The sequence below is a fragment of the Serratia sp. CY31944 genome, from assembly GCF_052169175.1.
Taxonomy (GTDB): domain Bacteria; phylum Pseudomonadota; class Gammaproteobacteria; order Enterobacterales; family Enterobacteriaceae; genus Serratia; species Serratia sarumanii.
Genome location: NZ_JBJNLG010000018.1, coordinates 1 through 56990 on the forward strand (window position 1 = coordinate 1; position 56990 = coordinate 56990).

52 protein-coding genes (1 of these 52 running past the window's edge) are annotated in these 56990 nt (G+C 61.1%); 32 read left to right on the top strand and 20 right to left on the bottom strand.

Annotation, left to right across the window (positions count from 1 at the left end):
* The first annotated feature begins 9 nt into the window (after positions 1-9).
* A complete protein-coding gene (locus ACJ8IN_RS17890) occupies positions 10-7485 on the top strand; it encodes an amino acid adenylation domain-containing protein (RefSeq protein ID WP_442519515.1) in 7476 nt (2491 codons plus the stop codon).
* A 49-nt stretch (positions 7486-7534) separates the two neighbouring features.
* Here ACJ8IN_RS17890 and ACJ8IN_RS17895 read toward each other — a convergent pair whose 3' ends face one another.
* The 3 genes from ACJ8IN_RS17895 to lpxO form a co-directional block, all read right to left on the bottom strand.
* On the bottom strand, positions 7535-8233 hold the full coding sequence (locus ACJ8IN_RS17895) for a CTP synthase C-terminal region-related (seleno)protein (RefSeq protein WP_223182021.1): 699 nt from the start codon (positions 8231-8233) through the stop codon (positions 7535-7537).
* A 115-nt stretch (positions 8234-8348) separates the two neighbouring features.
* Positions 8349-9269, bottom strand: coding sequence for a kdo(2)-lipid IV(A) palmitoleoyltransferase (gene lpxP, locus ACJ8IN_RS17900; RefSeq protein WP_033648968.1), 921 nt, complete (start codon positions 9267-9269; stop codon positions 8349-8351).
* Between the two features lie 297 nt (positions 9270-9566).
* Entirely contained in the window at positions 9567-10472 is a 906-nt protein-coding gene (gene lpxO / locus ACJ8IN_RS17905; RefSeq protein WP_164098056.1) for a lipid A hydroxylase LpxO, read from the bottom strand.
* A gap of 257 nt (positions 10473-10729) precedes the next feature.
* Between lpxO and ACJ8IN_RS17910 the strand changes: the two genes are divergently transcribed.
* A complete protein-coding gene (locus tag ACJ8IN_RS17910) occupies positions 10730-11071 on the top strand; it encodes a hypothetical protein (RefSeq protein ID WP_004936850.1) in 342 nt (113 codons plus the stop codon).
* A gap of 128 nt (positions 11072-11199) precedes the next feature.
* On the opposite strand, the gene fis is transcribed toward ACJ8IN_RS17910, so the two are convergent.
* The 11 genes from fis to acuI all read right to left on the bottom strand — a co-directional run bounded on the left by fis (position 11200) and on the right by acuI (position 20935).
* Positions 11200-11496, bottom strand: coding sequence for a DNA-binding transcriptional regulator Fis (gene fis / locus ACJ8IN_RS17915; RefSeq protein ID WP_000462905.1), 297 nt, complete (start codon positions 11494-11496; stop codon positions 11200-11202).
* On the bottom strand, positions 11478-12482 hold the full coding sequence (dusB, locus tag ACJ8IN_RS17920; RefSeq protein ID WP_004936856.1) for a tRNA dihydrouridine synthase DusB: 1005 nt from the start codon (positions 12480-12482) through the stop codon (positions 11478-11480). The genes fis and dusB overlap by 19 nt, the downstream gene beginning before the upstream one ends.
* 393 nt (positions 12483-12875) lie before the next feature.
* Positions 12876-13757 (bottom strand): 50S ribosomal protein L11 methyltransferase, encoded by an 882-nt coding sequence (prmA, locus tag ACJ8IN_RS17925; protein WP_308326069.1) that lies wholly within the window; start codon positions 13755-13757, stop codon positions 12876-12878.
* 11 nt (positions 13758-13768) lie between these two features.
* Positions 13769-15214 (bottom strand): sodium/pantothenate symporter, encoded by a 1446-nt coding sequence (gene panF, locus ACJ8IN_RS17930; RefSeq protein WP_033636180.1) that lies wholly within the window; start codon positions 15212-15214, stop codon positions 13769-13771.
* Positions 15204-15446, bottom strand: coding sequence for a YhdT family protein (locus tag ACJ8IN_RS17935; RefSeq protein WP_033644445.1), 243 nt, complete (start codon positions 15444-15446; stop codon positions 15204-15206). The genes panF and ACJ8IN_RS17935 overlap by 11 nt, the downstream gene beginning before the upstream one ends.
* Before the next feature lie 151 nt (positions 15447-15597).
* Positions 15598-16947, bottom strand: coding sequence for an acetyl-CoA carboxylase biotin carboxylase subunit (gene accC, locus ACJ8IN_RS17940; protein WP_004936886.1), 1350 nt, complete (start codon positions 16945-16947; stop codon positions 15598-15600).
* A 12-nt stretch (positions 16948-16959) separates the two neighbouring features.
* The gene (gene accB / locus ACJ8IN_RS17945; RefSeq protein WP_033636178.1) at positions 16960-17427 is read right to left on the bottom strand and encodes an acetyl-CoA carboxylase biotin carboxyl carrier protein; all 468 of its coding nucleotides are present in this window, start codon (positions 17425-17427) and stop codon (positions 16960-16962) included.
* Positions 17428-17459: 32 nt separating this feature from the next.
* Positions 17460-17912, bottom strand: a complete 453-nt coding sequence (aroQ, locus tag ACJ8IN_RS17950) for a type II 3-dehydroquinate dehydratase (RefSeq protein WP_004936891.1) — start codon at positions 17910-17912, stop codon at positions 17460-17462.
* Between the two features lie 287 nt (positions 17913-18199).
* A complete protein-coding gene (gene msrQ / locus ACJ8IN_RS17955) occupies positions 18200-18799 on the bottom strand; it encodes a protein-methionine-sulfoxide reductase heme-binding subunit MsrQ (protein WP_041036869.1) in 600 nt (199 codons plus the stop codon).
* Positions 18800-19801 (bottom strand): protein-methionine-sulfoxide reductase catalytic subunit MsrP, encoded by a 1002-nt coding sequence (msrP, locus tag ACJ8IN_RS17960; protein ID WP_442519516.1) that lies wholly within the window; start codon positions 19799-19801, stop codon positions 18800-18802.
* A 156-nt stretch (positions 19802-19957) separates the two neighbouring features.
* Positions 19958-20935: an acrylyl-CoA reductase (NADPH) gene (gene acuI / locus ACJ8IN_RS17965; protein WP_101427445.1), complete on the bottom strand. Its 978-nt coding sequence runs from the start codon at positions 20933-20935 to the stop codon at positions 19958-19960.
* Between the two features lie 205 nt (positions 20936-21140).
* On the opposite strand from acuI, the gene csrD reads away from it, so the two are divergent.
* The 10 genes from csrD (at position 21141) to ACJ8IN_RS18015 (ending at position 35329) form a co-directional block, all read left to right on the top strand.
* Positions 21141-23075: an RNase E specificity factor CsrD gene (csrD, locus tag ACJ8IN_RS17970; protein WP_308326067.1), complete on the top strand. Its 1935-nt coding sequence runs from the start codon at positions 21141-21143 to the stop codon at positions 23073-23075.
* A 413-nt stretch (positions 23076-23488) separates the two neighbouring features.
* Positions 23489-24532: a rod shape-determining protein MreB gene (gene mreB / locus ACJ8IN_RS17975; RefSeq protein WP_003855260.1), complete on the top strand. Its 1044-nt coding sequence runs from the start codon at positions 23489-23491 to the stop codon at positions 24530-24532.
* A 94-nt stretch (positions 24533-24626) separates the two neighbouring features.
* Complete coding sequence (gene mreC, locus ACJ8IN_RS17980) at positions 24627-25652, top strand: rod shape-determining protein MreC (protein WP_047570390.1); 1026 nt, start codon at positions 24627-24629, stop codon at positions 25650-25652.
* Positions 25649-26137, top strand: a complete 489-nt coding sequence (gene mreD, locus ACJ8IN_RS17985) for a rod shape-determining protein MreD (protein ID WP_004936918.1) — start codon at positions 25649-25651, stop codon at positions 26135-26137. Before mreC ends, mreD begins: the two co-directional genes overlap by 4 nt.
* A 10-nt stretch (positions 26138-26147) precedes the next feature.
* Positions 26148-26732: a Maf family protein gene (locus ACJ8IN_RS17990; RefSeq protein ID WP_004936921.1), complete on the top strand. Its 585-nt coding sequence runs from the start codon at positions 26148-26150 to the stop codon at positions 26730-26732.
* A gap of 38 nt (positions 26733-26770) precedes the next feature.
* Positions 26771-28240, top strand: a complete 1470-nt coding sequence (gene rng, locus ACJ8IN_RS17995; protein WP_016930237.1) for a ribonuclease G — start codon at positions 26771-26773, stop codon at positions 28238-28240.
* Between the two features lie 87 nt (positions 28241-28327).
* Positions 28328-32131, top strand: coding sequence for an AsmA2 domain-containing protein YhdP (gene yhdP, locus ACJ8IN_RS18000; RefSeq protein WP_308326066.1), 3804 nt, complete (start codon positions 28328-28330; stop codon positions 32129-32131).
* Positions 32128-32988 carry a deaminated glutathione amidase gene (gene nit1, locus ACJ8IN_RS18005; RefSeq protein WP_033636170.1) on the top strand — a complete coding sequence of 287 codons (861 nt, stop codon included), beginning with the start codon at positions 32128-32130 and terminating at the stop codon, positions 32986-32988. Before yhdP ends, nit1 begins: the two co-directional genes overlap by 4 nt.
* A gap of 7 nt (positions 32989-32995) precedes the next feature.
* Positions 32996-34441 (top strand): metalloprotease TldD, encoded by a 1446-nt coding sequence (gene tldD, locus ACJ8IN_RS18010; RefSeq protein ID WP_047570394.1) that lies wholly within the window; start codon positions 32996-32998, stop codon positions 34439-34441.
* 123 nt (positions 34442-34564) lie between these two features.
* Positions 34565-35329 carry a CDP-diacylglycerol diphosphatase gene (locus tag ACJ8IN_RS18015; protein ID WP_041036851.1) on the top strand — a complete coding sequence of 255 codons (765 nt, stop codon included), beginning with the start codon at positions 34565-34567 and terminating at the stop codon, positions 35327-35329.
* A gap of 45 nt (positions 35330-35374) precedes the next feature.
* Here the strand turns inward: ACJ8IN_RS18015 and ACJ8IN_RS18020 are convergent, their stop codons facing one another.
* Positions 35375-37057, bottom strand: coding sequence for a PglL family O-oligosaccharyltransferase (locus tag ACJ8IN_RS18020; RefSeq protein ID WP_338808164.1), 1683 nt, complete (start codon positions 37055-37057; stop codon positions 35375-35377).
* A gap of 692 nt (positions 37058-37749) precedes the next feature.
* Positions 37750-38691 (bottom strand): uridine-preferring nucleoside hydrolase UriH, encoded by a 942-nt coding sequence (uriH, locus tag ACJ8IN_RS18025; RefSeq protein WP_033636166.1) that lies wholly within the window; start codon positions 38689-38691, stop codon positions 37750-37752.
* A gap of 207 nt (positions 38692-38898) precedes the next feature.
* Between uriH and ACJ8IN_RS18030 the strand changes: the two genes are divergently transcribed.
* On the top strand, positions 38899-39174 hold the full coding sequence (locus tag ACJ8IN_RS18030; RefSeq protein ID WP_033636165.1) for a zinc ribbon domain-containing protein: 276 nt from the start codon (positions 38899-38901) through the stop codon (positions 39172-39174).
* Complete coding sequence (locus ACJ8IN_RS18035; RefSeq protein ID WP_033648980.1) at positions 39171-39515, top strand: hypothetical protein; 345 nt, start codon at positions 39171-39173, stop codon at positions 39513-39515. Before ACJ8IN_RS18030 ends, ACJ8IN_RS18035 begins: the two co-directional genes overlap by 4 nt.
* Here the strand turns inward: ACJ8IN_RS18035 and aaeR are convergent.
* Positions 39506-40417: an HTH-type transcriptional activator AaeR gene (gene aaeR, locus ACJ8IN_RS18040; protein WP_025304394.1), complete on the bottom strand. Its 912-nt coding sequence runs from the start codon at positions 40415-40417 to the stop codon at positions 39506-39508. The genes ACJ8IN_RS18035 and aaeR overlap by 10 nt on opposite strands.
* Positions 40418-40731: 314 nt before the next feature.
* Between aaeR and aaeX the strand changes: the two genes are divergently transcribed.
* The 5 genes from aaeX (at position 40732) to ACJ8IN_RS18065 (ending at position 44892) form a co-directional block, all read left to right on the top strand.
* Positions 40732-40935: a p-hydroxybenzoic acid efflux pump operon protein AaeX gene (aaeX, locus tag ACJ8IN_RS18045; RefSeq protein WP_039569422.1), complete on the top strand. Its 204-nt coding sequence runs from the start codon at positions 40732-40734 to the stop codon at positions 40933-40935.
* A gap of 7 nt (positions 40936-40942) precedes the next feature.
* The gene (gene aaeA, locus ACJ8IN_RS18050; protein ID WP_047570404.1) at positions 40943-41878 is read left to right on the top strand and encodes a p-hydroxybenzoic acid efflux pump subunit AaeA; all 936 of its coding nucleotides are present in this window, start codon (positions 40943-40945) and stop codon (positions 41876-41878) included.
* Positions 41878-43845 carry a p-hydroxybenzoic acid efflux pump subunit AaeB gene (gene aaeB, locus ACJ8IN_RS18055; protein ID WP_060429138.1) on the top strand — a complete coding sequence of 656 codons (1968 nt, stop codon included), beginning with the start codon at positions 41878-41880 and terminating at the stop codon, positions 43843-43845. The genes aaeA and aaeB overlap by 1 nt, the downstream gene beginning before the upstream one ends.
* 280 nt (positions 43846-44125) lie before the next feature.
* The gene (locus ACJ8IN_RS18060; protein ID WP_308326064.1) at positions 44126-44587 is read left to right on the top strand and encodes a ribonuclease; all 462 of its coding nucleotides are present in this window, start codon (positions 44126-44128) and stop codon (positions 44585-44587) included.
* Positions 44588-44592: 5 nt separating this feature from the next.
* Positions 44593-44892: a barstar family protein gene (locus ACJ8IN_RS18065; RefSeq protein ID WP_004936963.1), complete on the top strand. Its 300-nt coding sequence runs from the start codon at positions 44593-44595 to the stop codon at positions 44890-44892.
* Between the two features lie 30 nt (positions 44893-44922).
* Here ACJ8IN_RS18065 and yjgA read toward each other — a convergent pair whose 3' ends face one another.
* Complete coding sequence (gene yjgA, locus ACJ8IN_RS18070; RefSeq protein ID WP_004936968.1) at positions 44923-45471, bottom strand: ribosome biogenesis factor YjgA; 549 nt, start codon at positions 45469-45471, stop codon at positions 44923-44925.
* Positions 45472-45661: 190 nt separating this feature from the next.
* Between yjgA and ACJ8IN_RS18075 the strand changes: the two genes are divergently transcribed.
* The 4 genes from ACJ8IN_RS18075 to cybC all read left to right on the top strand — a co-directional run bounded on the left by ACJ8IN_RS18075 (position 45662) and on the right by cybC (position 48387).
* Positions 45662-46024, top strand: coding sequence for a type II toxin-antitoxin system RelE/ParE family toxin (locus ACJ8IN_RS18075; protein ID WP_047570409.1), 363 nt, complete (start codon positions 45662-45664; stop codon positions 46022-46024).
* The gene (locus tag ACJ8IN_RS18080; protein WP_047570411.1) at positions 46008-46346 is read left to right on the top strand and encodes a helix-turn-helix domain-containing protein; all 339 of its coding nucleotides are present in this window, start codon (positions 46008-46010) and stop codon (positions 46344-46346) included. Before ACJ8IN_RS18075 ends, ACJ8IN_RS18080 begins: the two co-directional genes overlap by 17 nt.
* Positions 46347-46521: 175 nt before the next feature.
* A complete protein-coding gene (gene pmbA, locus ACJ8IN_RS18085) occupies positions 46522-47862 on the top strand; it encodes a metalloprotease PmbA (RefSeq protein WP_033648986.1) in 1341 nt (446 codons plus the stop codon).
* Between the two features lie 138 nt (positions 47863-48000).
* The gene (gene cybC, locus ACJ8IN_RS18090) at positions 48001-48387 is read left to right on the top strand and encodes a cytochrome b562 (protein ID WP_060425067.1); all 387 of its coding nucleotides are present in this window, start codon (positions 48001-48003) and stop codon (positions 48385-48387) included.
* A 4-nt stretch (positions 48388-48391) separates the two neighbouring features.
* Here cybC and ACJ8IN_RS18095 read toward each other — a convergent pair whose 3' ends face one another.
* On the bottom strand, positions 48392-49174 hold the full coding sequence (locus tag ACJ8IN_RS18095) for an AraC family transcriptional regulator (protein ID WP_060425069.1): 783 nt from the start codon (positions 49172-49174) through the stop codon (positions 48392-48394).
* A gap of 283 nt (positions 49175-49457) precedes the next feature.
* Here ACJ8IN_RS18095 and ACJ8IN_RS18100 point away from each other — a divergent pair, with 283 nt between their 5' ends.
* Genes ACJ8IN_RS18100 through ACJ8IN_RS18110 form a run of 3 tightly spaced genes read left to right on the top strand, consistent with a single transcriptional unit; the run spans position 49458 to position 52571 of the window.
* Complete coding sequence (locus tag ACJ8IN_RS18100) at positions 49458-50912, top strand: FAD/NAD(P)-binding protein (RefSeq protein ID WP_049196172.1); 1455 nt, start codon at positions 49458-49460, stop codon at positions 50910-50912.
* A complete protein-coding gene (locus ACJ8IN_RS18105; protein ID WP_060388258.1) occupies positions 50909-51790 on the top strand; it encodes a formyltransferase family protein in 882 nt (293 codons plus the stop codon). The genes ACJ8IN_RS18100 and ACJ8IN_RS18105 overlap by 4 nt, the downstream gene beginning before the upstream one ends.
* Positions 51783-52571, top strand: a complete 789-nt coding sequence (locus tag ACJ8IN_RS18110; RefSeq protein ID WP_049212952.1) for a sulfite exporter TauE/SafE family protein — start codon at positions 51783-51785, stop codon at positions 52569-52571. Before ACJ8IN_RS18105 ends, ACJ8IN_RS18110 begins: the two co-directional genes overlap by 8 nt.
* A 37-nt stretch (positions 52572-52608) precedes the next feature.
* On the opposite strand, the gene rnk is transcribed toward ACJ8IN_RS18110, so the two are convergent.
* Complete coding sequence (gene rnk / locus ACJ8IN_RS18115) at positions 52609-53019, bottom strand: nucleoside diphosphate kinase regulator (RefSeq protein ID WP_004936993.1); 411 nt, start codon at positions 53017-53019, stop codon at positions 52609-52611.
* 444 nt (positions 53020-53463) lie between these two features.
* On the opposite strand from rnk, the gene ACJ8IN_RS18120 reads away from it, so the two are divergent.
* The 6 genes in view from ACJ8IN_RS18120 to ACJ8IN_RS18145 are tightly spaced (at most 60 nt apart) and all read left to right on the top strand, a layout consistent with a single transcriptional unit that may run on beyond the window.
* Positions 53464-53790, top strand: coding sequence for a glycine dehydrogenase (locus ACJ8IN_RS18120; RefSeq protein ID WP_086557014.1), 327 nt, complete (start codon positions 53464-53466; stop codon positions 53788-53790).
* 36 nt (positions 53791-53826) lie between these two features.
* Positions 53827-54192, top strand: coding sequence for a glycine-rich SFCGS family protein (locus ACJ8IN_RS18125; RefSeq protein WP_033636151.1), 366 nt, complete (start codon positions 53827-53829; stop codon positions 54190-54192).
* On the top strand, positions 54192-54488 hold the full coding sequence (locus tag ACJ8IN_RS18130; RefSeq protein WP_033636150.1) for a DUF4312 family protein: 297 nt from the start codon (positions 54192-54194) through the stop codon (positions 54486-54488). Before ACJ8IN_RS18125 ends, ACJ8IN_RS18130 begins: the two co-directional genes overlap by 1 nt.
* A gap of 30 nt (positions 54489-54518) precedes the next feature.
* Entirely contained in the window at positions 54519-55295 is a 777-nt protein-coding gene (locus ACJ8IN_RS18135; RefSeq protein ID WP_004937006.1) for a DUF4311 domain-containing protein, read from the top strand.
* An 11-nt stretch (positions 55296-55306) separates the two neighbouring features.
* A complete protein-coding gene (locus ACJ8IN_RS18140) occupies positions 55307-55957 on the top strand; it encodes a DUF4310 family protein (protein ID WP_033636148.1) in 651 nt (216 codons plus the stop codon).
* 60 nt (positions 55958-56017) lie between these two features.
* Positions 56018-56990: the 5' portion of an amidohydrolase/deacetylase family metallohydrolase gene (locus ACJ8IN_RS18145; RefSeq protein WP_047570416.1), read on the top strand. 167 nt of this gene lie beyond the right edge of the window; 973 of the gene's 1140 nt are visible here — the first part of the coding sequence; the start codon lies at positions 56018-56020; the stop codon falls past the right edge of the window.

Sequence of the window (56990 nt, forward strand, 5' to 3'; positions counted from 1 at the left end):
CGGCGGGCGTTGCCGGAGCCGCAGGGGGCGCAGAGCCAGGCGGCGTATGAAGCGCCGCAGGGTGAACACGAAACGCTGCTGGCGGCGATCTGGCGCGAGCTGCTGAACGTGGAGCGGGTTGGGCGCCACGATAACTTCTTCGAACTGGGGGGCCACTCGCTGCTGGCGGTGCGTCTGACCAACCGTCTGCAGCAGATGGAATGGCAGCTGCCGTTGCAGGTCCTGTTCGCCAATCCGACGCTGCTGGCATTGGCGCAGCAACTGCGGAGAACCGATGAGGCGCTGCCGCCGATCGAGGCTATGCCACGCGGCGCCGCGTTGCCGCTGTCGTTTGCTCAGCAGCGTTTGTGGTTCCTGACGCAGTTGGAAGGCCTGAGTGAAACTTACCATATTCCCCTGGCGCTGAGCCTGCGCGGCGAGCTGGATCTGCCCGCCTGGCGGCAGAGCCTGGATGCGCTCTATGCCCGCCACGAAGCGTTGCGCAGCCGGTTTGTCACCGTCGAGGGGCAGCCGCAGGCGCACATTCTGCCGGCAGACGCGCTGCCGTTGACGGTTCACGATCTGCGTGGGCGGCAGGATGCTCAGAGCCAGGCGCGGCAACTGGCGCAGCGCCTGACGGAGGCGCCTTTTGATTTGACGCAGGGGCCGCTGGTGCGCGCCGCGCTGATCCGTCTGGCGGATGAGGAGCATCTGTTCCTGCTCACCTGTCATCACATCATTTCCGACGGTTGGTCGACCGGCATTCTGCTGCGTGATTTGGGGGCGTTGTACGGCGCTTTGCGTCGCGGCGATGCCGATCCGCTGCCGCCGCTGACGCTGCAATACGCGGATTACGCCGCCTGGCAGCGTCGCTATCTGACGCCGGAGCGGCTGGCGGCGCAGGCGCAATACTGGCGCGAAACGCTGAGCGATGCGCCGGCGCTGCTGACGCTGCCGACCGACCGGCCGCGTCCGACGGTGCAGTCTTTCAGCGGCGGGGAGGTGCCGATCGCGATCGACGCCGAGCTGACGCAGGCGCTGCGGCAGTTCAGCCGGCAGCATGGCGGCACGTTGTTCATGACGGTGCTGGCGGCCTGGAGCCTGGTGCTGGCGCGCATGGCCGGGCAGCAGGAGCTGGTGATCGGTACGCCGGAGGCCAACCGTGGCCGGCTGGAAACCGAATCGCTGGTCGGCTTCTTCGTCAGCACGCTGGCGCTGCGCATCGATCTTCGCGACGATCCGGATCTGCCGACGCTGATCGCGCGGATCCGTCACGCGGTGCTGACGGCACGGGAAAATCGCGATCTGCCGTTCGAGCAGGTGGTGGAGCTGGTCAATCCGCCGCGCCACCTGGGTTATACCCCGCTGTTCCAGGTGATGTTGGCCTGGCAGGACGGCTCGGTGCGCGATATCTCGCTGCCTGGGCTGCAGGCCGAGAGTGCCGAGTTGGGCTATCAGATCGCCAAGTATGATTTGACGCTCGATCTGGCGGAGCGCGACGAGCAAATCAGCGGGACGCTGAACTTCGCCACGGCGCTGTTCGACCGCGCTACCGCCGAACGTTACGGCGTTTACCTGGTGCAGGTGCTGCGGGCGATGGCGACAAATGCTACGCAGCCTGCGTCGCATCTCGATCTGCTGCCGGCTGCCGAGCGTGAACTGTTGTTGTACGGCTGGAACCGAACCGCGGAAGTTTATCCGGCGCAGAGCAGTGCCCACGTCCTGTTCGAACAGTGGGCGCAGCGCACGCCGGACGCCGTTGCGGTGGTGAACGATCGGGACAGCCTGAGCTACGCCCAATTGAACGCCCACGCCAACCAACTGGCGCACCAACTCATCGCACAGGGCGTGCGCCCGGGCGATCGCGTGGCCACGTCGCTTGAACGCAGCGTTTCTCTGGTCATCGCCCAACTGGCGATCCTCAAGGCGGGGGCCGCTTATGTGCCGCTTGATCCGCACCTGCCCGTAGCGCGGCAGGCGTGGATCATCGGCGACAGCGGGGCGTCGTTGATCCTGTGCGATCGCGATATCGACCGCGAGATAGCCGGCGAGATCGCCTGCCTGCGTATCGATCGGCTGCGGCAGAATCCGACCCACGATCCGGCGGTGCCTCGCGCCGGCGACGCGCCGGCCTACATCATGTATACCTCGGGCTCGACCGGTACGCCTAAAGGCGTCATGGTGACGCACCAAGGCATCCTCCGGCTGGCGATCAACAATCGTTTTGCGTCGTTTGAACGCGGCGATCGCTTCGCTTTCGCCGCCAATCCGGCGTTTGACGCCAGCACGCTGGAAATGTGGGGAGCCCTGTTGAATGGCGCCAGTCTGGCGATCATTGCGCCGGAAGTGTTGACGGAAGCCGAGGCGTTGGCGGCGGCGCTGGTGCGGCAAGGGATTAACGCCTTGTTCCTGACCACCTCGTTGTTTAACCAATATGCCCATAGCATCGCCGCGACGCTGGCGCAGTTGAAATATCTGCTGAGCGGCGGTGAAGCGGCGGATCCGCACGCCTTTGCCCGCATGCTGAAAGAGGCTGGGCCGGTACGGCTGATCAACGCTTATGGGCCGACCGAATGTACGGTGTTCGCCACGACGGCCACGATCGAGCGAGTGGATCCATGGCAGCGTTTGCCTATCGGGCGGCCGATCGGCAATACCCGGATTTATCTGCTGGATGAGCACGGGCAACCGGTGCCGCTCGGCGCGACCGGCGAGATCTACATCGCCGGCCCCGGGGTGGCGCTGGGTTATCTCAACCGCGCAGAGTTAACGGCAGAGCGATTCCTGGCGGATCCGTTTAACCCAGGCGAGCGGATGTATCGCACCGGCGATCTGGCGCGCTATCTGGCGGACGGCAATATCGACTACCTGGGACGCAACGATCGGCAGGTGAAAATTCGCGGCTTCCGCATCGAATGCGGTGAGATCGAGGCGCGAGTGGCCGGTCATCCGGCGGTGCGCGAAGCGGTGGTGGATGTCCTCGGCGAAGTGGACAATAAGCGACTGGTAGCCTGGGTGGTGCCGGAGGCTGACGCGGATCGCCAGACGTTGGCGGTGACGCTGCGACAGTATCTGGCGGGGATGTTGCCGGAGTTTATGCTGCCGGCGGCCTGGGTGGCGCTGGATACGCTACCGCTGACGCCGAACGGCAAACTGGATCGGCGCGCGCTGCCTGAGCCGCAGGAGGACGCCTACGTGCGTGAGGTTTACGCCGAACCTGAAGGCGAACTGGAAACGCTGCTGGCGGGGATCTGGCGCGAGCTGCTGGGCATTGAGCGGGTCGGGCGCCACGATAACTTCTTCGAATTGGGCGGCCACTCGCTGCTGGCGGTGAAGTTGATGGCGCAGCTGCGCCGTGTCGGGCTGAGCGCCGGGGTGCAAACGCTGTTCACCGCGCCGACGCTGTCAACGCTGGCGCAGACGTTGGTCACGCAGCAGGAAGTGAGCGTGCCGGCCAACGGTATCCTGCCGGGCTGCGTAGCCATTACGCCGGAGATGTTGCCGCTGGCGACGCTGAGCCAGCCGGAAATCGACGCGGTGGTGGCGCAGGTGCCGGGCGGTGTGGCCAACGTACAGGACATCTACGCCTTGTCGCCGCTGCAGGAGGGGATTTTGTTCCACCATCTGCTGGCGGAACGAGGCGACCCGTACCAGCTGTCTGCGGTGCTGCGTTTCGACAGCCGTGCGCGCCTGGACGCCTGGCTGGCGGCGATGCAGCAGGTGATCGATCGCCATGACATTCTGCGCACCGCGTTCATCACGCAGGGCGTGTCATCGCCGGTGCAGGTGGTGTGGCGCAAGGCCGAGTTGTCGCTGCGAGAACTGCGGCTCAATCCGGCAGAGGGCGAGATCGGTTCGCGGCTGACGGCGTTGTTTGATCCGCGCCGCGTGCGGCCTGATCTGACGCGCGCACCGTTGCTGAGCTTTGTCGCCGCACAGGGGGAAGAAGGCAGTTGGTGCGTGCTCCAGCAATGGCATCACCTGATCGGCGACCACTCGACCCTGGCGGTGATGCAGGAGGAGATCAACCTGATCCTGGCCGGGCGCGGGGACGAACTGGCCAAGGCACCGCCGTTCCGCAACGCGGTGGCGCAGGCAAGGCTCGGCGTCAGCAAGGCCGAACACGAACGGTTCTTCCGCACTATGCTGGCGGATATCGATGAACCGTCGCTGCCGTTCGGCCTGAGCGACGTGCATGGCGAAGGGCGGGATATCTCGACGGCGCACCTGGCTTTACCGCATGCGCTCAACCAACAGCTGCGGCGGCAGGCGCGGCGGCTGGGCGTCAGCCTGGCCAGCCTGTGCCACCTGGCCTGGGCGCAGGTGTTGGCGCGCGCTACCGGCCGCGATGAGGTGGTATTCGGCACCGTATTGTTGGGCCGCATGCAGGCCGGAGACGGGGCGGAACGGGCGCTCGGATTGTTTATCAATACGTTGCCGCTGCGGCTGGATGTCAACGAGGTCGGCGCGGAATCGGCGGTGTTGCAGGCGCACATCCGGCTGAGCGGGCTGCTGGCCCATGAGCATGCGCCGCTGGCGTTGGCGCAGCGCTGCAGCGGCGTCGCCGCGGGCACGCCGCTGTTCAGTGCCTTGCTGAACTACCGGCATAACAGCGGCGAGGACACCGCATTGCCAACCGGCGTGACGCTGCTCGATAGCCAGGAACGCACCAACTATCCGTTCGTGCTGTCGGTCGAGGACGGCGGTGATTCGCTGGGCCTGACGGCGCAGGTCAGGCAGCCGATTGAAGCGCAGCGCGTGTGTGGCTATATGGCGCAGGCGTTGAGCGCATTGGCGCAGGCATTGGAGCAGGCGCCTCAGACACCGGTCTGTGAACTGGAGGTGATGCCGGATGAAGAGTATGCGCTGCAGCTGTGCCGCTGGAATCATACGGCGGAAGCTTACCCGGCGGATACCTGCGTGCACGAACTGTTTGAACAGCAGGCGCGGCTGACGCCGCAGGCCATCGCTTTGATCCAGGATGCGCAACGGCTCAGCTACGCACAGTTGAATGCGCGCGCCAACCGGTTGGCGCATCGGCTGATTGAGCGCGGCGTACAACCGGGCGACCGGGTCGCGGTGCGGCTGGCGCGCAGCATCGAACTGGTCTGCGCCCAATTGGCGGTAATCAAGGCCGGGGCGGCGTATGTGCCCATCGATCCGCAACTGCCGGCCGCGCGTCAGGCGTGGATCGCCGATGACAGCGGCGCCTGCCTGATGCTGACGGACGCCATCGGCGACGAGGAGATCCCGCAGCTGACGGTCGAGGATCGCGAAGCTGAAGATCATAACGGTAACCCGGCGTTGCGCGTGTCGAGCGGCGCGACGGCCTACATCATGTATACCTCCGGCTCGACCGGTACGCCGAAAGGCGTCATGACGCCGCACCAGGGTATCACGCGTCTGGTGCGCAACAACCGCTACGCCGCCTTTGACGCCGACGACCGCATCGCCTTTGCCGCCAATCCGGCATTTGATGCCAGCACGATGGAGGTTTGGGCCGCCCTGTTGAATGGCGGTGCGCTGGTGGTGATCGCGCCGGAGGTGATGATGGAGGCCGAGCGTCTGGCGGCCGAACTGCAACGCCATCGCATCACCACGCTGTTCTTGACCACTGCGCTGTTCAATCAGTATGTGCATAGCATCAGCGGCGCACTGGCGCAGTTGAAATATCTGATTAGCGGAGGGGAGAAAGAGGATCCGGGCGCTTATGCGCGGTTGTTGCAAGAGCGGGGGCCGGTGCACATGATCCATGCCTATGGGCCGACGGAGACCACCACCTTTGCGACAACGGCACGTATCGAGCGGGCTGAAGGGGAGGCGCGCTTGCCGATTGGGAAACCGATCGGCAATACCCGCGCTTACTTGCTGGACGCCCGCGGGCGCCCGGTGCCGATGGGAGCGGTGGGGGAATTGCATATCGGCGGCGTGGGGGTGGCGTTGGGCTACCTGAACCGACCGGAACTGACGGCACAGCGCTTCCTGAGCGATCCGTTCAATCCGGTCGGCGGCGGCCGCATGTATCGCACCGGCGATCTGGCGCGTTATTTACCGGACGGCAGTCTTGAATACCAGGGGCGATGCGATCAGCAGATCAAGCTGCGCGGGTTCCGCATCGAACCGGGCGAGATTGAGGTGCAGCTGGCGGCGAGCCCGTGGGTGCGGGAAGCGGTGGTGCAGGTTTGTTCGACGGAACATCATCCGCGCCTGGTCGCCTGGATCGTACCGACGGCCGACGTTGACCGCAGCGCGTTGCAGGGACAGCTACGGGCCTATCTGAGCGAACGTTTGCCGGAGTACATGGTGCCGTCGGCTTATGTCTGGCTGGATGCGCTGCCGTTGACCGCCAACGGCAAGCTGGATCGGCGTGCCTTGCCGGAGCCGGAGCGCAAGGCAGTCGGCACTCGGGAGTATGCGGCGCCTCAGGGGGAAACCGAAACGACGCTGGCGCGGGTATGGTGTGAGCTGCTCGAGATTGGCCAGATAGGGCGCCACGACAATTTCTTCGAGCTCGGTGGCCATTCGCTGCTGGCGGTACGTCTTTCCAGCCAGCTGCGTCAGCAAGGCATCACCTTGCCGGTACAGGCGATCTTCAACCATCCGATATTGGCCGAGCTGGCCGAGCGGATAGATCGTCGCACCGCAGAGGCTCCGCTGCGCAAAGCGGTGCCGGCTCGCAGCAGCGGCAGCCGGCCGCCGCTATTCTTCGTTCCGACCGGCTTTGGCGACCACTCCTACGTGTTTGAATTGGCCAAGGAGATCGACGAGACCTTCCCGGTCTACGCCGTGCCGTGGCCGGCGGTGGAGGAGAAGCCGGCCACCATGTCCGATATGGCCGCCAGCGCCGTGGCGTTGATTCGCGAAGTGCAGCCGCAGGGGCCATACCATCTGGCGGGGTACTCTTCCGGCGGGGTGTTGGCCTATGCTATCGCCGAGCAGCTGCAATCGGCCGGGGAAGCGGTCGCCTTCCTGGGGTTGATCGACACGTTGCGGCCGGTGGAGGCGATGCACAGCCCGGTCCAGCTGTTGCTGAACTGGGTGGAGTCAACGCAGGAAAGGCCGGATCCGCAGTTCTGTCAGCAGTTGGCCGAGCTGCCGTTGCCGGAGGCGATCGCGGCCGTGCAACGCGCCGGGATCAAGACTCAGCGTGAGGAAGTAGCCGACGAGGCGGCGCTCTGGCAGCAGCGGCACCACTACGCCAAACTGGTGGAAGCGACCCTGGTGCAGCCCGCATCGCTGAAAATCCATCTGTTCAAGGCGAAGCAGGAGCAGGTTTCCGTCAATTCGCAGAACGCACAGTTCCAGGCGTATTGGCAAAGGATCAAGCAGGCGGGATATTGCCGCGAAGACGCTTCCGCGTTGGGATGGGATAAGCTGCTGCCGCCGGCGACCGTCCGCGTCAGCCAGGTCAACGGCGACCATGTGTCGATGATGGAGCATCCGGTTCATCGGCGTGAGCTGGGGCAACACTTCAATCTGGCGTTGCGCGAGCTCGGACAGGCGTAAGCCGGCGGGATGTATCCGATGAGAAAGCCCTCGCAAGAGGGCTTTTTTTTTACCCGTTGGCGGCGGTTTTGACGAGTTCCACCACCAGCGGTGAAAGCTCGCCGCGCAGCGCGGCGCGTTCCGACTGGAACAGCGTGGCGACGTAAAAACGCCGGCCCGGCAGTTCGATGGCGCGCACGTCGCCTTCGGTGTCGTGGCCGCTGACGATCAGCGGGAAGCGCTCAAGATCGGCGACGAACTCCGGATTTACGCCGAAGTTGCAGTGGTAGCCTTCATGGGTGTTCAGGCTGCCGTAGGCCTGCGCGACGCGGGTGTCAGGCTGAAAAACGATGTCGCCGGTTTTTTCCACCAGCGAGCAGCTCAGCGGGGCGATCACCAATCGGCCACCGCTGTCGGTTTCCGCATGGCCGGCGTCGTGCCAGCCCATCACGTTGCGGGCGTACTCGACGATGGCGTATTGAAAACCGCCGCAGGAGCCGAGGAACGGCACGTCGTTTTCCCGCGCATGGCGGATCGCCATAAAGGCGCCGTCGTCGTAACGATACGGGCTGCCCGGCACCACCCAGATGGCGTCGAAATTTTGCAGGACGTCGGGGGAGGTCAGGGTTTCTGTCGGTAGCCATTGGGGCTGCACATCGATGTCGAGATGGGCGGCGGTGAGCTGGAGCGCCACGGGGATGGCCTGATGGGCCACGGCTTGCGGGTTGTAATCACCGACCAGAGCAATGCGAACTTGAGCTTTCATCATTTCCTTTCCTGTGCGGGTAAAAAAGGAGATTACAGGAAAGTAGAGTGTCGAGCCGCCGCTTTTTAAACGTGGCGCACAAAAAAGCCCGGCGTTGGCCGGGCTGGAAAAAAGAGGGTCAGTACAGCGAGGGCGCGCCGGCCGGTCGGGTTTTGAAGCGGCGGTGCAGCCACATGTATTGCTCCGGCGCCCGCATGATCTCTTTCTCGATCACTTTGTTCATGTAAGCCGCCGCCGCCTGTTCGTCGCTGAGCGGGTAGTCTTCCAGGGCCGGTTGAATCAGCAGGTCGTAGCCGCGGCCGCCTTCGCGGCGGATCAGCACCACCGGCACCAATGCCGGGTTGGCCATGCGTGCCAGCATGAAGGTGCCGCTGGTGGTGGCGGCCTGATCGACGGCGAACAGCGGCGCGAATACGCTGCCGCGCGGGCCGTAGTCCTGATCCGGCGCGAACCATACCGCCTCGCCGCGCTTGAGCGCGTGCACCATGCCGCGCAGATCCTTGCGATCGATCATCGCTTTGTTGGAGCGCATGCGGCCCTTGGTCTGCGCCCACTCCATCGCCTTGTTGTTGTGCGGGCGGTACATCGCCATCATCGGTTGGCACAGGCCCATCGCCCGGCCGCCCAGCTCCAGCGACATAAAGTGCACGCCGATCACCAGCACGCCGCGATCGTCGCGCTGCGCCATTTTGAGGTGGTTGATGCCGGAGACGTTGAACCAGCGCTTGACGCGTTTATCCGACCAGAACCAGGCCATGCCGGTTTCCAGCAGGCCCATGCCGAGCGATTCGAAGTTGCCCACCACTTTACGTTCGCGCTGCGCTTCGTCCATCTCGGGGAAGCACAGTTCGAGGTTGCGGCGGGTAATGGTGACGCGACGCTTAAGAAAACGCATCGAAGTGCGCCCCATCCACACCCCCAGCCGATTGAGCAACGGGTAAGGGAGCTGTACCAGCAGGAACAGCAGGGCCAGGCCGAACCAGGTCAGCCAGTAGCGCGGGTGTAGCAAGGAAAGTTGAAATCTCTTTTGGCGTTTCATAGCAGCTCGTTTATGCGTTAGGGGGTAGCAACCTGTAACGCATAAAGGATCCACTCGATAGCGATACGACTACTCAGACACCCAAGTACGGCCAGGGTTTAGTCGGAATTCCATAATTGACTAAACATTTACATTCGAAGGGCGGTTTGCGCTGCTATCAGGCTTCGGAGGGATAGCTGTTGGCCAGCGGAGGCGGCTCTAGGAACGTGTATGTTAACACAGGGTACGGGGTGTGGCGGAAGAGGGGCATGCGAATATTCTCATTCGCGTTGCCCCTGAGTTGAAGATTGGCTCGTTTTATAGGCTGGGAATGATAATCGCGGCGAAGATCGCAGCGATCACCAGCCATTTCAGCAGGTAGTAACCGCGGCGGTTGCGCGCCTTCAGGCGCTGGCCGGCATCGCGCACCGCGTTGACGTATTTGAAGATGCGGTTGATGCCGCCGGTGCGGTCCTGATCGTCGTTTGGCGAGCTGGCCGCCGACATCAGCGTTGAACCGACCCAGTGGTTAACCGCCTGCGCCCAGCGCCATTTCATCGGCCGCTCGACGTCGCAAAACAGGATGATGCGCGTCTGATCGGTGGCGTTCTGCGCCCAGTGCACGTAGGTTTCGTCGAAGATCACCGCCTCGCCGTCGCGCCAACTGTGCTGCTCGCCGTCCACCTCGATGAAGCAGCGATCGTCGTTGGGCGTCATCAACCCCAGGTGATAGCGCACCGAGCCGGCGTAAGGATCGCGGTGTTTACCCAAATGGCTGCCGGGCGGCAGCTCGGCGAACATCGCGGCCTTGACCGACGGGATGCGGTTGAGCAGCTCGACGGTTTTTGGGCACAGCGCCTGCGCCGAAGGGTGGCTGTCGCTGTACCACTTCAGATAGAAACGTTTCCAGCCGCGTTTGAAGAAGGTGTTGAACCCCGCATCGTTGTGCGACTGCGCCTTTTTGATGTGATGCTGCAAGCGCACCGCTTCCTCGCGGATCACCTGCCAGTTGTCGGTCAGCGTCTGCAGCTCCGGGAAAACTTTTTCGTCGAAATAGGGCTGCCTGGCGGGCAAACGGGAGAAACCGGTCATAAACATATTGATCGGCCCCATAAAGGTGGAGTGATCGAACAGTTGGCGGGTAAGCTTTTGTTTCTCCTTGCCGCGGGAGTGTGCGTAAAGGAAGCTGACGATAAAAACGCCTATGATGATGACGGCAACCATAGAATCCATCCCTGTCATTACTGATTATTACGAGGTAAAAAACGTAAAAATTATAGTTTTGTGACAGATAAAATTTAACTTTTTCGTGCCATTTCGCCATTGTTGAACGTAGATGGCATGAAAAGTTAATAAAGATGTGAGTGTTGATATTTTATGTTGGTATTTTTGGTTTTCGTACTATTCTTAGGTTTCTTTAACGTGATTGTGTGCCATCTTATTTCATGACGAATGGCACGTATCTGAGAAAAGAGGGACTTATGAAGAAATCAATCATTGCCTTGTCTGCACTGCTGCTCGCTTCCCCGGTGTTCGCCGCTGAGACCGCGACCGACACCGCCGCTCACGCCAGCAACGAGGTCGTTGCCGAAGCGCACAAAGGAGCGGATACCGCCAAAGAAAAGCTGCACCAGTCTCAGGACAAGGGTGAAGAGCTGAAGCTGAAAGCCAAGCACGCCGCCGAAGGCAAGAGCGACAGCGTCGGCAGCAAAGTGAGCGAAGGCTCGCAAAAGGCCTGGCACTCCACCAAGCAAGGTTCGGAGAAGGCTTGGGACAAGACCAAGCAAGGGGCGGAAAGCCTCAAGAACAAAGTGACCGAATAAGGTCGCCGCTTTGCCACAAGGGCCGCGCTGCGGCCTTTTTTATTGCCCGCAAACCGGGCGCGCCCCAAAAGAAAAAGGCGCTTATCAAATGAGATAAAGCGCCTTTTCAACACGTTAACTGACTAGTATCAGTTCATGCCGTATTTTTTCAGCTTCTTGCGCAGCGTGCCGCGGTTGATGCCCATCATCAGGGCTGCGCGGGTCTGGTTGCCACGGGTGTATTGCATCACCATGTCCAACAGTGGCTGTTCAACTTCAGCCAGTACCAGCTCATACAGGTCATTTACGTCTTGACCGTTCAGTTGAGCAAAATAGTTCTTCAGTGCTTGTTTAACCGAGTCACGCAGAGGCTTTTGAGTCACCTGATCTTGTGAGTTAACGGTAGAAACGGTCAGTACGTCAGAATTTACGCGTTGTTCGAACATAGTTCTGTCAGCTCTTTTTTTACGCTAAGATTTTCGAAATATGCCTCCAACGCCTCCAGCTGTTCGCTGGCATCCTCTATGGCGTTGAATGTGCGCCGAAACTGGTCATTCGGAGCGTGTTCCTGGAGATACCAGGACACGTGCTTACGAGCAATCCGGAATCCCTTGCCTTGGCCATAGAAGCCGTGCAATTCCCGAATGTGCCCAATCAACAAGCGCTTCACCTCGCCAAGCGGCAGCGGCGGCAGCAACTCCCCAGTGTCCAGATAATGCTGGATTTCCCGGAAGATCCAGGGTCTCCCCTGAGCAGCGCGGCCTATCATCAGGGCATCGGCCCCGGTGTAGTCGAGCACTGCTCTGGCTTTATGCGGGTCAGTAATATCCCCATTCGCGATAATCGGAATGGAAACACTCTGCTTAACTGCCCGAATGCTGTCGTATTCCGCGTCGCCGTTAAACAGACAGGCGCGGGTTCGGCCGTGAATCGTCAGGGCCTGAATACCACAGTCTTCGGCCAGTTGGGCAATCTCTACACAGTTACGATGCTCTGGCGCCCAGCCGGTGCGAATCTTCAGCGTTACCGGCACATCCACTGCGTCAACCACCGCGTGGAGGATCCGTTTAACCAGATCCGGGTACTGCAACAAAGCGGACCCGGCAAGCTTCCGGTTCACTTTTTTGGCCGGGCATCCCATATTGATGTCGATGATCTGCGCGCCGCTGGCCACGTTGATACGCGCGGCGGCGGCCATATCATCAGGATCGCATCCGGCAATCTGCACGGAGCGGATCCCTGGTTCATCGCTATGCACCATACGCAGACGCGACTTATCCGTCCGCCACACCTCCGGGTTGGAGGAGAGCATCTCGGATACAGCCATCCCAGCACCCATTGCATGACAGAGGGTTCTGAACGGGCGATCTGTAATACCGGCCATCGGGGCCGCAATCAGGCAATTAGTAAGCTGGTGGTGTCCAATGCGCATAGACAAAGAGTGACCATACTGTGTCCGCAAGGGCGCGTATATTACGCATTTTTGCGCCGAGATGAAAGGCCAAACTTTAACCAATTGGCGCGATATTAGGGCAAAAAATGCGCTGCGCAGTGATTCATAAAAATATTGTATATATTTTACAACGAGTTGACGAAAAGTGCTTATTTTGTGTGCGGTAAAATATTCGCCTTTGCGCAGAATATTATCTGCATTCACCCGCGTTTTTTGCCGGGATAGCCTGCCTGGAAGGCGCATTGTCAGGGCGATCCGTCGTTGAACGGCGAAAAATTGCATAAAATTTTGTCTCGCCCGCGGGCCGATCGCCAGGCAAAAAAAATCCACCGGCGCAGGGCCGGTGGATGAGGGAGCAATAGACCGTGACGCTTACTTGCGGCGGCCGGTGATGCGGCACCACTCTTCATGCTCGGCGACCGGGTCGAGCGTGAACTTCTCTTCGTAGGCTTGCGCAACGCTGCTCGCCTGGCTGGCCAGCACGCCGGACAGCCCCAGATGGCCGCCGGCCTTCGGCAGGCAACCGATCAGCGGCGCCAGCTCGCGCAGCGGGCCGGCGAGGATGTTGGCGACCACCACGTCCGCCAGCAGGTCCGCCGGCTGGTCTTTCGGCAGATACAGCTCCAGACGCTCTGAAACGCCGTTACGCTGCGCGTTGTCGCGGCTGGCCTGAATGGCCTGGGGATCGATGTCGATGCCGATAGCGCGCGCCGCACCCAGCTTCAGCGCGGCGATCGCCAGGATGCCGGAACCGCAACCGAAGTCGATGACGGTTTTGCCGGCCAGATCGAGGCCGTCCAGCCACTGCAGACACAGCGCCGTGGTCGGGTGGGTGCCGGTGCCGAACGCCAGGCCCGGATCGAGCATCACGTTGACCGCGTCGGGATCCGGCACGTCGCGCCAGCTCGGGCAGATCCACAAACGCTCGCCGAAGCGCATCGGGTGGAAGTTGTCCATCCATTCGCGCTCCCAGTCCTTATCTTCCAGCTGCTCTATCTTGTGGCGGAAACCGGCGCCCAGCAGCGGGTGCTGTTCCAGCATCGCCACCACCTCGGCCATATCGGTTTCCGCGTCGTACAGGCCGATCACGTCGGTATCGCCCCACAGCAGGGTTTCACCCGGCAAGGGTTCGAACACCGGGTTGTCGTGGGTGTCCTGGAAGGTCACCGATACGGCGCCGCTTTCCACCAGCGCGTCGCTCAGGTCTTCCGCCTGGCTGCCGGTGGTGTTCAGTTTGAGTTGGATCCAAGGCATAGCAATTCTCTTCAAGAGGGTAATGATGACGCCGTCCGGCGCTTTTCGCCGACGACGTTACCGAGATAAAACGCCAACAGGCTGAGCAACAGCGAAGGCACGATAGGGTGCAGCCCCGCCGGCTGCAGGTTGAAGCTGGCCAATAGCGTATAGCATACCGCACCCGACACCATTGAGCTAAGCGCTCCCTGAGCATTGGCGCGTTCCCAGTACAGGCCCAGCACCAGCGGCCACAGGAACACCGCCTCCAACCCGCCGAAAGCCAGCAGGTTGAGCCAGATGATCATCTCCGGCGGCCGCCAGGCTGCCAGCAGCACCAACAGACCGAGGATCAGCGTGGTCAGGCTGGAGAAGCGCTTGATCAGCCGCTCGTTGTGGATCTGCTGTGGGCGTACGCCAAGGTAGAGATCCTTGATGATGGTGGCGGAGGATTGCAGCAGTTGGGCGTTGATGGTCGACATGATCGCCGCCATCGGCGCCGCCAAGAAAATCCCGGCGGCGTACGGCGGCAGCACGGTGATCATCAGCGTCGGGATCACCTGATCGGGGATCTTGAGATCCGGCAACACCGCGCGGCCGAGCGCGCCGGCCAGGTGCATGCCGAACATCAGCACCGCCACCACCACGGTGCCGAGCAGAATGCCGCGGTGCACCGCCTTGCTGTCCTTGTAGGAGATACAGCGCACGGCGGTGTGCGGCAGGCCGATCACCCCGAAGCACACCAGGATCCAGAACGACGCCATAAACGGCAGGCTGAGGATCTGATCGCCGCCCTGCGGCGACACCAGCGCCGGATCGATCTGCTGCAGTTTGCTGACTGCGCTGTCCAGTCCGCCGGCGGCATGGATCACCGCCACCAGCAGCAGCACGGTGCCGAGCAGCATCACCAGCCCCTGCATGGCGTCGTTCAGCACGCTGGCGCGGAAGCCGCCGAAGGCGGTGTACAGCGCGATGCTGATGCCGAAGATCAGCAGGCCGGTGTCGTAAGGAATGCCGGCGGCGGTTTCCAGCAGGCGTGCGCCGCCGATAAACTGCACCGTCATGGCACCGAGGAACGCCACCAGCAGGCTGAGGCTGGCCAGCCACACCAGCAGGCGGCTTTGGTAGCGGCCATACAGCATGTCATTGAGGGTGATAGCGTTGTAGCGCCGCGCCAGGATGGCGAATTTCTTGCCCAGCACGCCGAGCGACAGCCACACCGCCGGCAGCTGGATCATCGCCAGCAGCACCCAGCCCAGGCCGTATTTGTAGGCGGCGCCGGGGCCGCCGATAAACGAACTGGCGCTGATGTAGGTGGCGGTCAGGGTCATCGCCAGCACAAAGCCGCCCATCGAGCGGTTGCCGAGGAAATATTCGCTGAGGAAATTTCCATTCTGACGGCGGCGATAGGCGTATACCGACAGGCCGAATACCAGCAACAGGTAGGCGACCAGCGGCAGGATCACTTCAGTTTGCATCGCTGTCCTCCAGCGAAATGTCGCGGAACACCGTGCGCACCATCAGCCAGCACAGGCCGATGAACAGCAGCGGCACCAGCAGGCAGGCCATTTCGAACCAGTGCGGCAGGCCGGTGACGCCGATAGCGCTGTCCGGCAGATAGGCCGCCAGCCCCCAGGCCAGCAGGTAGAGCAGCGTCAGCCCCAGCGCCCAGCGCGCTTCGCGGTGCGCCTGAATAAAGCGTTTGTCCATCCGTGTCTCCCATAGGTTTACGGTGATGGATTCATCAAAGGTAGGGAATTTTACGGCATGACGGCGTTTTGCCAAGCCGTTACTGGCGGCAACGCCAAAGAAAAAGGCCGGTGATTAACCGGCCTTTCGTCAGACGATGCTGCGTGCTGCCTTAGGTTTCCTGCAGACCCAGCTTCTTCTCCAGATAGTGGATGTTGGTGCCACCGTGCTGGAAGTTTTCGTCGTTCATGATCTTCTGCTGCAGCTCAACGTTGGTTTTGATGCCGTCGATGATCAGTTCAGCCAGGGCGTTTTTCATGCGGGCAATCGCCACGTCACGGTTTTCGCCGAAGGTGATCAGTTTGCCGATCATGGAGTCATAGTACGGCGGTACGGTATAACCGGCGTAGATATGAGATTCCCAACGCACGCCGAAACCGCCTGGCGCGTGGAAGCGGGTGATCTTGCCCGGGCTCGGCAGGAAGGTGTTCGGATCTTCGGCGTTGATGCGGCATTCTACCGCGTGGCCGTGGATCTTCACTTCTTCCTGTTTGATCGACAGCGGCTGACCGGCAGCGATGCGCAGCTGCTCTTTGATCAGATCCACGCCGGTGATCATTTCGGTAACCGGGTGCTCTACCTGAATACGGGTGTTCATTTCGATGAAATAGAACTCGCCGTTTTCATACAGGAACTCGAAGGTGCCCGCGCCGCGGTAGCCGATTTCCACGCAGGCTTTCGAGCAGCGCTCGCCGATGTAACGGCGCATTTCGCTGGTGATGCCCGGCGCCGGCGCTTCTTCGACCACTTTCTGGTGGCGGCGCTGCATGGAGCAGTCGCGCTCGGCCAGATAGATGGCGTTGCCCTGGCCGTCGGCCAATACCTGAATCTCGATGTGGCGCGGATTCTCCAGGTATTTTTCCATGTACACCATGTCGTTGTTGAAAGCCGCTTTGGCTTCCGCTTTCGTCATGTTGATGGACTGCTCAAGGTCTTTGTCGCTGCGCACCACGCGCATGCCGCGACCGCCGCCGCCGCCGGAGGCCTTGATGATCACCGGATAACCGATGCGCTTGGCGAAGGCACGGTTTTTATCCATGTCGTCGGTCAGCGGGCCGTCGGAGCCAGGTACGCACGGCACGCCGGCTTTCTTCATGGCGTTGATCGCGGAAACCTTGTCGCCCATCAGGCGGATGGTCTCGGCTTTCGGGCCGATGAAGATGAAGCCGGAGCGTTCAACCTGCTCGGCGAAGTCGGCGTTCTCGGACAGGAAGCCGTAACCTGGGTGGATCGCCACCGCGCCGGTGATTTCCGCCGCCGAGATGATGGCCGGGATGTTCAGGTAGCTTTTTACCGATGGCGCAGGACCGATGCAGACGGTCTCGTCGGCCAGCAGCACGTGTTTCAGATCGCGGTCGGCCGCGGAGTGAACCGCAACGGTCTTGATGCCCAGTTCTTTACAGGCACGCAGGATGCGAAGCGCGATCTCGCCGCGGTTGGCGATAACAATTTTATCAAGCATGGGGGCGCCTCGTTATTCGATGACGACCAGCGGCTCGTCATATTCGACCGGCTGGCCGTTTTCCACCAGGATGGCTTTCACGACGCCGGACTTGTCCGCTTCGATCTGGTTCATCATTTTCATGGCTTCAACGATGCACAGGGTATCGCCGGCGTTCACTTTCTGGCCCACTTCAACGAAGGCTTTCGCGTCCGGGCTTGGGGTGCGGTAGAAGGTGCCTACCATTGGGGAACGAACGACGTGGCCACTCACGGCCGCCGGTGCTGCAGGGGTTTCTGCCGCAGGAGCGGTGGCAACGGCGTTAGCCAGGGCTGGCTGCTGCTGTGCCGGCATCGCGTAGGCCTGCTGCATGACGGGATAAGCCTGCGCCGGTGCGGCACGGCTGATGCGAACCGATTCTTCGCCTTCAGAGATTTCCAGTTCAGAAATGCCTGATTCTTCAACCAGTTCGATCAGTTTCTTGATTTTACGAATATCCATGAGTGTGATTCCGTACTCTTTTTGTGGAGCAATTAGTGGGTTTTCGACAGACGGTTAACCGCTGCCTGTAAAGCGAAAGCGTAGCCATCCGCGCCGAGGCCGCAAATCACGCCTACCGCTACGTCTGAGAGATAAGAGTGATGGCGGAAAGGTTCGCGGGCGTGCACGTTGGACAGGTGGATCTCGATGAACGGGATCTGCACCGCCAGCAACGCATCGCGCAGCGCCACGCTGGTGTGCGTGAACGCCGCCGGATTTATCAGAATGAAATCGGTGTTGCCGCGCGCCTGATGGATGCGATCGATCAGCTGATGCTCGGCGTTGGACTGCAGATGGCTCAGGGTAATATCCAATGCGGATGCCTGGTTTTCCAATCCGTTAACAATCTCTGTCAGCGTCGTGCTGCCGTACTTCTCCGGCTCACGCGTCCCCAGCAGATTGAGATTGGGGCCGTTCAGAAGCAAAATGTGAAACTTATCCGCCATTGTGCTGGTATCTCCGGCAATAAAACCATCATCGTAGAAAATAACCCGATGTTATCGATTTGTCACCTGTTAAGGGGCAAATTCACCCTGAGAACAGAAACAAGGTCGGGCATTATAACGATATCGTAGCAATTCGCAGCTAAATACTGGTCTTATCAGCGAAGATATTCAACCCCAAATCGACGAACTCGGGGATCCGTGACAGGAATATGAGCGCTGGAACACAGAAAAAGTTCCCGCCGGCGGCGCGCGTTTTTCCGTACCAATAACGCGCGCCGCCGCGTAGTTCAGCGCCACCAGGCGCGGAATTTCTTGTAACGCAGGCCCAACAGCGCCACCGCCAGCAGCGCGTAGATGAACGGCTGGGGGGAAAACGTTTTGACCGACCACAGGTAGTGGATAGGGGCGAGGATCGCCGCCAGATAGACGAAGTTGTGCAACAGTTGCCATTTGGCGCCCAGTTTGCGCATCGCCCACAGCGTTGAGGTGGCCGCCAGCGCCAGCAGGATCAGCCAGGTGAGGATGCCGAGCGTCAGATAAGGGCGGTTCACCAGCTCGCTGCCCAGCAGGCCGAGGTTGCTCAGCCCCAGTTCCAGCGTGGAGTAGCTTATCAGGTGCAGCGTGCCCCAGGCAAAGCACCACAGCCCCACCAGGCGGCGGCAGCGGATCAGCAGCGGCTGGCGGGCGTAGCGCGCCAGCGGGGCGATAGCCAGCGTGGCCAGCAGCAGTTTCAGCGTCATCCTGCCGGTAAAATGCTGGATGTCCTTGGACGGATCGGCGCTGAACCAGCCTTGATCCACCGCCAGCACCAGCCAGAGAAAGGGCAGAAACGCCGCCAGATGCAGGGCGGCTTTCAGCCATTTGATATGAACAGGCGTCAGTCGCACTTAGAAATTCTCCCGCAGATCCATGCCGCGATACAGCGACGCCACCTGGTCGGCATAGCCGTTGAACAGCAGCGTCGGCTGGCGTTTGACGTCGAGAATGCCGCCGGAGCCGATGAAACGCTCGGTGGCCTGCGACCAGCGCGGATGATCGACGTGCGGATTCACGTTGGCGTAAAAACCGTACTCGTTCGGCGCGGATTGGTTCCAGGTGGTCGGCGGCCGATCACGCACCAAACGGATATGCACGATCGATTTGATGCCTTTGAAGCCATATTTCCACGGCGTGATCAGCCGCAGCGGCGCGCCGTTTTGCGGCGGCAGGGTTTTGCCGTACACGCCGACGGTCAGCAGCGCCAGCGGATGCATCGCCTCGTCCAGCCGCAGCCCTTCGACGTAGGGGTATTTCAGGTCGCCGCCGATAAAGCGATCTTTCTGGCCGGGCATCTGCTCCGGATCGTACAGCGTCTGGAAGGCCACGTAGCGCGCGTTGCCGTTCGGTTCGGCCAGCTTGATCAGCTTGCCCAGTTCGAAACCGATCCACGGCACCACCATCGACCAGGCCTCGACGCAGCGCATGCGGTAAATGCGCTGTTCCAGTGGGAAACGCTTCATCAGATCGTCGATATCCAGCGTTATCGGCTTCGCCACTTCGCCGTCGATGCGCACTTTCCAGCCTTCGGTTTTCAGCCCGCCGGCGTTGGCGGCCGGATCGGCCTTGTCGAGGCCGAACTCATAGAAGTTGTTGTAGCCGGTGACCTTGTCTTCCGGCGTCATCGCCAACTGCGCCTGCCAGGCGGCCGGTTTGCTGAATTCCAGCGCTTTGCCCGGCGGTGCCTTGGGGCGATCGTTGCCCTTGAACCACGACAGCAGGTCCGCCTGTGCGCCGGTGGGCAGCGCCAGCGAAGCGGCGGTGATGCCGAGCGCCTGCAGCACCTTGCGCCGCTGGTGGAATACGCTCTCCGGCGTGACGTCGGCCTCGGTCAATTTGGGGTGTTTGTTCATGCTTATGTTCTCCGCGACTGATTCCCGCCGCCTGCGAGCGGCTGACGGGTCTCCATGAAATAAGCATGGCGCTAAAGGCGGCCGGAAGCGAGGGGACGCGGGAAAATATGAAATTTCGCAGAAGCGGGCGATCCCCCCGTCGCCGGGGGGATAGGGTCAGCGGATTTTCACCAGGGTGCGGCCGGTGATTTGGTTGTTCAACAGCGCGGCGGCGGTGGCCGGCGCCTGCTCGAGGGAGATTTCGTGCGTGGCCTGCTGATAGAAGCTGTCCGGCAGAATGCCGGCCAGCCGTTCCCAGGCGGTTTGGCGGCGATGCAGCGGCGTATGCACCGAATCCACGCCCTGCAGGCGCACGTTGCGCAGAATGAACGGCATCACGGTGGTCGGCAGCTGATAACCGCCCGCCAGGCCGCAGGCGGCGACGGTGCCGTTATAGTTCATCTGCGCCAGCACCCGCGCCAACAGTTTGTCGCCGACGGTGTCCACCGCGCCGGCCCACAGCTGTTTCTCCAGTGGACGCGGCATGTCGATATAGGCATCGCGCGGCATCACCTCTTTGGCGCCGAGCGCTTTCAGGTAGTCGGTATTGCTGTCGCGGCCGCTGATGGCGGTCACCCGGTAACCCAGCGCCGCCAGCAGGGCGATGGCGGTGCTGCCCACGCCGCCGCTGGCGCCGGTGACCAGGATATCGCCGTCGTCCGGGTGCACGCCGCCTTCCTCCAGCGCCATCACGCACAGCATGGCGGTAAAGCCGGCGGTGCCGATGATCATCGCCTTGCGCTCATCCAGGCCGTTCGGCAGCGGCACCAGCCACTCACCGGAGACGCGCGCCTGCTCGGCCAACCCGCCCCAGTGGTGTTCGCCCACGCCCCAGCCGGTGAGCACCACGCTTTGCCCCTCTTTAAAGCGATCGTCGCGGCTGTGGCGCACGATGCCGGCGAAGTCGATGCCCGGCACCATCGGGAAGTTGCGCACGATCTTGCCTTTGCCGGTGATCGCCAGCGCGTCCTTGTAGTTCAGGCTGGACCAGTTGATGTCGACGGTGACATCGCCTTCCGGCAACCGATCGCTGTCGATATCTTTGATATGAGCCAGAGTTTGGTCGTCTTGTTGTTCCAATAACAGTGCACGCATGTCACTCTTCCTCTCGTTTACACTTTTCTATTCAATGGCTGAATCACAGTTATTTGACTATATGCATAATAAGCGGCCCAAGTCCTGATAAAGGACAAAAATGGCGCTTGCAGGTTTTATTCCTCGGCAAGGCTTGTTAGGGTTGGACGGCCCCTTTTAGCTAAAGGGTGAACACTCACTTAACCATAGCGGACAAGGCACAGGGATGCGATTTACCACCAAACTCTCTGCATTGATCACTCTGTTGGTCGCGCTGGCGATGTTTTTGATGCTGATGGGATGCTCATACAGCTTCTTTTACGTTACCCAGGATCGCCAGGAGCGCCGCTTGGATTCGCTGGTCACCACTCTCGATCAAGCCATGCTGAGCGAGCCGCCGCAGGAGCAGGAAAAATGGTTGCCGATCGTCATGCGTACGCTCGGCATCGTGTCGATTCGCATAGAGGCCGGTAGCAGCCAACTGCTCGACTATCAATTACCGACGCAGGAAAAAGAGCACTGGGATGCGCTGAACGGCTATCGTCAGGTCTCGCGTCCCCTGTTGCAGCATCCGGGCAGCACGCTGCGCATCACCTACCGCGATCCCTTCGCCAGCGATGTGCGCACGCTGCAATCCACCGCCGCCGTCACGCTGTCGATCGTCGTGATGGTGGTGGTTTTGCTGTTCAGCCTGCGCTGGCTGCGTGAGCAGGCCGACGGCGAAGATCGTCTGGAACGCCGCGCGCGGCGCATTCTGAACGGCGAACGCGAAAACGTCATGCAGGGCGACGTGCGTGAGTGGCCGGCCAACGTCAGCGGCGCGCTCGATCGCCTGCTGGCCGATCTGGCGGAAGCGCGGGAAGAGCGCAGCCGGGTCGATACGCTGATCCGCGCCTTTGCCGCGCAGGACGCCAAAACCGGGCTGAATAATCGCCTGTTCTTCGATAACCAGTTGACCACTCAGCTGGAAGACGAAGGCTCGCACGGCATCGTGATGATGGTGCGGCTGCCCGATTTCGAGACCCTGCGCGAGACGCACGGCAGCGTGGCGGTGCAGGAGCTGATGTATTCGCTGGTCAATCTGCTGTCTACCTTCGTGATGCGCTATCCGTCGGCGCTGCTGGCGCGCTACTTCCACAGCGATTTTACCGTGTTGTTGCCGCATCGAACCCTGAAGGAGGCCGACGGCATCGCCTCACAGCTGGTCAACGCCATCGATGCCTTGCCTTCCACAGCGCTGATCGACCGCGAGGCCTTCCTGCACATCGGCATCGTGGCGTACCGCAGCGGTCAAACCACCGAGCAGGTGATCGATTATGCGGAGCAGGCGACGCGCCACGCTACGCTGCAGGGCGAAAACGGGTGGTATGTGTACGACAGCCAGGTGCCGGAAAAGGGGCGCGGCAGCGTCAAATGGCGCACGCTGCTGGAACAGGTGCTGGCGCGCGGCGGCCCGCGGCTGTATCAGAAACCGGCGGTGACCGTGGGGGGCGAGGTGCACCATCGCGAGATCATGAGCCGGATCTATGACGGCACCCAGGAATTGCTGCCGGCGGAATATATGCCGCTGGTGCAGCAGCTCGGGCTGGCGGAAAGTTACGATCGCCAACAGGTGAGCCGCATCATTCCCTTGTTGACGCAGTGGCCCGAGGAAACGCTGGCGTTTCCGCTGTGCGTGGACTCGATTTTGCAGCGCTCTTTCCAGCGCTGGCTGCGCGATACATTGCTGCAGTGCGAAAAAAGTCAACGTCGGCGAATTCTGATTGAACTTGCGGAGGCAGATGTGTGTCAACATATCGACCGTTTGCGTCCGGTGCTGAGGCTGTTGTCAGGGCTGGGCTGCCGCCTCGCGGTGTCCAAAGCGGGTTTAACCGTGGTCAGTACGTCCTATATCAAGTCGCTGCAGGTGGAGATCGTCAAGCTCCACCCGGGGTTGGTGCGGAGCATCGATAAGCGGGACGAAAACCAGCTGTTCGTGCAGAGCCTGACCGGCGCCTGCGCGGGCACGCGCGCGCAGGTGTTCGCCGCCGGCGTACGCACGCGCAACGAGTGGCAGACGCTGAAAGAGCGCGGGATCCACGGCGGGCAGGGCGACTTTTTCGCGCCGCCGGAACCGATCGACGCGGGGCGTAAAAAATATTCACGTCGTTATCGCGTTTAAGCTGATTGCCGGACAAAAATTGACGTAGAATGAGCGCCGGATCCATCTGGGCCATGTCACCCGTCATTTTGGAGTTTTCTCCAATCTGCCTGCGACAACGACGCCTATTTGAGATAGGCTCTTGTCAGCTTTTATCTGGTTGGCGTTGGTAGGTGCTTACCATCGGCGGCAATCAGGGAATATGTTAGATTTTATGAGCTGTGTTACGCCGTTTCGTGCGTTGACAGGGTGGTAAACTGAGCCTTTGTTCAGGGAATTCAGGCCTCATCCAATTTCCGTGCATTCGAGCAGAAACAATACAGACTATTTTTCACCGAAGTAGAACGTTTTTGCGCCTTGTCGCTGCTTCGTGTGGTTGGTAAAGTAGGCGGATTTTATTTTCCGCCCCCAGCTTGCAGGATTATCCTTTCGTTATGTTTAAGAAATTTCGTGGCATGTTTTCCAACGACTTGTCCATCGACTTGGGTACCGCCAATACCCTGATTTATGTTAAAGGGCAAGGCATCGTACTGAATGAACCTTCGGTGGTTGCCATTCGTCAGGATCGTGCCGGCTCCCCAAAGAGCGTCGCGGCCGTCGGTCATGACGCCAAACAGATGCTGGGCCGCACCCCCGGCAACATCGCGGCTATTCGCCCGATGAAAGACGGCGTGATCGCCGATTTCTTCGTGACCGAAAAAATGCTGCAGCACTTTATCAAACAGGTTCACAGCAACAGTTTCATGCGCCCAAGCCCGCGCGTGCTGGTCTGTGTGCCGGTCGGCGCGACCCAGGTTGAACGCCGCGCTATCCGCGAGTCCGCCCAAGGGGCCGGCGCGCGTGAAGTGTTCCTGATTGAAGAGCCGATGGCGGCGGCGATCGGCGCTGGTCTGCCGGTCTCCGAAGCGACCGGTTCCATGGTGGTGGATATCGGTGGCGGTACCACTGAAGTGGCGGTGATCTCGCTGAACGGCGTGGTGTACTCCTCTTCCGTACGCATCGGCGGCGACCGTTTCGATGAAGCCATCATCAATTATGTGCGCCGCAACTACGGCTCGCTGATCGGCGAAGCGACCGCCGAGCGCATCAAGCACGAAATCGGTTCTGCCTATCCGGGCGATGAAGTGCGCGAAATCGAAGTCCGCGGCCGTAACCTGGCCGAAGGCGTACCGCGCGGCTTTACCCTGAACTCCAATGAAATCCTCGAAGCCCTGCAAGAGCCGCTGACCGGCATCGTCAGCGCGGTGATGGTTGCGCTGGAGCAGTGCCCGCCAGAATTGGCCTCCGACATTTCCGAACGCGGCATGGTATTGACCGGCGGCGGCGCGCTGCTGCGCAACCTCGATCGCCTGCTGATGGAAGAAACCGGCATCCCGGTCGTGGTGGCGGAAGATCCGCTGACCTGCGTGGCGCGCGGCGGCGGCAAGGCGTTGGAAATGATCGACATGCACGGCGGCGATTTGTTCAGCGAAGAATAGTCAGCCCCTGGAAGGAGGAATCGTATCGGATGAATGCGCACAGCGAAAATCAGGTACGGTTCCTCTTTCTGTTGTCGAGGAACTCGCATAATTTATGAAGCCGATTTTTAGCAGGGGGCCTTCCCTGCAACTGCGACTTTTTTTGGCGGTGATCGCGGCCATTGGCCTGATCGTTGCCGACAGCCGGCTCGGCACGTTCGTGAAGATACGCAACTACATGGACACCGCAGTCAGCCCTTTCTATTTTCTGGCCAACGGGCCGCGTAAAGTTTTGGACAGCGTGTCAGAAACGCTGGCCACCCGCCAACAGCTGGAGCTGGAAAACCGCGCTCTGCGGCAGGAACTGCTGCTGAAAAACAGCGATATTCTTCTTCTTGGCCAATTCAAGCAGGAAAACGCCCGCTTACGCGAGCTGCTGGGTTCTCCGCTGCGCCAGGACGAACACAAGATGGTCACCCAGGTTATCTCCACCGGTTCCGATCCTTACAGCGATCAGGTGGTGATCGACAAAGGGTCGGACAATGGCGTCTATGAAGGCCAGCCGGTGATCAGCGACAAGGGCGTGGTCGGCCAGGTGGTGGCGGTGGCGAAAGTCACCAGCCGCGTGCTGCTGATCTGCGACGCCTCGCACGCGCTGCCGATCCAGGTGCTGCGCAACGATATTCGGGTGATCGCCGCGGGCAGCGGCTGCGCCGACGATCTGCAGCTGGAGCACCTGCCGAACAACACCGATATCCGCGTTGGCGACGTGCTGGTCACCTCCGGCCTCGGCGGCCGCTTCCCGGAAGGCTATCCGGTGGCGGTGGTCTCCTCGGTCAAGGTCGACAACCAGCGCGCTTACACCGTGATTCAGGCGCGGCCGACCGCCGGTTTGCAGCGCTTGCGCTACCTGCTGCTGCTGTGGGGCGCCGATCGCAACGGCGACATGCCGCTGCCGCCGGACGAAGTGCACCGCGTGGCCAATGAACGCCTGATGCAGATGATGCCGCAGGTGCTGCCGCCTGCCGGCTCCGTCGGGCCGCAGCTGCCGGCTCCGGCCACCGGGGTGGCGCCGCAAACCACGGCTCCGGCCTCTGTCCAGCCCCAAGCTCAGCCTGCCGCGGCGGGAGTGGTGCCATGAATAGCTACCGCAGCCACGGGCGCTGGATAATCTGGCTGTCGTTCCTGGTGGCGTTGGTGCTGCAAATCATGCCGTGGCCGGAGCAGATCTACATGTTCCGCCCTTCCTGGCTGGTGCTGATCCTGATCTACTGGGTGATGGCCTTGCCGCACCGGGTCAACGTCGGCACCGGCTTCGTGCTGGGGCTGATCATGGATCTGATCCTCGGCTCTACGCTGGGCGTGCGCGCGCTGGCGCTGGGCATCATCGCCTATCTGGTGGCGTTCAAATTCCAACTGTTCCGCAATATGGCGCTGTGGCAACAGGCGCTGATCGTCGTGCTGCTGTCGCTGTCGATGGACGTGGTGGTGTTCTGGGCTGAGTTTTTAGTGATCAACGTCTCTTTCCGCCCAGAGGTGTTCTGGAGTAGTGTGGTAAACGGCATTTTGTGGCCGTGGTTATTCCTGTTGATGCGCAAAATCCGCCGTCAGTTCGCCGTACAGTAAGGGTATCTCAATGACTTCGCTTTATCTGGCCTCCGGCTCCCCACGTCGACGTGAACTGCTGACCCTGCTCGGCGTGTCGTTCGACATTTTGCTGACGCATACCGAAGAGCAGCGCCGGGAAGGCGAAGCCGCCGAAGCCTATGTGCGCCGCCTGGCGCAGGACAAGGCCAAAGCCGGCGTAGCGCTGGCGCAGGAAGATCGGCCGGTGCTGGGCGCCGACACCATCGTGGTGCTCAACGGCCGGGTGCTGGAGAAGCCGCGCGACGAAGCCCATGCGGCGGACATGCTGGCGGCGCTGTCCGGCAAGCAGCATCAGGTGATGACGGCGGTGGCGATCGCCGATCGCCACGACGTGCGCTGCCAGCTGGTGGTGACCGACGTGACGTTCCGCAGCCTGTCACAACAGGATATCCGCGACTATATTGCTACGGGCGAACCGATGGATAAGGCGGGCGCCTATGGAATTCAAGGAAAGGGTGGTTGTTTCGTCAGAACGATAACCGGGAGTTATCACGCGGTGGTTGGTCTGCCGCTGGTCGAAACACATGAGCTGCTCAGTAATTTTGTCGCATTACGTGATGTAAGAACCGGTTGATGGGCGCTGCCATTATCGACCGGCTCTGAGGAGAAGGCATGACAGCTGAGCTACTGGTTAATATCACACCGTCTGAAACGCGGGTCGCCTATATCGATGGCGGCATTCTGCAAGAGATCCATATCGAACGCGAATCCAAACGCGGCATCGTCGGCAACATCTATAAAGGGCGCGTCAGCCGCGTCCTGCCGGGGATGCAGGCGGCGTTCGTCGACATCGGCCTGGACAAGGCCGCCTTCCTGCACGCCTCCGACATCATGCCGCATACCGAATGCGTCGCCGGCGACGAGCGGAAAAACTTCCACGTGCGCGACATCGCCGAGCTGGTGCGCCAGGGGCAAGACCTGATGGTGCAGGTGGTGAAAGATCCGCTCGGCACCAAGGGCGCGCGCCTGACCACCGACATCACGCTGCCTTCGCGCTATCTGGTCTTCATGCCGGGCGCGGCGCACGTCGGCGTTTCGCAGCGCATTGAAAGCGAAGCCGAGCGCGAGCGCCTGAAAGCCATCGTTGCGCCGCACTGCGACGAGCTGGGCGGTTTTATCATCCGCACCGCGGCGGAAGGCATCGGCGAGGAAGAGCTGGCGCAGGACGCCGCGTTCCTCAAACGCCTGTGGACCAAGGTGATGGAGCGCAAGAAGCGCAACCAGACCAAATACAAACTGTACGGCGAGCTGGCGCTGGCGCAGCGCATCCTGCGCGATTTCGCCGGCGCGGCGTTGGATCGCATCCGCGTCGATTCGCGGCTGACGCACGATCTGCTGGTGGAGTTTACCGGCGAGTACATTCCGGACATCACCAACAAGCTCGAGCTCTATACCGGCAGCCAGCCGATTTTCGATTTGTACGATGTGGAAAACGAGATCCAGCGCGCGCTGGAGCGCAAGGTGGAGCTGAAGTCCGGCGGCTATCTGATCATCGATCAGACCGAGGCGATGACCACCGTTGACATCAACACCGGTGCCTTCGTCGGCCACCGCAACCTCGACGAAACCATCTTCAATACCAACATCGAGGCGACGCAGGCCATCGCGCGCCAGCTGCGGCTGCGTAACCTGGGCGGCATCATCATCATCGACTTTATCGATATGAACAACGAAGAGCACCGCCGCCGGGTGCTGCACTCGCTGGAGCAGGCGTTGAGTAAAGATCGGGTAAAAACCACGATCAACGGCTTCTCTCAGCTAGGCTTAGTTGAAATGACGCGTAAACGCACGCGTGAAAGCATTGAACATGTGCTCTGTCACGATTGTCCTACTTGCAATGGGCGTGGCACCGTGAAAACGGTGGAAACCGTGTGCTACGAGATCCTGCGCGAGATTGTGCGCGTGCACCATGCTTACGATTCCGATCGCTTCCTGGTGTACGCCTCCGCGGCGGTCGGCGAAGCGTTGAAGAGCGAAGAATCGCATGCGCTGGCCGAAGTGGAGATCTTCGTCGGCAAACAGGTGAAGGTGCAGATCGAACCGTTGTACAGCCAGGAGCAGTTCGACGTCGTCATGATGTAGCCCGTCCGACATCGTAAGGGCCCGGCATGCCGGGCCCGTCAGTGCATAGATATTCCCGTTGCCAGGCAGCGGAGCAAGGAGAACTGCGTGAGGCGACTGCCTGGGATTCTGTTAGCAACAGGCGCCACCCTAATCGTGATTGTGGCGCTGCTGATCAGCGGGCTGCGCCTGATGCTGCCGAAGCTGAACGACTACCGTCCCCAACTGCTGGCGCAGGTGGAGAAGCTGTCCGGCGTGCCCGTGCAGATGGATTTCCTGCAGGGCAGCTGGGAAACGTTCGGTCCACAGCTTGAAGTGCGCAACCTGAGCGCCACGCTGCCCAAAAGCGATGTGCATATCGAACGCGTGACGCTGGCGCTGGACGTGTGGCAATCGCTGCTGCACTGGCGCTGGCAGTTCCGCGATCTGACCTTCTATCAATTCCGTCTCGATCTGAACGCCACGCTGGGCGGCGACCGGCAGGGCGAAGGCCTTGAGCCGGGCAAAATCGGCGATCTGATGCTGCGCCAGCTCGACCATTTCGATCTGCGCGACAGCCGTATCTCATTCCTGACGCCTGCCGGCGCGCGCGCCGAATTCGACATTCCCCAACTGACCTGGCTTAACGGCCGCGAGCGCCATCGCGCCGAGGGGCAGATCAGCCTGTCGACGCTGAACGGCCAGCACGGCGTGGTGCAGCTGCGTATGGACCTGCGCGATAATCAGGGCTTGCTGGACACCGGCACGGTCTATCTGCAGGCCGATAACATCGACATGAAACCCTGGTTTACCCGCTGGCTGCGCGCCAACACCGGGCTGGAAAGCGCCGACTTCAGCCTGGCGGCCTGGCTGCAGGTGCAGAACGGCGAGATTGCCGGCGGCCATGCGTTGCTCAAGCAGGGGGCGGCCAACTGGGATACCGGCGCCACGCAGCACCGGCTGGACGTGGACAATCTGGCGCTGTCGCTGCGCCGCCAGGGCACCGGTTGGCAGCTCGACGTGCCGCAGCTGCGGTTGAGCACCGACGGCCAGGCCTGGCCGCAGGGCACGCTTTCCGCCCTGTGGCTGCCGGAAAACACCGAGTTCATGGGGCCGGCGCAGAATGAAGAGCTGCGGGTGCGCGCGACTAACCTTCAGCTGGAGCGCCTGTCGGCGCTGCTGCCGACCTTCTCGTTCCTCAGCCCGGACGTGCTCGATCGCTGGAACGATCTGCAGCCGCAGGGGACGATGGAGGCCTTGGCGCTGGACATCCCGCTGAAGCAGCCGGAAAAGAGCCGTTTCCAGGCGCTGTGGCGCGATGTTAGCTGGCAGCGTTGGGAACTGCTGCCCGGCGTCAACCACTTCTCCGGCGCGTTGAGCGGCGGGGTGGAGAACGGCCGCCTGACGCTGGGGCTGGCAGGCAGCACCTTGCCTTACGGCGATATGTTCCGTGCGCCGCTTGAAATCAGCAGCGCGCGCGGCGCGCTGACCTGGCGTTACAACGATCAAGGCTGGGAGCTGGCGAGCCAGGGGTTGGACGTCAAGGCGAAGTCGCTGTGGGTCAACGGCGATTTCCGTTATCAGCAGCCGGCCAAGGGCGATCCGTGGCTGAATATCCTGGCGGGCATCCGCCTGTATGACGGCGCCGAGGCCTGGCGCTATTTCCCGGAACCGCTGATGGGCAAGCATCTGGTGGACTACCTGAGCGGCGCCATTCAGGGCGGCCAGGTGGATAACGCCACGCTGATTTATTCCGGCGATCCGCAGCACTTCCCGTACCGTAAGAACGAAGGGCAGTTCGAAGTCTTCGTGCCGCTGCGGCACGCCACCTTCCAGTTCCAACCGGGCTGGCCGGCGCTGACCGATTTGGCGATCGACCTCGATTTCGCCAACGAGGGATTGTGGATGCATGCGCCGCAAACCCGGCTGGGCAAGGTGGCGGGCAAAAATATCAGCGCGGTGATCCCGGATTACCTGAAAGAGCGGCTGCTGATCGACGCCGAAGTCGCGGGTGCGGGCAGCGACGTGCACGACTACTTCATGCAGACGCCGCTGCACGATTCGCTGGGGGCGGCGCTGGATCAGCTGCAGATTGGCGGTGATGTCAGTGGGCGCTTACATCTCGATATTCCCCTGGACGGCGAGCAGGTCAGAGCCACCGGTGAAGTGGCGCTGAACAACAATTCGTTGCTGATCAAGCCGCTGGACAGCGAACTGCAAAAGCTCAGCGGCAAGTTCCGCTTCGACAACGGCAACCTGCAGAGCGACCCGCTGTCGGCTACCTGGTTCGGGCAGCCGGTGGCGGTCAACTTCACCACCCAGGAAGGCGAGCGTGACTACAAGGTCAACGTCGGCCTGAAGGGCGACTGGCAGCCGGGCAAGTTCCCCGGCCTGCCGAAAGAGGCCGCCGATGCGCTCAACGGCAGCGCGCCCTGGCAGAGTCAGGTGGCCATCACGCTGCCGCATCAGGGCTCGGCCAGCTACGATATCGGCCTTGACGCAGACCTAAGGAAAGTGAGCAGTCACTTACCTTCGCCGCTGGACAAGGCGCCGGGCGAAGCCTTGCCGGTGAGCGTCAAGGTCAAAGGCGGTCTTAACGGCTTCATGTTGACCGGCAGTGCGGGCAAGCAGAACCGCTTCAACAGCGAATGGAACTTCGACAAAAAACAGGTGAATCTGGCGCGCGCCGCCTGGCAAACCAACGGTGGCGGCACGCCGCCGCTGCCGGCCGGCAAGTCGATGACGCTGAACCTGCCGGCGCTGGACGGCGAGCAATGGCTGGCGCTGCTGGCGCCGGCGCTGAAACAGGGCGGCGGCAGCGGTCAGGTGGGCGGTTTCAGCTTCCCCACCACCGTGGCGCTGACCACGCCGCAGCTGCTGTTGGGCGGCCAGGCCTGGCATAAGCTGACGCTGTCGGCCGAAAAACAGCTGGGCGCCACCGTGGTGAGCGCCAAGAGCGATGAAGTGGACGGCAGCCTGCGGGTGGCCGATCGCGGGCCGTGGCGCGCCGATATCAACTACCTGTACTACAACCCGCAGTTCGCCGAGACGAAAAGCGCGGCGGGTTCGCCGCCACCGCCGCCGGAGAAAGTCAGCTTCCGCGACTGGCCTTCGCTGATGCTGCGCTGCAAGTCGTGCTGGGTGCTGGGGCAGAACCTCGGCAAGGTCGAGGCGGATCTGAGCAATCGGGGCGATACTCTGACGCTGGATCACGGCCTGGTCGATACCGGCAAAGGGCGCATGAGCGCCACCGGCCTGTGGAAGCAGAACGCGCAGGAAGAGCGCAGCTCGCTGAAAGGCAAGCTGCTCGGCGGCAAGATCGATGAAACCGCCGCCTTCTTCGGCATCACCATCCCGCTGAAAGGCGCGCCTTACGACGTGGACTTCGATTTGTACTGGCGCGGCGCGCCGTGGCAGCCGCAGGTCAATACGCTGAGCGGCGCGTTGCAGGTCAAAATGGGCAAGGGCGAGATCGACAGCATGGGCGGCGGCCGCGCCGGCCAGCTGCTGCGACTGGTCAGCTTCGACGCCTTGCTGCGCAAGCTGCAGTTCGATTTCAGCGATACCTTCGGCAAAGGCTTCTACTTTGATTCCATCCGCAGCACCGCCTGGCTGAAAGATGGCATAATGCATACTGATAATCTATTGATCGACGGCCTGGCGGCGGATATCGCCATGAGTGGCCAGATCGATCTGGCGCGCCGCCGCATCGATATGGAAGCGGTGGTGGCGCCGGCGATTTCGGCGACGGTCGGCGTGGCCACGGCGTTTGTCGTTAACCCGATCGTCGGCGCGGCGGTGTTCGCCGCCTCGCAGGTGCTGGGGCCGCTGTGGAGCAAGATTTCGCTGATTCGTTACCATATCAGCGGCGATCTCGACCAGCCGAAGATCAATGAGGTACTTCGTAAGGCAAAGGAGGATAAGGCGTCATGAGGAATGCTAACGTTGCGTTGTTGCAGTTGTGCAGTGGCGATCAGGTGCGCGATAACCTGGCCCAGATTGAACAGCAGATCAAGCAGCTCAATGCCGGGGTAAAACTGGTCATGACGCCGGAGAACGCGCTGCTGTTCGCCAACTCCGCAGCCTATCGCCAACAGGCGGAAAAACAGGGCGATGGCCCGCTGCAGAACGCGGTGCGCGAACTGGCGCGCCGCTATGGCGTGTGGTTGCTGGTGGGCTCGATGCCCTTGATCAGCCGCGAAAACCCGGAGCTTATCACCACCAGCAGCCTGTTGTTCGACGATCAGGGCGAGATCCGCGCCCGCTACGACAAGCTGCACATGTTCGATGTGGACATCAACGACGCCCACGCCCACTACCGCGAGTCGGATACCTACCAGCACGGGCAGCATCTGACGGTGGTGGATACGCCGGTCGGGCGTTTGGGCATGACCATATGCTACGATCTGCGCTTCCCCGCGCTGTTCCAGGCGCTGCGGGCGCAGGGCGCTGAACTGATTTCGGTGCCGGCGGCCTTTACCCGGGTCACCGGCGAGGCGCATTGGGAAATCCTGCTGCGCGCCCGGGCGATCGAAAACCAGTGCATGATCCTGGCGCCGGCGCAGGTGGGGCGCCACGGGCCGACCCGCCGCACCTGGGGCCACACGCTGGCTGTCGACGGCTGGGGCAAGGTGCTGGCCGAGAACCCGGACGCCGTAGCGGCGCTGAAGGTGCGCGTGGACACCACAAGCCTGCAGCCCCTGCGGCAACAGATGCCGGTGCTGCAGCACAATCGATTCCAGACGTCGCTGACGGCGCCGTCTGACACGTTATCCTCCAATCAAGAGTGAAACCATTATGAGCCTGACGTTTGTCAGTGAGCAGTTACTCGCTACCAACAAGCTGAGTCATCAAGACCTGTACTCGGTACTGGGTCAACTGGCAGAACGCCGTATCGACTACGCCGATCTCTATTTCCAGTCCAGCTATCACGAAGCCTGGGTGATCGAGGACGGCATCATCAAGGATGGCTCTTACAATATCGACCAGGGCGTCGGCGTGCGCGCCGTCAGCGGCGAGAAAACCGGTTTCGCCTATGCCGATCAGATCACCCTGAATGCGCTGCAGCAGAGCGCACAGGCGGCGCGCAGCATCGTGCGCGAGCAGGGCGACGGGCGGGCGCACACCCTGGGCGAAATCGGTTACCGGGCGCTGTACCCGCTGCTCGATCCGCTGCAAAGCCTGCCGCGCGAAGAGAAAATCGCCCTGTTGCACCGCGTCGATAAAGTGGCGCGTGCCGCCGATGCGCGGGTGCAGGAAGTGAACGCCAGCATCACCGGCGTTTACGAGCAGGTGTTGGTGGCCGCCACCGACGGCACGCTGGCGGCGGACGTTCGCCCGCTGGTGCGGCTCTCCGTCAGCGTGCTGGTGGAGCAGGACGGCAAGCGTGAGCGCGGCTCCAGCGGCGGCGGCGGCCGTTTCGGTTACGACTATTTCCTGGAAACCGTCGACGGCGACGTGCGCGCCGATGCCTATGCCAAAGAAGCGGTGCGCATGGCGCTGGTCAATCTCGGCGCGGTGGCGGCGCCGGCCGGCAATATGCCGGTGGTGCTGGGAGCCGGCTGGCCGGGGGTGCTGCTGCACGAGGCGGTGGGGCACGGCCTGGAAGGCGATTTCAACCGGCGCGGCACCTCGGTGTTCAGCGGCCATATGGGCGAACTGGTGGCTTCCGAGCTGTGCACCGTGGTGGATGACGGCACCCTGCAAGGGCGCCGCGGCTCGCTGGCGATCGACGACGAAGGTGTACCGGGCCAGTACAACGTGCTGATCGAAAACGGCGTGCTGAAAGGCTACATGCAGGACAAACTCAACGCGCGGTTGATGGGCGTCGCGCCGACCGGCAACGGCCGCCGCGAGTCTTACGCGCATCTGCCGATGCCGCGCATGACCAATACCTACATGCTGGCGGGCCAATCGACGCCGGAAGAGATCATCGCCAGCGTCGAATACGGCCTGTACGCGCCGAACTTTGGCGGCGGCCAGGTGGACATCACCTCCGGCAAGTTCGTGTTCTCCACCACCGAAGCCTACCTGATCGAGAAGGGCCGCATCACCAAACCGGTGAAGGGGGCGACGCTGATCGGCTCCGGCATCGAGGCGATGCAGCAGATCTCGATGGTCGGCAACGATCTGGCGCTCGATAAAGGCGTGGGCGTGTGCGGCAAGGAAGGCCAGAGCGTGCCGGTGGGCGTCGGCCAACCGACGCTGAAACTGGATACGCTGACCGTCGGCGGCACGGCGTAATCTTTCCTCAAGGAGCCACGCGTTGGCTCCTTTATCCATTCCCCATGTTGCGGCCCTTGCAGGCGTGCCTGCGCCCAGTGATGGAATGAAATTGACGTGGCGAAAAAACGGAACAATACGAGGATGGCGCGTTGGGCTTTCTCCGCCCGGCGTTGGCTGTTGTTGCTGGGCGTTCTGTCCCTGACGGGCTGCGCCCGTTCCGATGCGCTGTGGGGCGTGGTCGATAAGCTCTGCATGGCCAACTATCAGCAAAAGCGCGATCCGGCCCCGTGTGAGCAGATCTATATGCCGCAGGGTAAAGCGCAGGGCTTTAGCGTGCTGCAAAACCCGCGTTATCCCTATCATTTCATTCTGGTGCCGACGGCACCGCTTTCCGGCATTGAAAGCCCGCTGCTGCTGGCCGGAGAACGAACGGACTATTTTGGCTATGCATGGCTGATGCGTTACCGGCTGGCCGCCGAGTATGGCGGGCCGGTGCCGGACGACAGGCTGGGCATGGCGATCAACTCCGCTTACGGCCGCAGCCAGAACCAATTGCACATTCACCTGACCTGTCTGCGCGAGGATGTGCGGCGCCAGCTGCAGGCGGAACGCCCCTACATACAGGAACAATGGCGCCCCTTGCCGGATAAGCTGTTGCGCCACACCTACTATGCCCGCCGCGTGATGCAGCCGACCGCGATGGGCATCTACCCGATTAAGGATCTTGCGGATTATTTTCATCTGTCGCCGCCGCAGCTGGCGGAGTATGGCGTGGCCGTCGTCCCGACCACGTTTGCCGGCCAACGGGGTTTTATCTTGCTGGCCTCGAAGCGCGGCTGGGACGTCGGCAACCGCGCCTCGGTAGAATCGCTGCTGGATAAAACGTGCGCTATTTTGCCGCGTTAATCTTAAGACGGCAGGTGAGAGCGACGCGCTCTCACCTTATTCTTCCTACCTAAACCGCGCATCCCGCGCAAACAGGAAAGCGGCTTCCCGCTGGCGGGTGTCTGCTTCCGCCTGAGCGCCCTGATAACGCAAAATCATGATCAGCGTGGCATAGACGTTGGCGTCGATACGGCGCTGCAGATAGGCATTGGCCCACTGCCGATAGCCGGTCAGCAGGGCATCATCGCGCGTTTGGTTATAGACCAGCAGCGCGTGAGATTGCTCGTCGAAGGTTTTGCGCTCCCGGTAGATCCAGGCGGCCGGCGGCGGCATCTGCTCGATGCTGTCGATGGAGGCCAGCATGGTGCGTTCCGATTGGGTGAGCGCCATGCGCCCTTGCCAGGCGAAGATCGCCATCACCAACATGCCGATTGCCGCCATCGCCACCGGCAGGCTCAGGGCTTTGGCGAACGGCAGTGGGCGGGGCTCGCCGGTTTGGCCGTCCAGCAGCGCCAGCAGCAGCAGAAACGCCAGCCAATGCGGCGCAGACAGATAGAAAGGGTATTCCAGCTGGGTGTGCACCAGCATCGGCAACAGCACCAGAAACAGCCCGACGCGTGCACCGCCCGGCTGTTCGCGATCCCGTTGCCAGGCGCGTTTCAGCAGCAGCGCGCCGGCGACGAGGACGATAACGATCCCCGCCAGCGCCGGCAGGCCGCCCTCAACCCACCACAGCAGGATTTCATTGTGCGGATGCCCGGCGACTTCCAGCACTTCTCGCCAGGGCATTTCCTGCAGACGGAAGTGCGCGAAGCTGTATTCAAAGCCGCCGTAGCCCCAGCCCAGCAGCGGTTTGGCCAGGATCATGGCGCCGACGTCATGCAGCATGGTCAGGCGCGCGCTGTTGGAAAGCTCCCGCCCGATCAGACCGGCGCGGCTATCCAGGCCAAGACCGGTGAACAGCACCGTGAGACCGGCCGCCACGCCCAACAGCAGCGCGCCGCCGGCCCAGCGGCTTGCGCCTGGGCGCTGACGGGCAAAACGCCACAGCAGCAGCGCCGCCGCCAGGGCGCCGCCCAGCCAGGCGGCGCGCGACTGGATCAGCACCAGCAGGGCGGAGAAAGCGGCCAGCAGGGCGAGCAGCGGGAGCTGCCGCCGCCGCGTCGGCGTGGAGAGGGGGGCAAGCAGTAGCCAGAGCGCCAAAGCCAGCCCGGTGGCGATAAAGCTGCCCAGCACGTTCGGTTGCTGAAAGACGCCGTAGACCCGGCGGCCATTGGGGGCCACCCAGGCCAGCGCGGGGGCGAACAGCTGCAGCGCCGCCAGCAATGCCTGAACGCTTACGGCGAACAGCAGGCCGTACAGCAACAGATCGCGTTGCCGGGTGGTGAGGCGCAGCTGCAGGCAAGCGACATAGAACAGCCAGCCACCGAGCAAACCGGCGCAGCGCCACAGGGCGTCTTCGCGCCACTCGGCGCGGGTATACAGCAGCGGCAGCGCCAATACGGCGATGCCGAGCAGCAACAGGCGTGCCGTGGGGGTAAGCGAAAGACGGGTACGGCCAAGGCAAACGGTGAAGGTCACGATCAGCGTGGTCAGCGCCATGGCGCTCCAGGCCAGAATGTTTTGCGGCAGCGCCAGGCCGCCGCCGCCCATGTTGGGGTGATAGAACGGCAGGATCGCCGCCATCCAGATCAGCAGCAGGGGCAGCACGGCGATAGCCGGTGCGTTAATGGCGGTTTTATCGGTCATGGTGAACCTGCCATGTTTCGATATCGATCATTGAATGCATATTATTAGGATTCCCTATCCTTATCCTGGTGTTTAAATTCGCTGAAGCTTCAATACCTAAAATTTTTTATGGAAATTGAAAAGACTTCCTGTTGAAGCGATAAATAAGTTTTTCCCCTGTGAGCGCGGGGACGGTTTATATAAAAAGGGGTAAGCCGTATTTCAGTTGCCTGCAAAGGGTGTTTTATTTGTTTGAAAAAACAGGGTTGTCATTTTCTCAAATTCACCTTGCTCCAGTCAATTTTTAATCTTTTATTTTATTTTTGTATTTAAATCAAAATATTGAGATTTTTTTGTACGTAGTAAAACGCCGTGTGTGCGACAACGAACGCTTGGGCCGACAGGCGATGTAGCCAATGAGATAAGCATTTTCTTGTTAAATCGTTGTTGCCAATGACGGCACGGCGATCGTGGTTTTATTTATCGCTGTTTTTTATTTTTATTTTATATTTTCTTTATTGCACCTGTATTTACTTTCATTAAGATTCTTCTTGTTTTTTATTGGTTGTTTTTAAATTTTATTTAACTCCATTTTATTAAGATTGTTCTGTTACTGTGGAAATAAAGGGGTGATGATCCCCCTATCCCTGTTGCCGTGCCGCAAGACGGATTAACGCGCCTGTAAAAGCGCGTTAATCCACGCTTCACAGACCTCACTCCACTTCGCCAATCCGTTCCAGCGCATCCACCACCAGATCCCAGAATTTATCCTGATCCAGTTTGACCGCCACCTGAGTGTGGCAGTCCGGCGGCGGCGGCGCGCGGAAATCCGCGACCGTCATGCCCAACGTTAGGGTGCCGGTGAGTTCGATATCCACCGGCGCTTTGCGCACCGTCATCACGCTCGGATCGATCACGTAGGCGACGGCGCAAGGATCGTGTACCGGCGGGGCGCTGAAGCCCTGCGCCTGTTGGTACATACGGCCAAAGAATGCCAGCAGTTCGCCGACGAAGGCGGCCGGCCGGGTGCCGAGGGCGGCGATACGCGCGCAGACTGCCGGCGTGGCCAAAGCCTGGTGGGTAAGATCCAGCCCGACCATGGTCAGCGGCCATTTTTCGTTAAACACGATGTGCGCCGCCTCGGGATCGATTTTGATATTGAACTCCGCCACCGCGCTCCAGTTGCCCACATGGTAGCCGCCGCCCATCAGCACCACTTCCTTGACCCGCTCGGCAATGCGCGGCTCTTTGCGCACCGCCATGGCGATATTGGTCAGGCCGCCGGTCGGCACCAGCGTTACGCTGCCGGGCGGGTGGGCCATCACCGTATCGATGATCAGATCCACCGCGTGGCGCGAGTCCAGCTGCAGGTGGGGTTCCGGTAGCACCGGGCCATCGAGGCCGGAATCGCCGTGGATATCGGGCGCCACTTCGATATTGCGCACCAGCGGGCGCGGGCAGCCGGCGGCGAAGGGCACGCCGGTGATATTGGCGATGCGCGCCACCGCCAGCGCGTTGCGCGTCACTTTGTCCAGCGTCTGATTACCCACCACGGTGGTGACCGCCAGCAGGTCGATCTGCGGATTGCCCCAGGCCAGCAGCAGGGCGATGGCGTCGTCATGCCCCGGGTCACAGTCCAGTATGATTTTTTTCATGGTTATTCCTGATGCAGGGAGAGGTTCCCGCAGCATAACGCAGCGTGGCGGCGTGGGATAATGCCGATGGTGCTTTTGTTAGCGGCATCAAAGCCTTGCCACTTTTACGATGTAATGAAACGTAAAGCCTGCTCGCCGGGCTTTACCCTGGAGGTTACTCCAGGGTTTACAGTGAGGGTCAGCGTCAATGCACAGAGGAGAGGCGGGATGAGCTTACTGAAAAGGTTGTTGGGGCAAGGCGGTATTAACCGCGGTCATCAGCGCGCGGGCCACGGCGGCGGGCATCATGGCAACCGCTATAACCAGCATGGCGAGCCGGGGCCGCAGTGTCCGGAATGCCAGGCGGTGAATAAATCGGGCGCGCGTTATTGCCACCGCTGCGGTCAGCCGTTTGCCGCGCTGAGCGCCACCTGCGGCCAGTGCGCCGCGCCGCTGCCGTCGGGCAGCCGCTTTTGCCCTCAGTGCGGCGGCGGTGTGCCGTGAACCGGGGCGGTTGGACGCTAGCGCTGCTGCTGGGCGCCATGGCGCTATGGACGCTGCTGGCCTGGGGCGTAGCCGGCGTGCTGGCCTGGCTCCCGGCGTTGGCGGAAGCGGCCGGCGGCGCATCGCTGCCAGTGAACGGCGCGCTGAGCCTGGTGCCGCAGGCGGTGCTGGACGCCTGGCTGCCGTGGCTGAAACAGCTGGGCAGCGGGCTGGCGAGCTATTTTCCTCTGCTGCTGAACTGGGCGGGCTACGCCGTCTGGCTGCTATGGGGCCTCGGCATGCTGGCGCTGATGCTGCTGGGCGCGCTGGCGCACCGCTATTTGAGCGCCGCTCAGCGATAGCCCTGATAGACCGCCGCCACGCGTTCGAAATAGTCGGTTAGGTAGTTGATGCACACCTGTACCTTCAGCGGCAGTTTGTCCTTCTCGGTATAGAGCGCGTAGATCGGCCGCGGATCCGAATGGTAGCTTTTGAACAGGATCTCGATCTCGCCGCGCTTGATCTCTTCGATCACCCACATCAGCGGGGCGTAGGCGATGCCGGCGCCGTTTTTCAGCCAACGGATCATGGTGGAGGAGTCGTTGGTGACGAAGCGCCCCTGCGGGGAAATGCGCGTGGTGATGCCCTCCGGCGACATCAGTTCAAATTCGCTGTCGGGCCGCACGCTGTACTCCAGCCAGGAAAAGTTGACCATGTCGCTCGGCTTCTGCGGCGTGCCGTGCTGGCTGAGGTAGCTTTTGGCGGCGCACACCACCATCGGCATCTGCCCCAGGCGGCGGGAGAACAGGCTGGAGTCCTGCAGCGCGCCGGTGCGGATCACCAGATCCAGCCCGTCGGTGATCAGATCCGGCGCCGGAATGCCGGTCACCAGGTTGACCGTCAGGCCAGGGTACTCTTTCATCATCTCGGCGGTCATGTTCGCCAGCACGTTTTGCGCCATGGTGGATGAGCTGCCGATGCGCAGCGTGCCGGCGGGGGTATTGTTAAACGCGTACAGCTGCTCATGCACTTCGCTGACTTCCTGCAGCATGCGTCGGCAGCCCTGATAGTAGATTTTGCCGGCCTCGGTCAGGCCGATGCTGCGCGTGCTGCGGTTCAACAGCTTGACCTGCAGCTCATTTTCCAGTTTCGAGACGGTTTGGCTGATCGATGAAACGCTCATGCCGAGTTGGCGCGCGGCCGCGGTAAACGACCCGAACTCAACCACTTTGGCGAATACCGACATCCGTTTTAATCTTTCCATTATTCACTCTGGCTTAAAAGTGATTTAGATCACAGATTGTTGATGCCTTGATAGTAAGCAGGCTAATATAACGTGGTCGGGTGAATAGACCTTACCAACGTGCGAGAGCGATCGGCAACGCAATCCTGCCGCTCCTCCGGCACCCTCGCAATCCCTGTCGTGGATGTCTGCCCCAAAGTTTAACCTTTTTTCGGGTTCGTGACCTGGACAAGCTGCCTGGTCAAGATTTGTGGCGCGCGCACGCTAAAATGTAAAGAGAATGTGAATGGCGAGACCTGTCTTTCCCCGGCGCAGTGAACAATAAGGAAAAAGTGATGAGTTTGCTTCCGGTTATGGTCATCTTCGGACTGTCGTTTCCGCCGGTGTTTTTCGAGCTGCTGGTGTCGCTGGCGCTGTTTTTCCTCATGCGCCGCCTGCTGCAGCCGACGGGGATTTACGATTTTGTCTGGCATCCGGCGCTGTTTAACACCGCGCTGTATTGCTGCTTGTTTTATCTGATTTCATGTCTTTTTGTTTGAGGTCGCTGTGAAAAATTTTTCGATAAAAATAACCCGAATCGCGATCACTTTGATTCTTGTGCTGCTGGGCATCGTCGCGGTATTCAAGGCCTGGGTGTTTTACACCGAGTCGCCGTGGACGCGTGACGCCAAGTTTACCGCCGACGTGGTGGCGATCGCGCCGGACGTCAGCGGCCTGCTGACCGATGTGCCGGTGGTGGATAACCAATTGGTGAAGAAAGGGCAGGTGCTGTTCGTGGTCGATCGGCCGCGCTATGAGCAGGCGCTGGCGGAAGCCAGTGCCGACGTCGCTTACTATCGGACGCTGGCGGCGGAAAAGCGGCGCGAGGCCGGCCGCCGCGTGAAGCTGGGCGTGCAGGCGATGTCGCAGGAAGAAATCGACCAGTCGAACAACTCGCTGCAGACCGTGCAACACCAACTGGCGAAGGCCGTGGCGACGCGTGAGCTGGCGCAGCTGGATCTGGAACGCACCACGGTGCGCGCTCCGGCCGATGGCTGGATCACCAACCTCAACGTACACGCCGGCGAATACATCACCCGCGGTTCGGTGGCGGTGGCGCTGGTGAAGAAAGACTCCTTCTACATCCTGGCCTATCTGGAAGAAACCAAGCTGAACGGCCTGAATAAGGGCGATCGCGCGGAGATCACCCCGCTCGGCAGCAACCGCATCATGCACGGCACCGTCGACAGCGTGGCGGCGGCGGTGAACAACAGCAGCAGCACGGTGAACAACAAAGGATTGGCCTCGATCGACAGCAACCTGGAGTGGGTGCGCCTGGCGCAGCGCGTGCCGGTGAAGATCCTGCTGGACGCCAAGGACCAACAGCATCCGTACCCGGCCGGCACCACCGCCACCGTGGTGATCGTCGGCAAGAACGATCGCAATGCCGACAGCGGCTCGCCCTTTGTGCGCCTGATGCACCGGCTGCGTGAGTTCGGCTAATGAACAGCCCAACCTTTATCCGGCTGAGGTTTGCCTTCAAACTCAGCTTCGCGATTGTGTTTGCGCTGTTCGTCGGCTTCCATCTCAACCTGGAAACCCCGCGTTGGTCGGCGATGACCGCCGCCATCGTCGCCGCCGGCCCGGCCTTTGCCGCCGGCGGTGAACCCTTCTCCGGCGCCATCCGCCACCGCGGCTGGCTGCGCATCATCGGCACCTTTATCGGCTGCTTTGTCGGCCTGATCATTATCATCACCACCGCCCGCGCGCCGGTGGTGATGCTGCTGCTGTGCTGCATCTGGGCCGGTTTCTGCACCTGGCTCTCTTCACTGATCAAGGTCGAGAACTCCTACGCCTGGGGCCTGGCCGGCTATACCGCGCTGATCATCATCGTGACGGTCGCCACCAGCGAGGCCCATCTGCTGGAAGCGCCGCAGTTCGCCATCGAGCGTTGCAGCGAGATCGTGCTGGGCATCGTCAGCGCCGTATTGGCGGATCTGCTGTTCTCGCCGCGTTCGATCAAGCAGGACATCGATCGGGCGGTGGATCAGCTGCTGGTGGATCAATATCGCCTGATGCAGATGTGCATCAGCAACGCCGACAAAGAAGACATCGACCGCGCCTGGAGCAATCTGGTGAAGAGCACCACGGCGCTGGACGGCATGCGCAACAACCTGATGATGGAGTCTTCGCGCTGGCAGAAGGTCAATCGCCGGGTGAAGGCGCTGCATACCCTGTCGCTGACGCTGATTACCCAGGCTTGCGAAACCTACCTGATCCTGGTGAATCATCCGGATGCGCTGCAAGCGAGCCTGCGGGAGCAACTGATGGTGCCGGCGGAAACCCCGCAGGAGATCCACAGGCGCATGAAGCTGTTGCGCCAGGTGCTGACCACGCATCGCTCCGAAGAAACGCTGCCGACCCTCACCGGCTGGGTCGGCGCGGCAACGCGCTACCTGCTGCTGTCGAAGGGCGTACACACCAACGGCAGCATCAGCGCGGTGGAAGAGGACGTGTTGAGCAATGAAACCGTGGTCAAGCCGACCTCGGCGGAAGGGCATCATGCGATGATCAACGGCCTGCGCACCTTTGTGGCCACGGCCTTCGGCTGCCTGCTGTGGCTGTGGACCGGCTGGACGTCCGGCAGCGGCTTTATGGTGATCATTGCGGTAATCACCTCGCTGGCGATGCGCACCCCGGCGCCGCGCATGGTGGCGATGGATTTCGTGCTGGGCATGCTGGCGGCGATCCCGGTCGGCTCCCTGTTCTTCATGGTGATCCTGCCGGCGACGCAGCAGAGCATTTTGCTGCTGTGTCTCAGCCTCGGCCTGCTGGCGTTCTTCATCGGCATCGAGGTGCAGAAGCGGCGGCTCGGTTCGCTGGGGCTGCTGGCGGGGACCATCAACATTCTGGTGTTGAGCAACCCGATGGAATTCAACGTCACCCAGTTTCTCGACGGAGCGCTCGGCCAGTTCCTCGGCAGCTGCGTCGGGCTGATGGTGCTGCTGTTGATCCGCGACAATTCGCGCGAACGCACCGGCCGCACGTTGCTCAACCAGTTCGTCAGCAGCGCGGTGTCGGCGCTGACCACCAAGGCGGCGCGCCGTCGGCAGAACCACCTGCCTGCGCTGTATCAGCAGCTTAACCAACTGCTGATGATGTTCCCGAACGACATCGCCAAATATCGTCTGGCGCTGAACCTGATCATCGCCCACCAGCGCATGCAGCGGGCGGAGATTCCGGTCAGCGAAGAGCTGTCGGCTTTCCACCGCCAGATCCGCAGCACCGCCGATCGGGTGGTCTCGGCCAAAAACGACGTCAAGCGCGCCTATTACTACGATCGCTTGCTGGGTGAAATGAACGAGTACCAGCAAAAATTGGTAGACAATCAGGCGCCGCTCAGCGTCACCGGGCCGGTGAAGCGCCTGGCCGACATGCTGCATCGCTATCGCCACGCCTTGATCGATTGATGCGTTCCCGCCTGTTGCGCCGCGTTGTGTGGCGCCTTCCCCGACTATACTGAAAGCAGCGCCTGGCACGGCGGGCCGTCTCATGTGGGGCGGCCCGTTTTCAGAGCGACTCCGAGTGCCAGAGCGGCTGGAAAGTGGCATCATTGTCATGAATGGATGAAACTCTTACCGCCGCGAAAATGTGACGTGCCGGTCATCTTAGTTTCATCCAGGTCGACTATATAGCTAACTAGCCTGGGGGCGCTGTGGCGCCTTCGGCGGCATAATTTCAGGGAATGTCATGAACAAGCGGATTCTGTTGGCGATTGTCATCGCCGTGGTCATCGCCGTCTTCAGCGCGCTGCGCGGCAACGAGCACCGTGCGTTCGACGGCAACGCAGCGGTGGCGCCGGCGGGGCAGCAGCAGAGCATCGATCGGCTCACGCAGCAGCAAACGGTGGTGAGTTACCTGCAGCAGCATCAGCGGCTGCCGGGCTATTACGTCACCAAGAAGCAGGCGCGCGAGCAGGGCTGGGATCCGCGTTCAGGCAACCTCTGTGCGGTATTGCCGGGCAAGGCGATCGGCGGCGATCGGTTCTCTAACCGTGAAGGGCAACTGCCGAGCGCCGGCGGCCGGGTCTGGCGCGAAGCGGACATCAATTATCAGTGTGGCCGGCGCGGCGCCGATCGCCTGCTGTATTCGAGCGACGGTCTGATCTTCGTCACGCGCGACCATTACAAAAACTTCATTCGTGTGGAGTGAGTTTGATGGCAAAAGTAGAGTTTGATTTCGAACAGATCCAGGATGTGCCGACCTTCTACCGCGATTTCGCGCACAAGTTTGCGCTGGACGAGGGGTTTGGCGCCAACCTCGACGCGCTGTGGGACGTGGTGACCGGCGATATCGGCCTGCCGGTGGAAATCGAGTTCACTCACCTGAATGCCCGCAGCAAGCGTCGTTTCGGCGCGATCATTCTGCTGTTTGAAGAGGCGGAAGAAGAGCTGGAAGGCAGCCTGCGTTTCAATATCCGCGAAAGCAGCGGCGAACCGGCCCATCACCGGGGATGAAACGGGTTCATCCCGGGATGGCGGCGGCGCTTAGTCGGCCGCTTCGGCCAGCTCGCGCAGGTATTGGAAGATCTGGCGGTAAGCCTTAGGCGGCTTGTTGGCGGCCTTCTCTTTCTGCGCGTTGCGCACCAGTGAACGCAGCTGTTGGCGATCGGCGGCCGGATACAGATCCAGGATCGACGGAATCACGTCATCGCCTTCTTCCACCAGACGGTCGCGCAGCGCTTCCAGCTTGTGGAACAGCGAAACCTGCTGGTTGTGGCGGTTTTTCAGCTTGTCGAGTGCGGTCTGGATCGGCTCGATATCGCGGGCGCGCAGCATCTTACCGATCAGCTGCAGCTGACGGCGACGACCCTCTTTCTTGATCTTCTGCGCCAGCTCGATGGCGGCGCGCAAATCTTCGTCCAACGGGATGCGATCCAGCGCGTTTTTGCCCAGATCGACCATTTCGGCCCCCAGGTCTTTCAGCGCTTCGGCATCACGTTTAATCTCACTTTTACTGACCCAGATAATCTCGTCATCGTCCTCGTTTTCATTCTCCGGGACATCGTCGAGCCAGTCTTCAGGCTGTTTGTTCATGGTAGGCTCCGTTAAAAAGAGGCTAATCCTAACAGGTTGTCCGGCAACCCGCCAATTGCGTGCCTTGAGCAAACTGAGTATAGCTGCCACGTTGGGGGATTATCGCGCCTGGCTGCCCGTCTTGGGAATTTGCACGGTTGTTTTTATCACCCTGTCTGTATAAAATTTTATACAAAAGGAGGTGATATTCATGGATGATGGCATCGAGAAAGCCATTGATTGGCGTGGCTCATCGCTAGAGGATTTGCTGGCCTTCCCAATCGATGCGCGAAAAGCGGCAGGATTTGAACTGAGTAAAGTGCAAAGAGGTCTGGAACCCGGTAATTGGAAGCCGATGGCCAACTGCGGAAGCGGCGTTATCGAAATCCGTTTATATGCCATCGGTGGGGCATTCAGGATGGTCTATGTGGCAAAGTTCAGCGAAGCGATCTATGTCTTGCACAGCTTTCAGAAGAAGGCGGAGAAAACCAGCCGCCACGATATTCAGATAATCAAAGCGCGTTATGACGCGGTCATTAATGAGCGGAGTAAAGGTCATGACCAAGCCGATTGATATCGATTCGCGCCACGTTACGCCCGCAGGCGGCAATGTGTTTGCGGATCTGGGATTTTCCGCCGACGAGGCTCGGCAATTGCAAGCGCAGTCCAATGCGGAAATTGCGCAGCTTATCGCACTGAAAAAACAGCTGATGGGTGAGATCAGCGCGTGGATTGAGGAAGAAGGTTATCGCCAGGAGGAGGCGGCGCGTTATCTGCACACTTCCCGGCCGCGCGTGTCCGACGTGGTGAATCAGAAAACCGAGAAGTTCACGCTGGATGCGTTGGTCAACATGATGGCGAATATTGGCAAGTCGGTAAAACTGATCGTCGAGTGATGCACGGCTTTTGCATGTTATCCCGGCTTTGCCGTTCGGCTTTATGCGAAATTCAACGCGGTTCCTGTTAGACTCAACGGCAGAGATCTCAGGATTTTTGCGCGCCGCTCCGCGTGCACAACTACGCCGCTCCGGCACTTTTCTCAACGATTTTCTGATTAATTATGGCAGATTGATGAAAGTAGTCACTCAAGTTGCAGAACAGCGCAAGGCGCTGGAACAGGCCGTCTCTCAGGCGCTGGAGCTGGCCCGCGCCGGTTCCGACGCGGCGGAAGTCGCGGTCACCAAATCGACCGGCATCAGCGTCAGCACCCGCTTCGGCGAGGTGGAAAACGTCGAGTTCAACAGCGATGGCGCGCTGGGCATCACCGTGTATCACCGCCAGCGCAAAGGCAGCGCCTCTTCCACCGATCTCAGCCCGGACGCCATCGCCCGCACCGTACAGGCGGCGCTGGATATCGCGCGCTACACCTCTGAGGATCCTTGCGCCGGCCCGGCGGAGAAAGATCTGCTGGCGTTCGAGGCGCCGGATCTCGATCTGTTCCACCCGATCGAGCTGGACGCCGAGCGCGGCATCGAGCTGGCGGCGCGCGCCGAGCAGGCTTCGCTGGCGGCGGATAAGCGCATCACCAACACCGAAGGCGGCAGCTTCAACAGCCACTACGGCATCAAGGTGTTCGGCAACAGCCACGGCATGCTGCAAAGCTACTGTTCCAGCCGCCACTCGCTGTCCAGCTGCGTCATTGCTGAGCAGGACGGCGATATGGAGCGGGATTACGCTTACACCATCGGCCGTGCGATGGGCGATCTGCAAAGCCCCGAGTGGGTGGGGCAGGAGTGCGCCCGCCGCACGCTGGCGCGTCTCGCGCCGCGCAAACTGTCGACCATGAAGGCGCCGGTGCTGTTCGCCTCCGAGGTGGCCACCGGGCTGTTCGGTCATCTGGTGGGCGCCATCAGCGGCAGCAGCGTTTACCGCAAATCGACCTTCCTGCTGGACTCGCTCGGCAAGCAGATCCTGCCGGCGTGGTTGACCGTCGAAGAGCATCCGCACCTGCTGAAAGGGCTGGCGTCGACGCCGTTCGACAGCGAGGGCGTGCGCACCCAGCGGCGCGATATCGTCAAGGACGGCGTGCTGCAAACCTGGCTGATGACCAGCTACTCGGCGCGCAAGCTGGGCCTGCACAGCACCGGCCATGCCGGCGGCATCCATAACTGGCGCATTGCCGGGCAGGGCGCCGACTTCGCCGGCATGCTGAAACAGCTTGGCACCGGCCTGGTGGTCACCGAGCTGATGGGCCAGGGCGTCAGCGGCGTCACCGGCGATTACTCGCGCGGCGCCGCCGGTTTCTGGGTGGAAAACGGCGAGATCCAATATCCGGTCAGCGAGATCACCATCGCCGGAAACCTGAAAGACATGCTGCGCAACATCGTCAGCGTCGGCAGCGATATCGAAACCCGCAGCAATATCCAGTGCGGTTCGGTGCTGCTGCCGGAAATGAAGATCGCCGGTCAGTGATCCGCGGCGCGGCCGGCGCCCGCCGGTCGCGCGTTATCCAGTCTCAACCTTGCTTACAAATCTCCGGTTTCGGTTTTTCCCGGCCTTGCCTATGGTAACGGTGGGTTAATTAAAACAATAACTGGAAGGTGAGCAAACATGCAGAATACCCTGAAAGCGCTGGCGGCGTTGACGCTGCTGGCGGCCAGCTCGCTGGCGGTCGCCGCCGATCTGGGCGACGATATGGACACCCTGGCGGAAAACTACAAAACGGTGCTGAATACCGATTCCGCCGCCACCCTCAAACAGAGCCTGCAAAACATGCACGCCGCTGCGCAGGACGCCAAACAGGGCACCCCGCCGAAGCTGGAAGACAAAGCCGCCGACAGCCCGGAGATGAAAGATTTTCGTCACGGGCTGGATACCCTGATCGGCCAGATCGATCAGGCGCTGGCGCTGGCTAACCAGGGCAAAGTCGCCGAAGCGAAGCAGCTGGCGCAGGGCTTCAAGCAAACCCGCGACGCCAACCACAAGAAATTCCGCTAACCCGTCAACCGTCGCGCCCGTCTTCCGTCTGATAGGAGGAGGGCGCCTGCCCCAGCACGCGGCGAAACATGGTTGAAAACGCCGCGCTGCTGTCATATCCCATCTCCATCGCCACCTGCGTTACGCTGCGCCCTTCGGCCAGCAGCGCCAACGCCAGCACCACGCAGGCGCGCTGGCGCCATTGCGAAAACGGTAGGCCGGTCTGCGCGCGAAAGAAGCGGCTGAAGGTGCGAATGCTCATGTACAGACGAGGGGCCCACCGCTGCGCGGAGTCGTGGGCATCGGGGTGCTGCAAAAAGGCGCGGCACAGCTCGCCCAGCCGGGGATCGGCGGGCAGCGGAATGTGCAGGGGCAAGGGCTGCAGCCGAGCCAGCTCATGCAGCAACAGCGTCGCCAGCGCTCCGTCGCGCCCTTCTTGTTCATACTCCAGCGGCATATCCACCGCCGCCATCAACAGCTGGCGCATCAGCGGAGTGACGCTGACCACCTGGCACACTTGCGGCTGTTCGGCGGGCAACGCGCCGGGTTCGAGGTACAGGCTGCGGGTGGTGACGCCGACCATCCTCACCGCGTGCGGCATCTGCGGCGGCAGCCACACCGCGTGCTGCGGCGGGACGACCCAATTGCCTTGCTGCGTGAAAACGTGCATGACGCCGGTGGCGCCGTACAACAACTGCGCGCGCCGGTGGCTGTGCATCGGCAGCAGGTGCCCCGGCGGATAATCGGTGCCGATGGCGATCACCGCGCGCGTTACGTGGTCGATGTCATCAATGCGGACGTTGCGCATGTGTTCCCTTTGGCGGGCAGATTGGCCGAAACGCAATGATAGTTGGCCCTTCATATAAAGCAAGCCAACGGCCGTCGCCCTACTATCGGAGCAGAAAAATAACGCTTGTTCGGGGCGCCGCTATTTTATCGGTCATATAGCCCGTGCAAGTTTTCACACCGGGGTGGGACGAAGATTTTCGTTCTCGCAATACAAGAAGTTAATAAGGAATAAAGCGTCTTTTTATTCCAACACCTGAAGCAATAGTTCTTAGCGCAGTTCAATGACTATAAGGTGATATTTCATGTATAAGTTCGGTGTGGTTGGCGGCGGAGCCGCCGGGATCGCTTTTGCGTATAACTTTATAAAAAATAAGTCGGTTAATCATTGCAAAAGGCCGCTTTCCCTGACGGTGTTCGACAAGCAGGGCTTCAAGGGCGGTATGGCATACAGCAGCGATTTTGACAGCCATATATTAAATATGACGCCGGAAAATATGTCGGCGGATATTTTCGACGATGCGCACTTCGTCGATTGGATCGCCATGCATTTCCCGCAATTTTGCCAGGATCGTTATCCGCCGCGCTGGCTGTATCGGGAATATCTCGATTTTATTCGCGACATGACGATTTATATGGCGGCGGACAGCAACGTAGCGCTGAATTTCATGACCGCCGAAGTGAATACCATCGCGCCGCTGGAGGCCGGCTACCGGCTGACCACCACCTGTGGCGGTGCCGAACAGATGAACGCGCTGGTGCTATGTTCGGGGCACAACCCGCCGGAATGTCTCTATCCGGTGGATGGGGTGATCGCTTATCAGGCCCACCAGGATCTGCCGCCGATCAACCCTTATTCGAGCATCGGCGTGATCGGCTGCAGCCTGACGGCGATTGACGCCATCGTTGAGCTGATGGAGCGCCTGGGGGCGACCGACATCTGCGCCCTGTCGCGCTCGGGCCTGTTCCCCAGCGTGCAGCCGGCGCTGATGCGTCCGCCGCCGGAGGCGTTTGTGGAGGGGGTGCGGCGCTTTGTCGCCGGCCGCGATTTCATTGACGCGCATCAGCTGGTGCATGCGATCAACGCCGCGCTGGCGCGCCACTATCCGGGGCCGGAGCGGTTGACGGTGCTCTCGGCGCTGGGGGAAAGGCGCGATTGTTACCGCGATCTGGCGGAAAGCCTCGATCGCGCGCGTTTTGCCCGGGAGCATATCTGCAGCTATCTGGCGGCGATCCACCCGGCGGTGTGCGCCGCCTGGGTCAAGATGGATGCCAACAACCGGCAGGTCTTCATGCGCTTTTACAACTCCTCCTGGATGCGCAATCGGCACGCCATGCCGATCAAGAACGCCAACAAGATCGTAGCGGCGCTGGAGAGCCAACGCCTGCGCGCCTGTGGCGGCCTGGCGGATATCAGCAAGGGAACGGACGGGTTTATCCTTCGTTGCCATGAGGCGCGGGTACATGCGCAGTATCTATTCAACTGCACCACGCCGTCCTATCAACTGCCGCCCAACCGTCTGAGCCAGCAACTGCTGCAAGACGGGCTGGTGCAAGAGAACCTGTTCGGCGGCGTGAAGTGCAACCCGCACACGCTGAAAATCGCCGACCGACGCGGCCGCGAGCAGCATCTCTACTCGCTCGGCGCGCCTGCCAAGGGCGATCTTTTTTACACCTCGGCGATGGAGTCCATCACGCGGGATATCAGCAAGATCGTGTTCAACAACCCTATTTTCAACGCAAAGAAGGCTGAAGCATGAAAAACGTAGCGCTCTTTGTCGGCAACGACATTTTCTCCTGGCTGGTGTGTCAGGATCTGATCGCCACCCTGAAGGGCGAGTGTGCCTTTACGGTGTATTTCCCCCTGGCGAAAAGCGCCGGGCGCACGCAGGAGCCGGCGGTTCGCCGCCTGGGGCTGTATGAGCGCGAAGTGCTGAACGATTTCGTGTTCCCGTTCGTTGGCCGCAACGCTGCCGCCTGCGAGGGGGCCTATCAGCCGCCGGCCCTGTTCCTGGCCGCCGCCGGGGTCAAAGCGCATCGCGTTCTCGACATCAATGACGCCGCGTTTATCAGCAGCCTGGGGCATATGGATGGGGTGATCTCCCTGCGCTGTTATCAGAAATTCTCCGCCGACTATGTGCGCGCCTTCAGCCGACGCGGCAAGCTGCTGTGGAACCTGCATCCGGGGGACTTGCCGCGTTATCGCGGGGTGATGACGCTGTTCCGCGCGTTGATGAACGGTGACAGGGACTGTGCGGTAACGCTGCATGAAATGGATGAGCACTGGGACGCCGGCCCGGTTATCGCCCGCCTGCCCGCCGAGCTGCGTCACGATCTGTCGTTCCTGGAAAACATGATGCTGTTGGGCGTGCAGAGTGGCTCTTTCCTGGCGCGCCGGCTGATGTTGGCGGAGCACAGCGAAGCGATCGCGGCGGAAAAGCAGGGCGATTCGCGCTATTGGGGCTTCCCGGACGCGCAGACGCTGGCGCAGGCGGAACAGGCGGGCATTGAGCTGGTGGACCATGACGCCGTGCGCGAGCAGTATCTGGGGCTGTTCGTCGGCGATCGTTTTCACCCGCTGGCGGGGCAGTTCTGCGCCGGGTTCGACGACTTCGTGCGGGCGCACGGCCATGATTGAAACCTTGATTGTACTGGGTGCCGGTTTTCTGACCGGCATCACCACCATTCTGTTCGGCTTCGGCGGCGGCTTTGTGGTGGTGCCTTTCGTCTATCACCTGATCTCCGCGTCGGGCGAGCAGCCCGGCCAGGCGATGCATATCGCGGTGGCGACCTCGACGGCGGTGATGATCCTCAACGCGAGTTACGCCACGCTGACCAACTGGCGCAGCGGCAACCTGCTGCGCGAAACCATCGTGCCGCTGATCTTTTTCATCGGCATCGGTGCGGCGCTGGGCGCGTTCGCCTCTTCGCTGCTGGCGGACGGCGTGATCCGCGGGCTGTTCGTGGCCTATATGGCGGTGACCATCGCCGACTGTCTGTTCCGCCGGGGTTTTTTGATCAAACCGGCGCGCGCCGAACTTTCCCCCGCCACGCTGTGGGGCGGCGGGCCGCTGATCGGCGGCATCGCCACCCTGCTGGGGGTGGGCGGCAGCGTGATGACGGTGCCGCTGCTGCGCCGCCATGGCTACGACATGAAGTATTGCGTCAGCGCCGCCAACCCGCTGTCGATCCCGGTGGCGGTGATCGGCGCGCTGATGTATATCGTGTTGGGGTGGCGCGAGATGAGCGGGCCGCAGTATCTGGGCTACGTCAATCTGAACATTCTGGGGTTGCTGGTGGCCGCGGGAATTGCGGGGATCGTATTTGCCAGGCGCTGTTTGCCTAAGGTGAGCGATGCGCTGCATGCCAAAATCTACGTGCTGCTGCTGATCGCCGTGCTGATCGCTATCTGCGTCTGAAACAGAAAGGGCGGCCGGATGCCGCCCTGAGAACCGCTTAACGGTGGTATTCGCCCGCCGCTTCCGGCTGGTACAGCAATTCCAGCACTTCAATCCGCGCTTCTTCACCGTTCGGCAATTGCCAGGAAATCTGCTTGCCGACGTGCATGCCGAGCAGCGCTGCGCCCAGCGGCGCCATCACCGACAGCTGATCGTGGCTGTCTTTCAGCGATGCCGGGTAAACCAGCGTGCGCACGTGCTCTTCATCGGTGTGCAGATCGCGAAAACGCACGCGGCTGTTCATGGTCACCACGTTGGCCGGCATTTTCTCCGGCGGCAGGATTTCCGCGCGATCCAACTCGTCGTTCAGCGCGGCGGCGACGTCGGTGTTGGCAAAGGCCGGTTGTTCCAATAGCGCATCCAGGCGTTCCGCATCCAGCTCATTAATAGTAATGATGGGTTTGGTCATTCCACTCTCCAGTCAAATCAAAGGGTGCCAGTCTGTGCACCCATAAATTCGGAAAAACAACACAAAGCAACACCCCCGCGCCAGAGGAGCGGGGGTGTGGGTAATGTCGATTTGTCCCATTGATAGTAGGCGGTTGGGACGAGAAAAGAAAGAGATCCCGATCACGAAGGCTTTTATCGTCAATTGTGGCGAAAGAAACGGTTAGCCCGGTTATCTATTTGTTATCTCATTAACTTTTTCACCGCAGCGCCGTTTTGCGAAATGGATCCCCGCGCGTCATGCGATTTCCACTTCGAACTGGAAAAAACCGGTCTACACAGAAAATCCTACCGGGGGTAGGGTAAAGACATCACAGAAAGCGGGTTATTCAGGTGATGCGCTTTACGGCTTACTGATTAATGTGGGATCTAGGGGTACTGAAAAGTGAATGATGGATCTGCTCCGATAAAAGAAATTGAACAGTCCGATGTCAGCGCAGCCGGTGAGATCACCGCTCGGGTGTTGGCGGATATTGCCGCGATGCTGAATGCTGAAAATATTTATACCAATGCGGTGCAGCAACAGATGCTGGAATCGCATATTCGCGCCATGGTGCAGCGTTCAATAACCGGCGAGCCGTTGCCGGAGGTGGATAAATCGTTGTTCGACGAAATCTCCGCCGAATCCATGCAAATGGCGGAGCGCGTGGTGAATCAGTTTGGCACATTGCCTATCGAAGAAGCCTATTTATTGTCAGTGCACTTCGAAGTGGCGAAAGATAATAACGCATAGCGGTTAACGCATCGATTTCAATCAGGAGAATATACCATGGGTCAAATTACCGTAGTGATCGGCGATCGTTTGGGCAAAGGGCAAAAAGTCGGCCAGGGCGTTGAAAACGCAGGCGGAAAAGCGGTGGTTATCCCCGGCGTGGCGGCGGATATGAAGCTGGGTGACGTCATGAAAGCGGAAAACGCGCAGCTGGGCATCTCTTTTTGCGGCAGCGGTGGCGCCGGCGCGATTACCGCGCAAACCAAACACGGCTACAAAGCCAAATACGGCATGCGTTCGGTGGAAGAGGGCGTGACGGCAATTAACGAAGGCTGCAACGTGCTGGGCTTCGGCTTTATGGATAAAGAAGAGTTGGGCCAGAAATTGGTGGAAGCCTACATCAAAAAACATGGCAATCCATAATGAAAGAGCAATATACCACATCGGTAAAGGTGGAGGGTAAAGGCGACAGCAAAGCGAAAGCTTTTGCTTCCGCCTTGGCTAATGTGCAGGGTGCGGTATTAAAGTCCACCAACAATATTCTGCTGCGTATCGAGCCGCAGGACGTCAGCGTCGTGAGAGCGGAAGAGAAAATAACTAAAGAGAAATTTCTTTTCTTCTTTTTGCCGCGTGAAAGAAAGAGCTATGCCGTTTCTCTGGAAATAACCGTGAACGTAACCATTATCAATACCGAGAAGGTTGTCTTCGTCACGAAATAAAAACGTTAGCATAAATGAAAGGGTATACTGATGTTTTTAATCATCTTATTTAAATCGATTATTATCGGTGGGTTGGTGGGGGTCGGCGTAGGGGCCGGCGCCGCACGCATGTTCCACGCGCCGACAACACAGGGCATGGGGGCGTTTCGCACCCTGGGCGAGCTGAATTCCTGCGAGGGCGATCCGGCTTCCCACTTCTCATTCGGTCTGGGCTTCTTCTTCAACGCCTGGGCGTCTTCCGTGGCGGCGGGTTCCTTCACGCAGGACGTCGACCACCGCATCATCCCGCACTGGGGCGCGGCGGCCCTGATGGTCAAGAACCGCAATCTGGCGCAAACGCTGCACGATCCGAAAAAAATGGCCATCGCCTGCGGCATCATCGGCATGCTGGTGGTGGCGTTCCTCAATACCACCGCTTCCGCCGTGCCGGCCGCGCTGCAGGTCACCGCGATCAAGGTGCTGGTGCCGGCGGCCAACCTGCTGGTGAACACCGTGATGCCGGTGATCTTCTGGCTGGCGGCGATCGACGCCGGGCGCCGTTCCGGCTTCTGGGGCACCATCTTCGGCGGCCTGGCGCAGCTGATCATGGGCAACGCCGTGCCGGGCCTGGTGCTGGGCATTCTGATCGGCAAAGGCGTGGAAGAGAGCGGCTGGAACAAGATCACCAAGATCATGATGGCGGTGATCGTGCTGCTGTTCGTGCTGAGCGGCTTCTTCCGCGGCTTCGACATGAAAGTTCTCGAGTCCTTCAGCCTCGGCGTGCCGGGCTGGCTGGACGCCATTCACAACACCCTGAGCGGTAAATAAGGAGCGGGATGATGGAAGAGCAAACCCAAAAAGGCTTCTGGTACGCCGACTGGTCATTCCCGATTTTTGTTGGCCTGCTGTCCTCCGGCGTGTTCGCCGGGACGCACATGTATTACCTGTACGGCATCGGCGCCTTTAACGAAGTGGCGTTCGTTTCCATGCTGCGGGCGGGGATGGATACCGGCGTATACGGCGCGGTGGCGGCGTTCGGCGCCAGCTTCCTGTTCGCGCGCATCATCGAAGGCTCGCTGGTGGGCATCCTGGACATCGGCGGTGCGATCCAGACCGGCGTCGGGCTGGGCGTGCCGGCGCTGCTGCTGGGGGCCGGCATCGTGTTCCCGGTCGCCAACTTCGCCGCTTCGCTGGTGACCGGCCTGGTCATCGGCCTGGCGATCGGTTACGTGATCATTCTGGCGCGCAAATTCACCATCAATCAGAGCAACTCCACCTACGGGGCGGACGTGATGATGGGCGCGGGCAACTCGTCGGGCCGTTTCCTCGGGCCGTTGATCATCCTGTCGGCGATGACCGCCTCGATCCCGATCGGCATCGGTTCGCTGCTCGGCGCGCTGCTGTTCTATATCTGGGGTAAACCGATCACCGGCGGAGCGATCCTCGGCGCGATGATCCTGGGGGCGATCTTCCCGGTAGCCATTTCTTGAGAGGCCTGCGCCAGGCGCCGCCCGATGCGGCGGCGCCCGGGCTAACAGGAGCAATGCGGTATGTATGACTTAGTAATCAGAGGCGCCAGACTGGCGGACGACACGCTGATCGATCTGGCGGTGAAAGACGGCAAAATCGCCTCGGTCGGGCGGCTGGCGGCGGACGTCAGCGCCGTTCGCCAACTGGATCTGGCGGGCAACTGCCGCCTGAGCGCCGGTTGGATCGATGCGCACGTGCACTGCTATCCCGACTCGCCGATTTACCATGACGAGCCGGATCGGGTCGGCGTCGCCAGCGGCGTCACCAGCGTGGTCGATGCCGGCAGCACCGGCGCCGACGATATCGACGCCTTTTATCAGCTGGCGCGCAGCGCCAAAACCAACGTGTTCGCCTTCCTCAACATCTCGCGCATCGGCCTGCTGCGGCAGAACGAGCTGGCGGAGTTGACGGACATCGACAAGCGCGAGGCCGGCCAGGCCATCGCCAACCATCCCGGCTTCATCATCGGCATCAAGGCGCGCATGAGCAGCAGCGTGGTGGGCAAGAACGGCACCCGGCCGCTGGTGTTGGCCAAAGAGATCCAGCGGGAAAACCGCCAACTGCCGCTGATGGTGCATATCGGCAACAACCCGCCGAATCTGGACGAGATCGCCGATCTGCTGACCCGTGGCGACATCATCACCCACTGCTACAACGGCAAACCGAACCGCATTCTGACGCCGGCGGGCACGCTGCGCGAGTCGATCCAGCGCGCGCTGCGGCGCGGCGTGTTGCTCGACGTGGGGCACGGCACCGCCAGCTTCAGCTTCGAGGTGGCGCGCCAGGCGATCAAGCTGGGCATTTTGCCGCACACCATCAGCTCCGATATTTACTGCCGCAACCGCATAAATGGGCCGGTGCACAGCCTGGCGACGGTGATGTCCAAATTTTTCAGCGTCGGCCTGACGCTGCCGCAGGTGATCGCCTGCGTGACGGAGAACGCCGCGTCGGCGCTGCAGCTCAGCGGCAAAGGGCGGCTGGAGCCGGGCTATG

Coding starts and splice junctions, on each gene's coding strand:
- nit1 (WP_033636170.1), top strand. CDS start 32,128: ATGAGGAATGCTAACGTTGCGTTGTTGCAGTTGTGCAGTGGCGATCAG.
- acuI (WP_101427445.1), bottom strand. CDS start 20,935: ATGCGTGCACTGTTATTGGAACAACAAGACGACCAAACTCTGGCTCAT.
- ACJ8IN_RS18020 (WP_338808164.1), bottom strand. CDS start 37,057: ATGACCGATAAAACCGCCATTAACGCACCGGCTATCGCCGTGCTGCCC.
- accC (WP_004936886.1), bottom strand. CDS start 16,947: ATGCTTGATAAAATTGTTATCGCCAACCGCGGCGAGATCGCGCTTCGC.
- rng (WP_016930237.1), top strand. CDS start 26,771: ATGACAGCTGAGCTACTGGTTAATATCACACCGTCTGAAACGCGGGTC.
- msrP (WP_442519516.1), bottom strand. CDS start 19,801: ATGAACAAACACCCCAAATTGACCGAGGCCGACGTCACGCCGGAGAGC.
- ACJ8IN_RS17990 (WP_004936921.1), top strand. CDS start 26,148: ATGACTTCGCTTTATCTGGCCTCCGGCTCCCCACGTCGACGTGAACTG.
- ACJ8IN_RS17935 (WP_033644445.1), bottom strand. CDS start 15,446: ATGGACAAACGCTTTATTCAGGCGCACCGCGAAGCGCGCTGGGCGCTG.
- ACJ8IN_RS18135 (WP_004937006.1), top strand. CDS start 54,519: ATGTTTTTAATCATCTTATTTAAATCGATTATTATCGGTGGGTTGGTG.
- ACJ8IN_RS18110 (WP_049212952.1), top strand. CDS start 51,783: ATGATTGAAACCTTGATTGTACTGGGTGCCGGTTTTCTGACCGGCATC.
- lpxO (WP_164098056.1), bottom strand. CDS start 10,472: ATGGTTGCCGTCATCATCATAGGCGTTTTTATCGTCAGCTTCCTTTAC.
- cybC (WP_060425067.1), top strand. CDS start 48,001: ATGCAGAATACCCTGAAAGCGCTGGCGGCGTTGACGCTGCTGGCGGCC.
- ACJ8IN_RS18140 (WP_033636148.1), top strand. CDS start 55,307: ATGGAAGAGCAAACCCAAAAAGGCTTCTGGTACGCCGACTGGTCATTC.
- ACJ8IN_RS18095 (WP_060425069.1), bottom strand. CDS start 49,174: ATGCGCAACGTCCGCATTGATGACATCGACCACGTAACGCGCGCGGTG.
- accB (WP_033636178.1), bottom strand. CDS start 17,427: ATGGATATTCGTAAAATCAAGAAACTGATCGAACTGGTTGAAGAATCA.
- prmA (WP_308326069.1), bottom strand. CDS start 13,757: ATGCCTTGGATCCAACTCAAACTGAACACCACCGGCAGCCAGGCGGAA.
- pmbA (WP_033648986.1), top strand. CDS start 46,522: ATGAAAGTAGTCACTCAAGTTGCAGAACAGCGCAAGGCGCTGGAACAG.
- mreB (WP_003855260.1), top strand. CDS start 23,489: ATGTTTAAGAAATTTCGTGGCATGTTTTCCAACGACTTGTCCATCGAC.
- mreD (WP_004936918.1), top strand. CDS start 25,649: ATGAATAGCTACCGCAGCCACGGGCGCTGGATAATCTGGCTGTCGTTC.
- aaeX (WP_039569422.1), top strand. CDS start 40,732: ATGAGTTTGCTTCCGGTTATGGTCATCTTCGGACTGTCGTTTCCGCCG.
- aroQ (WP_004936891.1), bottom strand. CDS start 17,912: ATGGCGGATAAGTTTCACATTTTGCTTCTGAACGGCCCCAATCTCAAT.
- ACJ8IN_RS18075 (WP_047570409.1), top strand. CDS start 45,662: ATGGATGATGGCATCGAGAAAGCCATTGATTGGCGTGGCTCATCGCTA.
- tldD (WP_047570394.1), top strand. CDS start 32,996: ATGAGCCTGACGTTTGTCAGTGAGCAGTTACTCGCTACCAACAAGCTG.
- ACJ8IN_RS18105 (WP_060388258.1), top strand. CDS start 50,909: ATGAAAAACGTAGCGCTCTTTGTCGGCAACGACATTTTCTCCTGGCTG.
- rnk (WP_004936993.1), bottom strand. CDS start 53,019: ATGACCAAACCCATCATTACTATTAATGAGCTGGATGCGGAACGCCTG.
- uriH (WP_033636166.1), bottom strand. CDS start 38,691: ATGAAAAAAATCATACTGGACTGTGACCCGGGGCATGACGACGCCATC.
- aaeR (WP_025304394.1), bottom strand. CDS start 40,417: ATGGAAAGATTAAAACGGATGTCGGTATTCGCCAAAGTGGTTGAGTTC.
- yjgA (WP_004936968.1), bottom strand. CDS start 45,471: ATGAACAAACAGCCTGAAGACTGGCTCGACGATGTCCCGGAGAATGAA.
- ACJ8IN_RS17895 (WP_223182021.1), bottom strand. CDS start 8,233: ATGATGAAAGCTCAAGTTCGCATTGCTCTGGTCGGTGATTACAACCCG.
- ACJ8IN_RS18030 (WP_033636165.1), top strand. CDS start 38,899: ATGAGCTTACTGAAAAGGTTGTTGGGGCAAGGCGGTATTAACCGCGGT.
- ACJ8IN_RS18015 (WP_041036851.1), top strand. CDS start 34,565: ATGGCGCGTTGGGCTTTCTCCGCCCGGCGTTGGCTGTTGTTGCTGGGC.
- ACJ8IN_RS17910 (WP_004936850.1), top strand. CDS start 10,730: ATGAAGAAATCAATCATTGCCTTGTCTGCACTGCTGCTCGCTTCCCCG.
- ACJ8IN_RS18080 (WP_047570411.1), top strand. CDS start 46,008: ATGACCAAGCCGATTGATATCGATTCGCGCCACGTTACGCCCGCAGGC.
- ACJ8IN_RS18125 (WP_033636151.1), top strand. CDS start 53,827: ATGGGTCAAATTACCGTAGTGATCGGCGATCGTTTGGGCAAAGGGCAA.
- csrD (WP_308326067.1), top strand. CDS start 21,141: ATGCGATTTACCACCAAACTCTCTGCATTGATCACTCTGTTGGTCGCG.
- ACJ8IN_RS18065 (WP_004936963.1), top strand. CDS start 44,593: ATGGCAAAAGTAGAGTTTGATTTCGAACAGATCCAGGATGTGCCGACC.
- dusB (WP_004936856.1), bottom strand. CDS start 12,482: ATGCGCATTGGACACCACCAGCTTACTAATTGCCTGATTGCGGCCCCG.
- aaeB (WP_060429138.1), top strand. CDS start 41,878: ATGAACAGCCCAACCTTTATCCGGCTGAGGTTTGCCTTCAAACTCAGC.
- lpxP (WP_033648968.1), bottom strand. CDS start 9,269: ATGAAACGCCAAAAGAGATTTCAACTTTCCTTGCTACACCCGCGCTAC.
- ACJ8IN_RS18060 (WP_308326064.1), top strand. CDS start 44,126: ATGAACAAGCGGATTCTGTTGGCGATTGTCATCGCCGTGGTCATCGCC.
- fis (WP_000462905.1), bottom strand. CDS start 11,496: ATGTTCGAACAACGCGTAAATTCTGACGTACTGACCGTTTCTACCGTT.
- mreC (WP_047570390.1), top strand. CDS start 24,627: ATGAAGCCGATTTTTAGCAGGGGGCCTTCCCTGCAACTGCGACTTTTT.
- ACJ8IN_RS18100 (WP_049196172.1), top strand. CDS start 49,458: ATGTATAAGTTCGGTGTGGTTGGCGGCGGAGCCGCCGGGATCGCTTTT.
- ACJ8IN_RS18130 (WP_033636150.1), top strand. CDS start 54,192: ATGAAAGAGCAATATACCACATCGGTAAAGGTGGAGGGTAAAGGCGAC.
- panF (WP_033636180.1), bottom strand. CDS start 15,214: ATGCAAACTGAAGTGATCCTGCCGCTGGTCGCCTACCTGTTGCTGGTA.